The sequence below is a fragment of the Kribbella sp. NPDC002412 genome (assembly GCF_053592935.1).
On the sequence record NZ_JBSFBL010000059.1, the window covers coordinates 1 to 46187 of the forward strand.

General features: G+C 70.6%; 33 protein-coding genes and 1 pseudogene. 27 read left to right on the plus strand and 7 right to left on the minus strand.

Annotation, left to right across the window (positions count from 1 at the left end; genetic code table 11):
• A pseudogene (locus ACWCOV_RS34305) lies at positions 1-208 on the plus strand (hypothetical protein); the annotation flags it as partial.
• 180 nt (positions 209-388) lie between these two features.
• Here ACWCOV_RS34305 and hrpB read toward each other — a convergent pair.
• Both hrpB and ACWCOV_RS34315 read right to left on the minus strand, forming a co-directional pair.
• A complete protein-coding gene (gene hrpB / locus ACWCOV_RS34310; protein WP_449833549.1) occupies positions 389-2920 on the minus strand; it encodes an ATP-dependent helicase HrpB in 2532 nt (843 codons plus the stop codon).
• A gap of 173 nt (positions 2921-3093) precedes the next feature.
• Positions 3094-3735 (minus strand): NUDIX hydrolase, encoded by a 642-nt coding sequence (locus tag ACWCOV_RS34315; RefSeq protein WP_449833518.1) that lies wholly within the window; start codon positions 3733-3735, stop codon positions 3094-3096.
• Between the two features lie 12 nt (positions 3736-3747).
• On the opposite strand from ACWCOV_RS34315, the gene nadC reads away from it, so the two are divergent.
• The 5 genes from nadC to ACWCOV_RS34340 all read left to right on the plus strand — a co-directional run bounded on the left by nadC (position 3748) and on the right by ACWCOV_RS34340 (position 8506).
• Positions 3748-4734 (plus strand): carboxylating nicotinate-nucleotide diphosphorylase, encoded by a 987-nt coding sequence (nadC, locus tag ACWCOV_RS34320; RefSeq protein WP_449833519.1) that lies wholly within the window; start codon positions 3748-3750, stop codon positions 4732-4734.
• A 75-nt stretch (positions 4735-4809) separates the two neighbouring features.
• On the plus strand, positions 4810-5790 hold the full coding sequence (nadA, locus tag ACWCOV_RS34325; protein ID WP_449833520.1) for a quinolinate synthase NadA: 981 nt from the start codon (positions 4810-4812) through the stop codon (positions 5788-5790).
• Complete coding sequence (gene nadB, locus ACWCOV_RS34330; protein WP_449833521.1) at positions 5787-7298, plus strand: L-aspartate oxidase; 1512 nt, start codon at positions 5787-5789, stop codon at positions 7296-7298. The genes nadA and nadB overlap by 4 nt, the downstream gene beginning before the upstream one ends.
• A 145-nt stretch (positions 7299-7443) precedes the next feature.
• Positions 7444-7818 (plus strand): alpha-isopropylmalate synthase regulatory domain-containing protein, encoded by a 375-nt coding sequence (locus tag ACWCOV_RS34335; RefSeq protein ID WP_449833522.1) that lies wholly within the window; start codon positions 7444-7446, stop codon positions 7816-7818.
• A 10-nt stretch (positions 7819-7828) separates the two neighbouring features.
• Positions 7829-8506 (plus strand): HAD family hydrolase, encoded by a 678-nt coding sequence (locus tag ACWCOV_RS34340; RefSeq protein ID WP_449833523.1) that lies wholly within the window; start codon positions 7829-7831, stop codon positions 8504-8506.
• Positions 8507-8537: 31 nt separating this feature from the next.
• Here ACWCOV_RS34340 and ACWCOV_RS34345 read toward each other — a convergent pair whose 3' ends face one another.
• From ACWCOV_RS34345 to ACWCOV_RS34355, 3 genes are read right to left on the minus strand one after another with little or no spacing between them, the layout of a single operon-like run.
• Positions 8538-12704, minus strand: a complete 4167-nt coding sequence (locus ACWCOV_RS34345; protein ID WP_449833524.1) for an eCIS core domain-containing protein — start codon at positions 12702-12704, stop codon at positions 8538-8540.
• A complete protein-coding gene (locus tag ACWCOV_RS34350) occupies positions 12701-13507 on the minus strand; it encodes an AfsR/SARP family transcriptional regulator (RefSeq protein WP_449833525.1) in 807 nt (268 codons plus the stop codon). Before ACWCOV_RS34350 ends, ACWCOV_RS34345 begins: the two co-directional genes overlap by 4 nt.
• The gene (locus ACWCOV_RS34355; protein ID WP_449833526.1) at positions 13504-14772 is read right to left on the minus strand and encodes a prolipoprotein diacylglyceryl transferase family protein; all 1269 of its coding nucleotides are present in this window, start codon (positions 14770-14772) and stop codon (positions 13504-13506) included. Before ACWCOV_RS34355 ends, ACWCOV_RS34350 begins: the two co-directional genes overlap by 4 nt.
• 117 nt (positions 14773-14889) lie before the next feature.
• On the opposite strand from ACWCOV_RS34355, the gene ACWCOV_RS34360 reads away from it, so the two are divergent.
• The 7 genes from ACWCOV_RS34360 to ACWCOV_RS34390 are packed head-to-tail and all read left to right on the plus strand — an operon-like array spanning position 14890 to position 22852.
• Positions 14890-15504, plus strand: a complete 615-nt coding sequence (locus ACWCOV_RS34360) for a DUF4255 domain-containing protein (RefSeq protein ID WP_449833527.1) — start codon at positions 14890-14892, stop codon at positions 15502-15504.
• Positions 15501-16394 carry a hypothetical protein gene (locus tag ACWCOV_RS34365; protein WP_449833528.1) on the plus strand — a complete coding sequence of 298 codons (894 nt, stop codon included), beginning with the start codon at positions 15501-15503 and terminating at the stop codon, positions 16392-16394. The genes ACWCOV_RS34360 and ACWCOV_RS34365 overlap by 4 nt, the downstream gene beginning before the upstream one ends.
• A gap of 44 nt (positions 16395-16438) precedes the next feature.
• Positions 16439-18334, plus strand: a complete 1896-nt coding sequence (locus ACWCOV_RS34370; protein ID WP_449833529.1) for a phage tail sheath family protein — start codon at positions 16439-16441, stop codon at positions 18332-18334.
• Positions 18335-18373: 39 nt separating this feature from the next.
• On the plus strand, positions 18374-18835 hold the full coding sequence (locus ACWCOV_RS34375) for a phage tail protein (RefSeq protein WP_449833530.1): 462 nt from the start codon (positions 18374-18376) through the stop codon (positions 18833-18835).
• Positions 18836-18864: 29 nt separating this feature from the next.
• Positions 18865-20826: a phage tail sheath C-terminal domain-containing protein gene (locus ACWCOV_RS34380; RefSeq protein ID WP_449833531.1), complete on the plus strand. Its 1962-nt coding sequence runs from the start codon at positions 18865-18867 to the stop codon at positions 20824-20826.
• Entirely contained in the window at positions 20826-22292 is a 1467-nt protein-coding gene (locus tag ACWCOV_RS34385) for an eCIS core domain-containing protein (RefSeq protein WP_449833532.1), read from the plus strand. The genes ACWCOV_RS34380 and ACWCOV_RS34385 overlap by 1 nt, the downstream gene beginning before the upstream one ends.
• Complete coding sequence (locus tag ACWCOV_RS34390; RefSeq protein ID WP_449833533.1) at positions 22289-22852, plus strand: HEAT repeat domain-containing protein; 564 nt, start codon at positions 22289-22291, stop codon at positions 22850-22852. Before ACWCOV_RS34385 ends, ACWCOV_RS34390 begins: the two co-directional genes overlap by 4 nt.
• Before the next feature lie 6 nt (positions 22853-22858).
• Here ACWCOV_RS34390 and ACWCOV_RS34395 read toward each other — a convergent pair whose 3' ends face one another.
• Positions 22859-23692: a hypothetical protein gene (locus ACWCOV_RS34395; RefSeq protein WP_449833534.1), complete on the minus strand. Its 834-nt coding sequence runs from the start codon at positions 23690-23692 to the stop codon at positions 22859-22861.
• Between the two features lie 80 nt (positions 23693-23772).
• Positions 23773-26010, minus strand: a complete 2238-nt coding sequence (locus ACWCOV_RS34400; protein ID WP_449833550.1) for an eCIS core domain-containing protein — start codon at positions 26008-26010, stop codon at positions 23773-23775.
• A 96-nt stretch (positions 26011-26106) separates the two neighbouring features.
• On the opposite strand from ACWCOV_RS34400, the gene ACWCOV_RS34405 reads away from it, so the two are divergent.
• From ACWCOV_RS34405 to ACWCOV_RS34470, 14 genes are read left to right on the plus strand one after another with little or no spacing between them, the layout of a single operon-like run.
• Positions 26107-26586 (plus strand): phage tail protein, encoded by a 480-nt coding sequence (locus ACWCOV_RS34405; protein WP_449833535.1) that lies wholly within the window; start codon positions 26107-26109, stop codon positions 26584-26586.
• Positions 26583-27947 carry a CIS tube protein gene (locus ACWCOV_RS34410; RefSeq protein WP_449833536.1) on the plus strand — a complete coding sequence of 455 codons (1365 nt, stop codon included), beginning with the start codon at positions 26583-26585 and terminating at the stop codon, positions 27945-27947. The genes ACWCOV_RS34405 and ACWCOV_RS34410 overlap by 4 nt, the downstream gene beginning before the upstream one ends.
• The gene (locus ACWCOV_RS34415; RefSeq protein ID WP_449833537.1) at positions 27944-28108 is read left to right on the plus strand and encodes a hypothetical protein; all 165 of its coding nucleotides are present in this window, start codon (positions 27944-27946) and stop codon (positions 28106-28108) included. Before ACWCOV_RS34410 ends, ACWCOV_RS34415 begins: the two co-directional genes overlap by 4 nt.
• Entirely contained in the window at positions 28101-29192 is a 1092-nt protein-coding gene (locus ACWCOV_RS34420; RefSeq protein WP_449833538.1) for a phage late control D family protein, read from the plus strand. The genes ACWCOV_RS34415 and ACWCOV_RS34420 overlap by 8 nt, the downstream gene beginning before the upstream one ends.
• Positions 29193-29208: 16 nt before the next feature.
• Positions 29209-29913: a phage baseplate assembly protein V gene (locus tag ACWCOV_RS34425; RefSeq protein WP_449833539.1), complete on the plus strand. Its 705-nt coding sequence runs from the start codon at positions 29209-29211 to the stop codon at positions 29911-29913.
• On the plus strand, positions 29910-31589 hold the full coding sequence (locus ACWCOV_RS34430) for a hypothetical protein (RefSeq protein WP_449833540.1): 1680 nt from the start codon (positions 29910-29912) through the stop codon (positions 31587-31589). Before ACWCOV_RS34425 ends, ACWCOV_RS34430 begins: the two co-directional genes overlap by 4 nt.
• The gene (locus ACWCOV_RS34435; protein ID WP_449833541.1) at positions 31586-31978 is read left to right on the plus strand and encodes a GPW/gp25 family protein; all 393 of its coding nucleotides are present in this window, start codon (positions 31586-31588) and stop codon (positions 31976-31978) included. Before ACWCOV_RS34430 ends, ACWCOV_RS34435 begins: the two co-directional genes overlap by 4 nt.
• 4 nt (positions 31979-31982) lie before the next feature.
• Positions 31983-34175, plus strand: coding sequence for a putative baseplate assembly protein (locus ACWCOV_RS34440; RefSeq protein WP_449833542.1), 2193 nt, complete (start codon positions 31983-31985; stop codon positions 34173-34175).
• Positions 34172-36388, plus strand: coding sequence for a phage tail protein (locus ACWCOV_RS34445; protein ID WP_449833543.1), 2217 nt, complete (start codon positions 34172-34174; stop codon positions 36386-36388). The genes ACWCOV_RS34440 and ACWCOV_RS34445 overlap by 4 nt, the downstream gene beginning before the upstream one ends.
• Positions 36389-36396: 8 nt before the next feature.
• Positions 36397-38118: a hypothetical protein gene (locus ACWCOV_RS34450; protein ID WP_449833544.1), complete on the plus strand. Its 1722-nt coding sequence runs from the start codon at positions 36397-36399 to the stop codon at positions 38116-38118.
• Positions 38111-40054 (plus strand): ATP-binding protein, encoded by a 1944-nt coding sequence (locus ACWCOV_RS34455; protein ID WP_449833545.1) that lies wholly within the window; start codon positions 38111-38113, stop codon positions 40052-40054. Before ACWCOV_RS34450 ends, ACWCOV_RS34455 begins: the two co-directional genes overlap by 8 nt.
• 1 nt (position 40055) lies before the next feature.
• On the plus strand, positions 40056-41492 hold the full coding sequence (locus tag ACWCOV_RS34460) for a hypothetical protein (protein WP_449833546.1): 1437 nt from the start codon (positions 40056-40058) through the stop codon (positions 41490-41492).
• A gap of 28 nt (positions 41493-41520) precedes the next feature.
• Positions 41521-42792, plus strand: a complete 1272-nt coding sequence (locus ACWCOV_RS34465) for a hypothetical protein (RefSeq protein ID WP_449833547.1) — start codon at positions 41521-41523, stop codon at positions 42790-42792.
• Positions 42793-42815: 23 nt separating this feature from the next.
• Positions 42816-46067, plus strand: a complete 3252-nt coding sequence (locus tag ACWCOV_RS34470; protein ID WP_449833548.1) for a hypothetical protein — start codon at positions 42816-42818, stop codon at positions 46065-46067.
• Positions 46068-46187 lie beyond the last annotated feature (120 nt).

Here is a 46187-nt window from a genome sequence, read left to right on the forward strand (position 1 = left end):
CGTCACCATCGAGGACAACCAGTCGCGCGTTCTGGCCTACTCGTCCGGCCAGGACCTCACCGACCCGACCCGTGTCTCCACCATCGTCGGCCGACGCGTGCCGCCCGAGGTGATCGCGCACTTCCGGGCCCGGGGCATCTTCCGCCGGCATCCACGGTCCAGCGAGCCATTCTTCGAGCCTGACTGTCTGCTTAGGCGTTCAAGCTGAGCCGTGTGGTTAAGGTGCGTGTCCCCCTCGGACGCCAACGTTAAAGCGACGCACAGCGGGGCTATGGCGACTTCAGCCGATCTGGTCTCGTGGTTGTCACTGATGTTGATGCCAGGGTCCGAAACTTGGCGAGTCCCGGAACGGCGCGGACAGTACATACACACTGCCAGGGCAGCTCGGTCACTGGCGAGGTTTTGGTCGCTTGGTCGGGATGGCAGTGAGTGGATCTTCCGGCCACGGATGGCGGGGGTAGCGGGCTCGCAGCTCGGCTCGGACCTGGGGATAGCCCTGCTTCCAGAAAGAGGCGAGGTCGCTCGTGATCGCGACCGGGCGCCGTGCCGGCGACAGTAGGTGCAGAACGACTGGGACACGACCGTCCGCGACGGCTGGAGTGGCAGTCCAGCCGAATACCTCCTGCAGCTTCGCTGCGAGGACCGGCGGCTCGGCACCGTCGTACGCAAGTCGCACCTCGGATCCCGATGGGACCCGGAGCCGTTCCGGTGCGAGTTCGCCGAACCGGGTTGCCGCGGGCCAAGGCAGGAGTCGCCGGAGCGCCGAAGCCACGTCGATGTGGGCAAGATCGCGCGAGCCTCGCACCGAGGCGAGCTCGGTACCCAGCCATTCGTCGAGATCGGCCAGGAGTGTCTCGTCGTCGACCGCAGGCCACGGGCCGCCGAGGTGGGCATGGCAGAACGCGAGCCGCTCCCGCAAGGCGAGTGCGGCCTCCGACCAGCGCAGTACGGACAGGCCGCTGCGCCGGATACCGTCGCGGACAGCCGCTTGGACGAGCAGCCGGTCGGGCTTCGCCAGCGGGACGTCGTTGAGCACGATCGCGCCGAGTGCCTCGACGCGCCGCGTCACGAGCCGGCCCTCGTCCCAGCGGATCTGGTCGGTGGTCGAGACGAGGTCGCCTGCGATGTCTCGTGCGGTCTGCTCATCGATCGGCGCCGCGGAACGGATCCTGGCGTCGGCGCGTCCGGGTGCCCGGTCGGCAACCGCGATCGCCAGCCAGGTCGTGGACCGCAACGGCGATTGCGGATCCAGAGCAGCACCCGTACCACCAGACATCTGGTACGTCGCCGAGTCGACCCCCCGGACCCGCGCGATCCGATCGGGATACGCCAGCCCCACCACGACCCCCACCGCAAGATCATCCGGTACTCCGCGCATCCCGCGACCAGCCGGCCCACGAACTGCCGGCCGCACTCCATCTCCGTCCAACGGGTCGCCGGTCGTCATGCCTCGGCCGAGGCGTTTCGCTTCTTCTCGCCAGCGGGCCGTGGCTCCGCGGTCCTCGCCGCGGCGGAGGGCTCGCCAGCGAGCCGGTAGATCATCGCCGAAGTCGCGGCCGGAGTCGTCCGAGAGCATCGCGACGACCTCGCGGGCCCGGTCGGCGCCGACCCGCGGCGAGCCGTCCAGCAACGCACGAGCCAACCGAGGATGCGCCCCGATCGCCGCCATCCGCCGTCCCCGCTCGGTGATCCGGCCGCCGTCGTCAAGGGCATCGAGGCGGCGCAGCAGTTCGGTGGCCGCGGTCATCGCCACCACTGGCGGCGCCTCGAGCAAGGTCAGACCGTCACCAGCAGGCGCACCCCACGCCGCGAGGTCGAGGGCGAAGCCTGCCAGATCGGCGATCGCGATCTCCGGCGCCGCATGATCGTCGAGATGCGAGTGGTCGGTGGCAGACCAGCACCGATAGACCCGGCCAGGCGCCTCCCGGCCGGCACGACCCGCTCGCTGGTCGGCCGACGATCTCGAAACCCGGCAGGTGACCAACGCACCGAGGCCACGGGATTGATCGGTCCGCGGCTCCCGGGCAAGACCCGAGTCGACCACAACCCTGACCCCGGGCACAGTCAGCGAACTCTCCGCGACCGACGTCGTGACCACGATCCGACGAGTGGCGGCCGAAGCCAACGCGCGGTCCTGTTCAGCCCTTGATTGGCGACCGAACAACGGCAGCACATTCTGACCGGCCAACCGGCGAGTCACACCGTTGACCTCGGCCTCCCCCGGGACGAACACGAGGATGTCGCCGTCGTTCTCGGTCAGCGCACGCTGGACGACGGCCGCGATGTGATCCAGCAGCCGCGGATCGACCCGCCCACCCGGAAGCAGCGGCACGGGGACCGGCGGTGGGGCCCACTCGATCGCCACATCGAACAGCGCCGCGGACGCGGTGATCACCGGCGCCGGAACGTCCGAGCCCAACGCACGACTCAGTCTGATGGTGTCCGCCGTAGCCGACGTCGCAACGATCGCCAGGTCCTCCCGAAGATTCGCCCGGATGTCGATGCAGAGCGCGAGCAGTAGGTCGGCATCAAGGTGCCGCTCGTGGCACTCGTCGATCACGATCGCGGCGACACCCGGCAACTCCGGGTTCTGCTGCAGACGCCGTACGAGGAGCCCTGTGGTCACCACCTCGACACGGAGTCCCTGGCCGCCGCTGCGTTCACCGCGCATCGCGTAGCCGATCCGGAGCCCGAGCGGCTCGCCGGCCAGCGTCGCCAGCCGGACCGCAGCCGCGCGGGTTGCCATCCTTCGCGGCTCGGCGACGATGATCGTGCCGCCGAGCGCATCGCCCAGCGCAAGCGGCAACAGCGAGGTCTTCCCCGATCCAGGCGGCGCAACCAACACCGCAGTACCGCGCGAACGCACTGCATCGACCGTGGCAGGAAGAACCGCCCGGACAGGCAGATCCGCCCCCGGCACCGACGATTCAGGCAGCAACACGCCTCGACGCTAGCCGACCCCACCACAGAACCCTCGACAACCCGGTCCACAGCCCCATGAACAACCCATTCTCCGGACACCGACTGGACCAGGCGGGAACGACTGCTCCGCGCGGACATCGTGGCGCATCGCCGACGAGTGACCGCAGCTGGTCAGCGCGGTGGACGGAGTACTGCGAACGGGTCCGTGACGGTCAGCTCGCGGGCCACGAACGTGTAGACGGTCGCTGGACGGCCGCCGCTCTGGCCGGGGCTGGCTCGCCGCTCGGTCGGCTCGATCACGTGCCGCCGCGTCAGGACGCGGGTGAGATTGGTGGCGCCGAGCTCATAGCCGAGTGCGGCACCGAACAGATCACGTAGCTCCGCGATGGTGAACTCCAGCGGAGCCAGCGCGAAACCGATGTTCGTGTACGACAGTTTCGCGCGCAACCGCGCGACCGCGGCATCGATGAAGTAGTGATGATCGAACGCGGTCCGCGGCAGCTCGTCGACGGAGTGCCACTGCGTGTCGGACGGAAGCTTCGGCTGAACGTCGGACGGAACAAGTCCCAGATAGCCCGTCGCCAGCACGCGGGCCCGCGGATCACGATCGATCGCACTGTGCGTGGCCAGCTGTTCGAGGTGCGCGACGTCACGAACGTCGACCTTCGTCGCAAGGTGCCCAGTGATGGCCTCCCGCAGCCGCTCTGTGGGCTCGACCCCGCCGCCGGGAAGCGCCCAGCGGCCGCGGTACGGGCTCCGTGCGCGTTTCCACAGCAGCACGCACAGCCTGCCGTCGCGAACGGACAGGACCACGGCGAGCACCTCGTGTGGGTAACTGGGGAAGTTAACCGGATCACCTTTCTTGGCTGTGGGCACGAGGCCGATGGTAGCGTGCAGCTAGTTATCGCCTCGGAAGCGAAAACATCACGGAGAGCAGGGCAGCAGATGCAACTGACGACGGAGACGGTCCGGACCGCGGTGGCGGCCGCACTGATCGAGGACCAGGCGGCAGACGATGTCACCACCCGATGGAGCGTCCCGGAGGCGCTGGAGGCCGAGGCGACGATGATCGCCAAGCAGTCCGGTCGCGTGGCCGGTCTGACTGCTGTACAGGAGGTGTATGCCGCCGTCGATCCCACCGTGACGGTGCGGACGGCTGTTGCCGACGGTGATCCGGTTGTCCCGGGGCAACCGCTGGCGTGGATCAGCGGGGCAGCGCGGTCGATCATCACCGGCGAGCGGGTGGCGCTGAACTTCGCACAACGGATGTCGGGCATCGCAACCCTCACGTCGGCGTTCGTTGCAGCGATCGATGGGCGCCCGATCGCGCTCCTCGACACCCGAAAGACAGCACCCGGCCTCCGGGCCATGGACAAGTACGCCGTGCGTTGCGGCGGCGGGACCAACCACCGGCTCGACCTGTCGGCCATGGTGCTGCTCAAGGAGAACCATCTCGCCGCGGCCGGCGGCGTCCTCCCGGCCGTTCGCCGGGTCCGGGACGGCATGGCCGCCGAAAACAACTGCATGGCGATCGAGGTCGAAGTCACCACTGCCGAGGAGGCCCGCGAAGCGCTGGACTGCCAGGTCGAGTGGATCCTGCTGGACAACATGCCGGTCGAGCAGATGGCTCTGATCGTCGAGCGGCGCAACACCTCCCGATCCGCCACCCGGCTCGAGGCCTCCGGCAACATCACCGTGGACACCATTGCGGAGGTCGCCGCCACCGGCGTCGATGCCATTTCGGTCGGCGCCCTGACCCACTCCCCTACCGCACTTGACATCAGTCTGCTGGTGACCCGCAGCCACGGGTGAACCAGGGATCGGCACGGCATCACCATGCCCAGTTATCGCTTGCTAAGCGAAAACCTCCCGAAAGAAGGATCTGTTGTGACCGTTGGTCAGCGCACGGCAATCAGCTGGCAGGAAGAGGTACGGCGCCTCGCCCAGGAGCGAGATGCTGTGATTCTCGCCCACAACTACCAGGAACCGGCGATCCAGGACGTCGCCGACCACGTCGGCGACTCCCTCGCGTTGTCGCGCATCGCGGCCAGTACCGACGCGTCTACGATCGTCTTCTGCGGTGTGCACTTCATGGCGGAGACCGCCAAGCTTCTCAGCCCGGACAAGACCGTGCTGATCCCCACCGCCCGGGCCGGATGTTCGCTGGCGGACACCATCGACGCCGACCAGTTACGGGCCTGGAAGGCCGAGCACCCCGGCGCGGCAGTTGTTGCCTATGTCAACACCAGCGCGGCGGTGAAGGCCGAGGCCGACGTCTGCTGCACGTCGTCCAACGCGGTGGAGGTGGTGAACTCGATTCCGGCGGATCAGCCGATCCTGTTCCTCCCCGACCAGTTCCTCGGAGCACACGTCCGGCGGCAGACCGGCCGGGACAACCTCGAGGTGTGGATGGGCGAGTGCCACGTGCATGCCGGCATCAGCGCGGCCGACCTGCGCGCTCAGGTGGCGGCCGATCCCGAGGCCGAGGTCCTGGTCCATCCCGAGTGCGGCTGCGCGTCGTCCGCGATCTGGCTCGCCGGCGTGGGTGATCTGCCGGCCGAGCGGACCCACATCCTCTCTACCGCCGGCATGCTGGACACTGCCCGCGACCTGACCGCGAAGACAGCCCTGATCGCGACGGAGATCGGCATGCTCCATCAGCTTCGCAAGGTCAACCAGCAGACGAATTTCGTGCCGGTGAACCCGAAGGCCTCGTGCCGCTTCATGAAGATGATCACCCCGGAACTGCTGGTGCGATGCCTGCGCGAAGGCCGCGACGAGATCCAGCTACCGCCCGAGATCGTCGCCCGAGCCCGGCGCTCGGTCGAGCGGATGGTTGCCATCGGCAAACCTGCAGGTGCTCGATGACGCGCACCGTCGACGTGATCGTCATCGGCGCCGGCGTGGCGGGCCTGTCAACCGCGCTCGGTCTCGCCGCGACCCGCGAAGTGCTCCTGCTCAGCGCCGGCGACGGCAGCACGCCCTGGGCACAGGGCGGCGTCTCGGCCGCGTACGGCGAGGACGATCCGCTCGACCACTGGCGCGACACCGATGTCGCGGGCGCGGGCTTCTGCGATCCCCGCAACGTTCGGGCGCTGGTCGAGGAAGGACCGCAGCGACTTGCCGAACTCATCGCTCAAGGGGCTCGCTTCGACCGTGACGACGACGGATCGCTGTCGAGAACCCTGGAGGGCGGCCACAGTCGTCCCCGGGTCGTGCACGCCGGCGGTGACGCCACCGGCGCGGAGGTTCATCGCGCGCTCCGCAGCGCCCTGCAGCGAACCAGCGTTCAGACGATGACCGGACGAACCGTCGGCCTGCTCCAGTCGGACTCCGGAAGCATCGTAGGCGTGCTCGTCGAGACAGGGACTCAGCTCAGGCGGATCGAGGCGCGCGCCGTCGTACTGGCCACCGGCGGTATCGGCAACGCGTACCTGGCCAGCACCAATCCCGCGACGGTGCGCGGTGACGGGATCGCCTTGGCGCTGCGGGCCGGCGCGTCGCTGGTGGACATGGAGTTCGTCCAGTTCCATCCGACCGCGCTCTACACCGGTGAGACGAACGGTCAGTTGCCCCTGGTCACCGAGGCCGTTCGCGGTGAAGGCGCCGTACTGCGCGACATCCATGGCCGTAGGATCATGGCCGGACGGCACTCGCGAGCCGACCTGGCCCCACGGGACGTCGTCGCACGAGCGATCGAGGCGACGATGCGCCGCGACGGGTCCGACCACGTCTGGCTGGACGCGACATGCGTCGCGCCCGACGTCCTCCGACAGCGATTCCCGACTGTACTGGCCTCCTGCGCACGCATCGGGGTCGACCTGCTGTCCGAGCAGATCCCGGTCGCACCGGCCGAACACTTCCTGTGCGGCGGCGTTCGAACCGACCGCGACGGCGCAACCGATGTACCAGGCCTGTACGCCGTCGGCGAGGTCGCCGCAACCGGAGTACACGGGGCCAACAGGCTCGCCTCCAACAGCCTGCTGGAGGGACTGGTCTTCGGGCGGCGGGTGGCAACGGCGCTGACCCTCGATCTCCCCTCGATGGACCGAGGTCGTTCACACGAGCTCGCGCTGGGCGAGGATCGCGAACCGGAGCGGATTCGCTCGATCCTGACCAGGTACGCCGGTATCCGTCGCGACGGCGCAGGCCTGAACGCCGCCGCTGACGAGCTCGAGACCGTAGGCACCGGACCGCTCGCGACGGTGGCGCGATCTGTCATCGTGGCAGCGACAGCACGACAGGACAGCCGCGGCTGCCACTGGCGCTCCGACCATCCCCACTCCGACGAGCGCTGGGACGAGCACATCGTCGTACGGCTCGACGAAGATGGCCGCCCGACCACCCGGCAACTGCTCCACGCAGCCACGCGGTGACGGGTCACCGGCCTCCGAGGTCCAGCGCTCTTTGCGGTCCCCTACGGAGGTCGAAACGGTTAGGCTCCGCCTGAGGGCGCCGGGCGCAATTACCTTTCGAGGAAGGTACCGGCCCCGGCTGTGCTGGACATCAAAGGGGGATCGTATGACGGAGCCGTCCAACGCCTGGCAGCTCGACGCAATCACGTACTCCGGGGGCACGCAGGGCGGACCGAGCGCCAACGTGAAGCTGTCCCACGCTGGGGAACAGGTCCACGCCGAGGGTTCTGGCACCGGGCTCATCGACGCGGTGTGCCATTCGATCTCGCAGGCGACGGGCGTGGAGGCGCGGGTGGTCGCGTTCCGGGCCTACTCAGTCGGCCCGGGCAGCGAGGCTGTCGGAGAAGTCGAGCTCGAGGTGGAGCTGCCGCGCCGTCGGGTGACGGTCCGGGCGTCGTCCACCGATGTCGTCGAGGCCGCCGGGCTTGCCCTCGTCGCGGCCATCAACCAGTTCAACGCAAAGCCGCCGGCACGAGGCTGAGTCCGGCAAAGTGGCCACATCCAACGAAGTACAAGCCGTGGTCTTCGACCTGGACGGCGTCCTGGTCGACTCCGAGCCGCTCTGGGACGAGGTACGGCGAGCTGTCGTCGCAGACGCCGGTCGAGCCTGGCCCACGGACGCGACCCAGGCTCTGCAGGGCATGAGTACGCCGGAATGGTCCGCATACCTGGTCGATGTCATCGGCGTACCCGGCCGGCCACAGGACGTGGCCGCAATGGTCATCGACGCCATGGTCGCCCGCTACCGTAAGAACCTGCCGCTGTTACCCGGAGCCATCGAGGCCGTGGAGCGGCTCGCGAACCACTGGCCGTTGGGCCTGGCGTCATCGTCACCCCGGCAGCTGATCGCGACCGTGCTCGACTCCGCCGACCTGACCAGCCGCTTCCAGGTCACGGTCTCCACCGAGGAAGTCACGGCAGGCAAACCCTCACCAGCGGTCTACAACGACGTCGTACGACGGCTGACAGCCGACGCGTCCCGAGTCGTCGCGATCGAGGACTCCAGCAACGGCCTCCGCTCCGCATCCGCAGCAGGAGTCCGCGTCATCGCCATTCCCAATCCGACCTACCCACCCCAGCCAGACGCCCTCGCCCTGGCAAGCACTGTCGTCGCATCTCTTGACGACGTCACCCAGGCACTCGTCGCATCACTGGTCCCTCAGGCCTGAGCTGTCTGATCAGGCGAGGGCCGCATCCTTGCTAGCGGGTGAAGGGCTTGCCGGCAATGACCACCCGGACGATGCGGGGTTCGGCGAGGAGGATGGCCGCCATGGCTTCGGCGTTCGCCCGACCGGGGTCGCGCGCGTACTCGATGACGATGGTGCTGCCGAGTGGGTAGTTCTCCAGGTCCGCGCGGGCCTCGGCGAGGTGCCTGGTGGCGGTCGCCTTGGCGACCTTGTTGACGCCGGCCGCGTCCACGTCGCCGGAGGTGAGGTTGTAGTCCTTCCGCTCCACCCAGGTCCGGGGTTTGGTCATCACCGACCCGTCCGCGATCTCCTCGGGCCGGACGCGCGGGATGGCCTCGTCGGGGATCGTGTACCCCGACTTGCCCGATCCCTTGACGATCTTGCGGTTCAGCCATCTGGTCGGCTCGCTCGGCTGACCCCGGCCCAGCGCCAGTGCCTCCCACAATTGGCCGCGCTTGGCCGAGCGCCAGCCGGAGTCCAGCCGGGCCGCGTCCGCGACGGTGTCGAAGTCCTCCAGCAGTTGTTGCCGCTCCGGCGGGAGCAACTCGGAGTACTCGCCGGCGCGGGCGCGCTCCACCGTCTGGAACAGCGCCGCCCGCAGTTGGCGCTCCTCGGTGTTCAGCGCGCCGCCCTCCGGCGGATGGTCCTTGGCGTACTCGTTCGCCTGCCGCTGGTACTCGCGCCACGACGGGTCGGTCAGGTCGGGCTCGATCTGTACGCCGGGACGCTCCCGCGGGCCGACCAGCTTGTCGAGCGACCGGAACGTCCGTCCCCGGGAGGTCCGGATCTTGTTGATCAGTACGTCGGCGCCGGTGGTTCCGGTTCCGGTGCCGGGCTCGGTGGCAGCCTTGTCGAGGGCCTTCAGGACGCGATCGACGTCCGCACGCGACCGCGCCATCCGGACAGCCTGGGTCGTGCCGCGCTGGAGTCCGACGACGTCGAGCAGCACCTGGCCGCCGTACGTCTCCACCAGCCGGCAGGCGGCGGCGTTGCGCCCGAGAGCCTGGTAGAACGCGACCGGCTGGCCGCCCATCGCGGGATCGCCGACCGCCCGCAGGAAGCTGCCCATGTTCTCGGGCGGGACGGCCGCGATCACCCGGGCGAGTGCGGTCTTGTAGCGCGGCGGGAAGGTGTTGGCGAGCCTGCGCAGTCCCGCCTCGGCCCGGCCGTCCTGCATCGCCAGCTCGATCGCGCGCGCATGGGCCACCTCAGCGGCCGTGGCCTCTGCCACCGTCTCCGCGGCCGTGGGTTCCGCTCCCTTCGGCTCGGCGGCCGGAGGTTCGGCGCCCTTCGTCGCCTCAGGCCGCTCGGCAGCTCCGCCACGAGCCTTGGCCAGTCGCCCGGACACCTCCTGAAGCCATTTCACCCGGGCCGGGACTGTCGCCTCGGGCACGGGCTCCCCGCCCGCCGTCTGAGCCACCGGAGTCTCGGTCACCCGCTCGACGAACGTCACCCTGCCCTTGCCGGGCAGCTCGACCTCGATCACCGTCTTGCCGCTGCCGACGACCCGTTCCGACGTCTTCACATACCCGCCGCGATCCAGGTAGCCCGTCAGCTCGCCGCCCTTTCCGGCGGCGAAACTCCAGCTCGTGCTCTCGCCGGTCGGCTGCAGTCCGACACTCGCCTCCATCCCCGGCAGCAGCTCGACCAGCGTGGTCTCCCTGGCCTGCGCCAGTACGCCCGTGACCTCGTCGCCGAGTTGCCGCAGGTCGATCGACGGATCGCTCCGGACGTCCTCGACCAGACGGTTCAGATCGGCGTCCAGCTGTCTGGCCTGCTCCTTGAGGTCGGCGACCTCCTCCGCCGTCGCCTCCGGATTCGCCTTCATCCGTTCGCGGACCTCGAGTTCCAGCGCCGTACGGCGAGCGGCCAGTTCGGCGGCCTGGGCACGGTACTTCGCGCTGAACCGGCTGAAGGCGGACGTCAGATTCCTCTCGAGCCGCGTCATCACCGGCTTCAGCGGCGTCATCGTGGCCGTCATCGCGGTCATCATCACCAGGTTCTGCGCGGACATCATGCCGAACTCGGACAGCGTCATCGTGCGGCCTTCCTCGACCGCGAACCGGACGTACCCGAACGCCTCCAGCGCGACGAACGCGGTCGCCTGCTCGAGCACGAACTTCCCGGCCGCCCGGTTGATCGCGAACGCCTCGATCAGGCCCTTGGCCAGCTTCGAGGCACCGTGCATGACGCCGAACATGCCCAGGTTCCAGAGGAACTCGCCCCAGAACGAGCCCTTCGGCTCCATCCCCGGGAACAGCGCGCTCAGCTCGCGCGAGATCGCGGTGAAGACCAGGGCCTCGGCGCCGAGCTTGATCACCCAGGTCGCGTTCAGGACGACCCCGGCGGCCGTACTGGTCTGCACCGCGGCGGCGCTGCCGGCGATGGCCGTCGCCGCGGCGCTGCCGGCCGCGCTGATCGCGAGCCCGACGCCGGCCGTCACCACCGCGGCGATCAGCATGATGGCCAGACCGATGATCAGGTGCGACCACATCACGATCGACGGCAGCACGCGGTAGAACTCCTGCACCGCCGAGTCCGCCCGGTGGTCCCGCAACAGCACCTCGAGGTACGGCAGGTCCTTGTCGGTCGCGGCCTGCCTCAGCTGACCGAGCCGGGCGGCGATCCGGTCCACGCCCTCGTAGCCCCACAACGCCGAGTTCCCCTTCAGGTACTCGAACGCCTGGACCGCGCTGTCCCACTCCCCCAGTGCCTCGATGCTTGCCGCCAGCAACTGTGCGTCCTGGTCGAAGCTCGCTTCGAGCGACGGCAGCCGCGGGTCACCGGCCAGCCTGGCCTGCTCGACCGCCTTGGCCCGTTCGGTCAGCTGGTCCAGATCGCCCTGCAACGACATCGCCCAGTCGTTGATGTCACTGATCGAGCCCTGGATCTGCGGGTACTTCGACCATCGCCGCTGGTAGTAGGTCAACTTGAACTGGGTCAGCACCCGCGGCAGCGCCGCGTTGCGTTCGTCGGCCGTCCTCAGCGCGGGGAGCGCCTCGGCGGTGAGGATCTTCTCGGCGGCGTCGCGATAGTCACGCCGTACCTCGTCGATCGCGCCGAGCGCACCAGTCAGGTCGTACCCGGCCAGCTGGGAGTTCGCGCGTTCCTGGTCCGCGCGGTTCGCCTGCAGTGCCGCCAGCGCCTCCAGCGCCCGCAGCTGGACGACGTCCGCGCTCGCGATCCGGCGTGACAGCAGGACGGGATCTCGCGGCACCGTCTGCTCGGGGGTCGGTTCCGTCGTTCCCGGCATCCTCAGGATGAACGGCTCGGCCGGTGGTGGGCCACCCGGGCGCTGCAGGCCGAGCCGGGCCAGGACGACGTTGCCGCCACCGAACACCGACGGGAACTGCAGACCACCGGGCCCGATCGACCGCAGACCCTGATCGAGGTCGGGGATCGTCGCCGCGATGCGGTCCTGCCTGGCCTCGAGGATGTCCAGTCGCGCGACCAGTTGCTCGTATTCCAGCACCGGCGCGGCGGCCTCGACGTCCACCGGAGGTGGCGGTGGCGCCGGAGTCAGCCGGCCGGGCGGTACACCCTGCAGGTCCAGTGAGCCGACGGGGAACCCGATGAAGACGTTCGGCCCGAGGCTGGTGAGTGCCGGGAAGCCACGCGGCTGCAGCTCGCCCCGCCGCTCGTACTCCTCGCGCGTCGGCAGGTCCTTGATCTCCCCGTACGTCGGTGGCGAACAGCGCTGGAGTTGCAGGCCCTGGCCCTCGCTGATCGCCGGCCGGGTCAATCCCGCGGCCGCGGCCGGATCGAGCAGCCGCATCGCCGCGAGGTAGCCGGCCTGGTCGGCCTGTCGCTCGAGTGCGTCACTCGCCACGGCCCCCGCCGCCGGGCCGCTCTGCTGGCGGGTATGGGCCAGTTCGTGGGCGAGCACCGCCTCGCCGATCGGCGTACCCGGCCGGTACAGGCCGGTGGCGAAGGTGACGTCGCGGCCCTCGGTCGTCGCGAGCGCTCCCGCGGTGGATCCGTGCCGGATCATCACGTCGGTCAGATCACCGCCGACGACCGGTTCCATCCGGTGGCGTACGTCGACCGGCAGCCGCGTACCCGGGTGTGCCGTCGAGCGGGCCTGCCGCTCGGCCGGACCTTCGCGGGAAGCGGTCGGCCCCGGCCGTCCCGCCGGCGGACTGCTGGTCCGCGAGCCGGCCTTGGGCGAGCCGGCCGTCATCTGATCGCTACCACCTCGCGGCAGGGCGCGGAGAGCGGGCGGAGGACCGAGCGCGCTTCCGCGGGCAGCCACTGTGACACCAGCGCGCAGATCCGTTCGGACGGTCGCAGGCCGAGCTCCCGCATCATCAGGTCGGCGAAGCGGTGGAACTGACCAAGGGCGTCGGCGACGTTGCCCTCGGCCAGGTGGGCGATCATCACGGTCCGGTGCGCGCTCTCCCGCAGCGGGTCCATGGCGATCCCGCGCAGCCCGATCTGGATCGCCTCGGCCATCCGGCCCTGGTCGATCAGCTCCCGCGCGCACTGTTCGAAGGTGTGCAGCCGCAGCTGCCGGACCCGCTCCCGCTCGGTCACCAGCCAGTCGTCGTACCAGTCGGGCAGCAGGTCGTCGTGCAGGACCGCACTCGCCTCGACGTCGTCGATCAGCTCGAGCGTCCGGGCTCCCGAGGTCAGCTCACGCAGGCCGTCCTGGGCGTCGACCCAGACCGACGACATCAACGTGACATGGCTCTTCGACGGCCGGACCAGCTCGCTGTGGATCCGGCGGACACGCCAGATCGAGGATCTCAGGTTGGCCTTGGCACGTTCACCCGACGCGTCCGGCCAGAGCTGGCCGGCCGCGAACGTCCGTTCCACCGGTGCCCCCGTCAGCGCCAGGAAGGCGAGCAGCCGCTGCCCGGCGGGCTGCACCTCCATCACGGCGCCGTCCACCCGCAACTCGAAGCCGTCCAGCAGTCTGAGCCGGACCGCCGGCCGCACCGCGACCGGAGCCACGGCCGCCCTCCCCGGAGCTGTGGTGGTCATCTCTCAATCCCCCCTCGACCAGGACCGAAGTACCCCTCGGCGTGTGGAGTCCCATCGATCGCGGTTTGATGCATGATCCGCCCGTCTTTCCCCGGCAATACGGGTTCGGCGGCGTTTCCCACACCGAGTCGCGCACCGTCGAGACGGAAGTGCACGGCCCATTCCCCAGGTCGCACGTCGAGGCCCGCCAGCGCATCGCCGACGGCCACCAGTTCAGCTTGCGTCCAACGCGGCGACGACAGCGAGACGTGGACGTCGGCCATCTCGCCGTCTTGTGTCCCACCCGGTAGCAGCAGGCTGACGGCCACCCGCAGTCCGGCCCGGGTGACATCGAGAACCGGCCGCTCCGACAGCCCCGTTGCCCGGGCCAGCCGTTCGATCAGCGCCCAGGTTTCGTCGAGTGCGTCCGACCGCGTCAGTGGGCTCGGACGGCGCGACCTCGTGACCATGACACCCGCCACCGCCACCGGTGCCAGCACCGCCCCGGTTGCGACCAGGACCCGCTGGTCGATCCCCGGAATCGCCCACCCCGCGAGGAGTCCGGCACCGGCGAGCTGAATCAGGCACATCCAGCGCGGCCGGCTGAGGCCGGCCGTCATCGGCCGATCGTCAGCGCGCAGCCCCTCGAGGCCGAACCGGACAACGGCGTACGCCGTCAGGAACCAGATCGTCGCCACACCCGGCCGCACTCCGGTCGCGGCCAGCGCCACGACCCCGATCACCAGAAGCGCGGCCGCTTCGATCAGTTGCACCGGCAGCAGCCGGACCCCGGTGAGCCGCGCCGGGAGGCCTGCGCCGGGCGGGTACGTCACTCCGATCCCGGCCGGCACCCCGTAGCAGCAGCCGACCGCCAAGCAGCCGGTCCGGCCGGCGGCAAGGAACACCGTGAGACCGCAGGCCAGCACGTCGAGTCCGCGCAGTACGTCGACGCCCGCCGCCCAGCAGAACCCGGCGACCGCGACCCCGGCGACCCACACGTGCTCGAGCAGGACCAAGGATTCGCGACCGGTGATCGCCCGCCGGGTCAGCCCCCACAGGAAGAACGACACCGCCGCCGCCGCGCTCAGCCCGAGCACCACGATCGGATGCACGCCGGCCCGGATGCCCGCGACCAGCGCGAGCAGCAGCGCGCCGTAGTACCCGGCGATCCCGATCGACCGAAACAACGGCACGCGCCGGCCACCGAGCCGCAGTACAGCGGGATCGGTGCCCGCGGACAGCCGGCGCGCACCGATCCCGGTCGTGTTGCGCAGACCCCCGGTCACCGTTCGACCATGGCGCCGTGGCGTCACGGGACCGTCACCCCGCGCCCCTCACCGTGCCCTCCTGGCCCAGCGGCCACGGGTGACGGTGCCGTGACGGCGGCCGCGAACTCTTCGACCATGGCCGGTTTCGCGTCCGTCGCCGCCGTGGCGCTCAGCGTCCGTGAGCAGCTCAACCGCTGCTACGACGACCTGGTCGCCGCGGACCTCGACGCGTTCCGGGCCAAGCCGACGGCACGGCTCGTGCAGACGACGGACTTCGCCCGGATCGGCGGCGATGCCGACAACCCGATCCGCTTCCCGACGCTGTCGATCTTCGTCTGGCGAGTCGACGTCAACCGGACCATGCGCAGCCCGTGGTCCGCGGTCGCCGCGCAGGACCGCACCATTCATCTGCCGCTGGACGTGCACCTGCTGCTCACCGCCTGGGACAGCGAAGCCGAGGCCGAGCTGCGCATCCTCGGCGCGACCATGCAGTGCCTCGAGACCCGGCCCGTCATCGCCGGCCCACGCCTGCACCCGTCCGGACAGTGGCGGCCCGGTGAGGCGGTGCAGATCGTCAACGAGGACCTGGTCGTCGAGGACGTCCTGCGCACGTTCGAGACGCTGCCCGTCGACTACCGTCTCAGCGTCTCCTACCTGGCCCGCATCGCCCGGATCGATGCTCCGTCGGATCCCGACCACCCGGACGTCCTGACCGCGATCCGCGGCCTGGTGCCCTCGGTAGAGCCGTGAACAGGCCAACGAATCTGTTCACGCCGGCCGGGTACGACGAGGCAGTCCACCGGCTGGCCATCGGTGTCGAGCTCGTGGACGCGCTCGACGCGCTGGGAACCTACGGCGGCGGGCGGTACCAGCGGCCGGCCGCTGTACTCGACGAACGGCATCCCTCGCCGTTGCACAGCTGGCGGCGCTGGCCGCCGGGTCAGGTGCTGGACGACGTACTCACGGGCTTCGATCGGCACCGCAGCGGCAGGTTCGCCCGGCTCTACGGCTCGCCGCCGGATCCGCACGACGAGGACGTGACCGTGCGCGTCGTCGAGCCACGCCTGACCGCGGGCCGGTGCTTCGTCCCCCGCCGGCTGCGGCTGCGCCTGCACGACGACCCGGTACCCGATCCCCCTCCGGACGCCGGGCCGAAGCGCATCTTCCGGGTCGGCGTCTTCCCGGGTGCCGGCGCCTACCCGGCCAGTGGCGGCAGCGTCCTCCGCGGCCGGGTCGTCCGGCCCGGAGCCGACGGCGCGGCGCATCCGGTCCGCTGGGTCCGGGTGGTCGCGCGCGACGAGCACGACGACCTCGGCTGGGCGCACGGCGACGACCGGGGCGAGTTCGTGCTGGTGATCGGCAGCTCGGCCGACGCGGCCACGATGCCGGTCGATCCGCTGCCGCTCGAACTGACCGTGACCGTGCCGCCCGCGGCCGCGGCCGATCCGGCCGACGTACTGCTCAAGGTCGTCGATCCGCTCTGGGACCTGCCGGTGCAGACCGCGATCGCCACCGGCGATCCCCTGACCGACCCCGTCCTGACCGGGCGCAGCCTCTGGCCGGGGACGGAGCTCGGTCCGTTCGCCGTGGACGTACCGCTCGGCCGCGAGAGCACGGTCTCGATCGAGCTTCCCGCCTGACACGACACCACACCGCACGACCAGCTTCGACAGGAGTCCAGCGAATGCCCGAGTATCTGTCCCCCGGCGTGTACGTCGAGGAAACGACGTTCCGGTCGAAGTCGATCGAGGGAGTCGCCACCAGCACCACCGGCTTCGCCGGCATCACCCGTTACGGACCGGTCCAGTACGTCGACGGCGACCGGCCGGGCCCCCGCAGTACCGAGGCCCGGCTCGTCACCAGCTTCACCGAGTTCGAGCGCGTGTACGGCGGACTCGAACAGATCGTCCCGGCCGACGGGTCGCCCAGCCGCGAGTCGTTCGTGGCGCACGCGGCCCGGGCCTTCTTCCTCAACGGCGGCCGCAGACTCTACGTCAGCCGTGTCTTCGCACCGACCGGGACCGATCCGAACCTCGACTTCGGACTCGGCCGGCTCGCGCTGCCGTTCGGTGTGAGTGACGTGGCGACCTGGCGGGCCCGGTGGCCCGGGCAGTACGGCAACACGCTCGTGACCGTGCGCCCGGTGCGCAAGCGCAACTGTGCGTTCCAGCACCCGACGTTCGGGACGCAGGCCACCGCACTCACCCGTGGTGCCGTCGTGGAGATCACCGAACCGCCGGCGGTGCCGCCGGACGCCGACGCCGATCTCGTCCCGGGGGCCCTCGCGGTCGTCGACGAGGATCCCGCGGTCCGGGACAGCAGCGGCCGGCCGCAACAGATCTTCCGGCGTTCCGCCGGCCCGGTGGCGACGACCGCCGCCACCGTGATCAAGGAGGTCGTCCTGCAGGTCCTGGTCCAACCCGACACCGAGCGGATCGACGCCAGCAGCGACCTCGCCACGCATCCGGCGCAGCGCCGCTGGATCGGTCACATCCTGCAGTCCGACGATCCCGAGGACGAGAACGCGATCGTGTACCTCGACACCGAGGCGCCCGACGACCCGGCGGCGCCGGCCGACCTGCTTCGGGCGATCGACCTGATGGTGGCCCTGCAGACGCCCCTCGAGGGTGCCCGGCTGGAAGGCGGCAACGACGGGGCCGTCCCCGGGCCCGACGACCTGCTCGGACAGGACGCGTCGCCCGACGTGGTGACGCAGAAGGCCACCGGCCTCGGCGCGCTCGCCGAGCTCGAGAACATCGCGATCGTCGCGTTGCCCGACGCCGGAACCTACGACGACGTGGACGTCTGCCAGGCCGCCGCGTCGGTGCTGATCGCGCACGCCGAGCGGATGAAGTACCGGATCGCCGTCGTCGACGCGCCGCGCGGCAGCTCGATGACCGAGGTCCGCACCTTCCGGGGCAAGTTCGACACCACCCGGGCCGCGATGTACCACCCGTGGATCGAGGTGTTCGATCCGCTGCAGCGGATCGCGCAAGGCGCGCCGCCGCGCCGGATCCTGTTGCCGCCGTCCGGTTTCGTCACCGGGATCTACGCCCGCACCGATGTCACCCGGGGCGTGTTCAAGGCCCCGGCGAACGAGGTCGTGCAGGGGCTGACCCGCTTCGAGGCGAACATCAACACCGCGCGCAACGACGTCCTCAACCCGGAGGGGATCAACGCGCTGCGGTTCTTCGCCGGCCGCGGCAACCGGGTCTGGGGGGCACGCACGATGACGTCGGACCCCGAGTGGACCTATGTGAACGTCCGCCGGCTGTTCAACTTCCTCGAGCACTCGATCGACCGGGCCATGCAGTACGCCGTGTTCGAGCCCAACAACGAGCGGCTGTGGGCGAGCATCCGGCAGTCCGTCGAGGACTTCCTGTACGTGCAGTGGCTGGCCGGGGCGCTGCTCGGCAGCAAGCCGGACGAGGCGTTCTTCGTCCGCTGCGACCGCACCACGATGACCCAGAACGACCTCGACAACGGCCGGCTGATCTGCCTGATCGGCGTCGCGCCGACCAAGCCGGCGGAGTTCGTCATCTTCCGCATCGGCCAGTTCACCGCCGACGCCCGCGCCTGATCCGGGCCGGTCCCGAGCAGCCCAGTCCGAGGAGGATCCATGCCGACCCAGCGAGACAACCCGTACCCCGCCTTCAACTTCCTGCTGTCGCTGGGCGGCGACAGCGGCAACGGCGACGAGGGCACCATCGTCGGTGGCTTCTCCGACGTCACCGGGCTCAAGTTCAGCGTCCAGTTCGCCGACTACCGCAACGGCAACGAGAAGGTGAACACGGTCCGGAAGGTACAGAACACCTTCACCGTCGACGACGTGACCTGCAAACGCGGCGTGATCGGCAGCCGGGACCTTTTCGCCTGGCTCGAGGACGTCAGCCGCGGCACCGTCGACGCCCGGACCGTGACCGTCTCCCTGCTCGACGAGTCCCGCAACACCGTCTGCACCTGGAAGCTGCTCAACACCCAACCGAAGAGCTGGTCCGGCCCGGCCCTGGCCGGCAAGGGCGGGACCGACGTGGCGATGGAAGAGCTCGTGCTGTGCTGTCAGGGCATCGAGTTCAGCTGACCACGGACTTCGTTCCCGGGGCGCCCGGTGTGTACCTCACCGTGCCGCGTCCGCCCGACGTGCTCACCGCCGTACGGCGTGACGTGGCGGCGTTCGCCGGTGTCAGTCCACGCGGGCCGGCGTGGTTGCCACTCGGGCGGCCGGACGACGACGTGGACGTGGCCACCTGGCTCCGGATCACACCGGTCGCCCGGTCCGTTCCGGTGGCGATCGGCAGCTGGGACGAGTACCGCACGATCTTCGGCGGCTTCGAGGGTCCCGGCCGGTTGCCGTACGCGGTCAGCTCCTTCTTCGCGGCCGGCGGCGTCAGGGCGTACGTCGTACGCATCGTGCACGACGAGGCGTACGACGGCCTGCGCGGGCGGGCCACGGGGGCGCTCGGACTGCGGACGACGGGCGGGTCGGCGGTGAACCTGCTCGCGCGGTCCGAAGGGAGCTGGGGCAACGCGTTGAAGGTCACGCTGCACGCCCGAACGCGACCGCTGGCCGTGGACTCCGCCACGACGACCGAGGTGGTCGTGGACCGGTCGGCCGCAGTACCCGCGGGTGCGTTGGTGCGGTTGACCGGCGGAGGCGATCAACAACTGCTGCGCTTCGTCGAGCGGGCCGAGCTGCGACCCGACCCGCAGGGCCCGGGGCAACGACTGCATCTCGTCCTCGACAGTGCGCTGCCCACAGCGCCGTTGCTCGTTGAGCTGGTGGAGCTGAGCCTGGAGGTCGCCGACCTCGATCCGGTGCTGCCACGGAGCGAGACGATCGACGGGATCGGTCTGCGACCTGACCATCCGCGCTGGCTGGCGCGCGCGCTGATCGGCGAGTCGACGTTGCTGTGGCCCGATCCGGCGTGGGCAGCGAGCACCCTGGCTCCCCCGGAGCCATCGCTGGAGCCAGTGCCCGGCGGCCCGTTCACCGGCGGTCTGGACCGCTGGCAGGACATCGTTCCCGAGGACTTCTGGGATACGCGCTGGATTCCCGGCGACGAGCGCCCGGGCGCCGGCGTGCACAGCCTCGCCGAGTCGGACGACGTCGGCCTGCTGGTGGCGCCCGACCTGTACGATCCGGCGCCGTTGACGCCGGTCGACGACGTGCGTGATCCGGTCTCGCTCGCGGGTCCCGAGTTCCAGCTCTGTGTGCGGCCGGATCCGCCGCCGGAGCCGACGCCACGGCCGCCCGGCCTCGACGGGCTGCGGCTGGATCCGCTGGTCCCGTCCGAGCTCGACCGGATCACCGCGGCGCAGTCCGAACTGGTGCGCTTCGCCGACCAGCGACGCGAGTTCACCGTCCTGCTCGACGTACCGCTGGGGTTGCCGCCCGGGCGGATCCTCCAGTGGCGCACGGCGTTCGACTCGCCGTACGCCGCGTCGTACCACCCGTGGCTCGACGTGGCCGCGCCCGACGACGACCGCGACGACCTGGTCCGGTTGAACCCGGCGGTCTTCGCGGCCGGGATCATCGCGGACCGGGAACGGCGTCTGGGAATCCCCCGCGGCCCGGCCAACCAGGTCGCGGTCGGCGCGGTGCGGGTCTCGGCCCAGGTGCCGGACGAGGTGCACGACGAGCTGCACCCGGCCGGCATCAACGTGTTCCTGCCCGAGCGTGACGGCATCCGGCTGTCGGCGGCACGGACGCTCAGCTCGCGGCCGGAACTACGGCAGCTGTCAGTCGCCCGCCTGCTCACGGTCCTGCGGCTGACGCTCGAACGGGAGCTTGCCTGGGTCGTGTTCGAGCCCAACGGTGAAGAGCTGTGGGGCCGGATCCGGCGCGCCGTCACCGGTCTGCTGAACCAGTTCTTCGTGGCCGGCGCGTTCGCCGGCGCGAAACCGGGCGAGGGGTTCTTCGTCCGCTGCGACCGGACGACGATGTCCCGCAACGACCTCGACAGCGGCCGGCTGATCTGCCTGATCGGCGTCGCACCGGCCGAGCCGCTCGAGTTCGTCGTGCTGCAACTGGTGCACGAGCCGGACGTCTCGGTGCGGGTCGAGGCCGGCTGATGTTCGACTTCGCCCGGTGGCAGGCGAGCTTCGCGCGGGACCTGTCCCACGTCGTTGTCCATGACAACGAACAGTCGGCCGCGCTGAGTACCGCGAACAACGCGTACGGCGTGGCCACCGACGGCGAGGTGTTCCTCGGCCGGACGCCGGCGGGTGATCTCGGCCGCGAGGTGGTGATCGCGCACGAGTTGGCGCACGCGTTGGGAGCCCGCACCGAGGAGGGTGCCGAGCGAGCGGCCGCCGGGGCTCGGGCTCGTTTGCACGGACGTGCCGGCCCGGCTCCCACCGTCCCTGGTTCGCCGGGCCGATCGTTGGCGCTGCACTCGTGTTCGCGGGGACCGTCCAAGGCGCAGCGGGCGCTCGACGGCGAGATCGCGTTCACCGCCGACCTCGCCCGGGACGCGTTGTCGGAGTACCGGGCGCTGAGCGACGCGGACCGGCACAGTGCGGTCGTCAAGTACTACCCCGGTGGTGCGATCCAGCGGCTTCTCGGTGCGCTGCCCGCCGACGACGCGTCCGGTCCGTTCAACGACGTCGTCCAGGACATCCTGCGCCGAGTGCAGCGGCACTCGGCCCTCGCCTCCGCCCAGGCCTCCGGTCTGGCGACCGAGAGCCACATGGTGGTGGCTCAGTCCATGCACATGGAGGCCGAGAATCTGGCGCTGGCCCAGGCCGCGACCGGATCGGCCACCCCGACCCAGGCGCAGGTCACCGCCCAGCAGGCGGCCCAGGTCGCGCAGACCTCGATCCCGCCGTCGTCGTCGGTGCTCACGCCGATCCAGGTGCTCAACCACACCACGGCCGCGGTCGCCGCGGTCGTCTCGGTGGTCTCGTACGCGAAGGTGCACCACCCGGAGCTCGACCTGACCGCGGCCGACTTCAAGGTCGACGTGGTCGGGCTGGAGAATCGCGGCGCGGGCGTGATCGCGTACGGCGAGGTGGAGGCCGGCCGCAACGTCGCGGTGGTCGGCCGGACGTTCACCCGATTCGTCCAGGCGAACCCGGCTTACGCTCTGAGTGTGGTCGTCCACGAATTGCACGGGCACCCCGAGTACGGGCCGTACGGCCTGCCGGGGAGCGAGTACGGCCTGGAACTGTACGACCGGGCCGCCCGGCTGATGCCCGGGTACGTGCAACCGACCGGCGCCGCCCGGACCAGCGAGATCGATGCCTACGGCTACCAAGAGACCGAGATCTACTCGCTGCTGCGGTCCCTGCCCTACCACACACCGCTGGCCGCGAAGGACGCCGCGCTCCAGGCCGGGTACGTCGATCCCGAGCCGACCGTGGTCGGACGACTCCAGCTGATCCAGTCGCAGTGGGAGGCCCGGGTGGCGAAGGCCTTGGTCCGTGGCATGTACGAACGCTTCCGGCTCGACCCGCGGCTGACACCCGCCGCCCTCGCCGCCTTCAGACGCTCGGTCACCACCGTGTTCGGCGCCGACGCGAAGGACATCCTGAAATGACCGACGACTACCCACGTCTGCTCGACGCCGTCCTCAGTCCCCTGGGCGAACCCGCGGCCCGACGGGAACGCGAACGCGCATTGACCCTGCTGCTCCGCGATCACTCCGACCGCGCCCGCACCGACCTCCTGAACGCCCTCCGCACCCATCCCACTGCACTCCAGCTCCCGGCCATCCTCGAAGTCCTCCCCTTCTTCGGCGGCTCCGACACCGTCCGGGCCCTCGAGTCCTTGCTCACCGGTGAAGACCCCGACATCGCCGGCTATGCCGGCATCGCACTAGGCCGCGTCGACGATCCCGAGGCAAGACCCGCCATCGAACGAGCCCTCTCCTCCCCTTCCCCCCAAGCCACGGCCGCAGCCGCCGACGCCGCAGCCACCACCGCGGACCCGTCGTACTGCGCCTTCCTCCGCCCGCACCTGACCAACGGCTCCCCCTCGGTCCGCTACCACGTCGTCCACGCCCTCCTCACCCTCGACTGCCTCAACCCTGCCGAGCGCAGCTCCCTTGCTGCGTCTGAATCCGACCCCGCGGTGGCATCGCTCCTCCGGAGCAGGTGACCGACCTCAGTGCCGGCAAAGATGCATCGGGCGAATACGGCTGATGCCTTCGATTCCGTGTGTTTCCCATTGGTCAAGGAGAGTCGGCCGGAGCGCCAACGGTCCGTGGAGATGCATTCCAGTGCTCACACCGTCCAGATCCGTCAAGTCGCTCTCACGGATACTCAGAAGCCCGGGTTCTGTTTGGTCTGCGAGGACCGTGCCGCACCGAGGACACACGCCGTCTGGCGGCAGATAGCTGTGTTGAGTGCAGATCCGAGCAGTCGACGTGGCGGACAAGAGGCGCAAGTCATCCAAGGCTCGGCCCGACGGGCCCGCGACTGGCGACGAGGTCAGACCACGGTTCGTCGGAATGGCAGTCACCAGCCGCGTTGAGACCACCAGGGCACGGTTCACCAGGTTCACGGCATCCCACCTCGAGTGCGGCCCGCGAAGCGGGCAGGGATTGCCGTCGACATCGACCGTGGATGCGGGTCGATCGAGCAACTCGCGCACCACCCGCGGGACGCCGCGTACCTGACGGTTCTCCGGACGACCGCTGCCACATACCGGGCAGCCGTCGGCGGTGTCCAATGCGTTGTCCTCGTTCACAAGGAATCGCAGGTTATTCCTCTCCACGCCGACGCCGATGACGACGACCAGATCGGCCAGAGCGAGGTCAGCATCCTCGTAGTGCGTGGTCCGATACTCCTGCCACGTCACGCCGCGCCGCGCCGCGGCCGCCTCCAGTGCCCTGAGTGCAACCTCAACTCTCGCATCCGTCTCTGACGGAAGAGACAGATAGGCGGCAACCCCCTCCAGCAAACGGAGCGGAATACCCTCCTCGTCTGCAAGTGCCACAGCAACATGCAGAGCTAGGTCCCATGCGTCCTCGCTGGGTTGCATCGCGCGCCGAACGGCGAGCTCAATGTCTCGATACATCAACCCCCCAGTGATCTGAGTGACCAGTCGACTCCATCACGGTAAGCAATGGTGGGCATCTGCGGGTCGGTGGCCTGGTTCATCAGCGCGTAGAAGTCGAGCAGTTGGTCACGAATCCGATGGCGGAATGCCCGATTCGTACCCAGCCGGTCGATGAAGGCTTGGTTGACAGCAGACGATGTCTGGGCAGTTATTGGATACCCAAGTGCATGCAAGTAGGCGTGCAACGCTGGGTGCAGCACATTGAGGTGTAGTGCCTCCCGCACGGTCATCAAGGGCTGACTCTCAGGTCCTCCGATATTCTTGGGCCAGACATGGTGCCCATGCCAGCCGACAGCGTCTGTAGCGTCTGCACTGTAGGTCCGTCCTGACACGGTAATCCGGTACTTGTATACGGTCTTCTTCAAGTCCGTCCCCCACTGAAAGTCCAGGGCACCCGGAACTCCTCCCGACGCTATCGCCTTCTCCCCCATCAGGCCGCTGACCCATCGCAGCGGCGCCCCTGGGCCCTGCTTCTCGCTGGACTCCGACCGGCCGGTCCAACCGGCGATCGTACCTGCCGCCAACGCGGCGGGCTTCGGCTCGAGCTTGGGGTCGCTAGCGCGATCTGAAGGCTTGGACCTCAGCGCCGCGAGGGTGGCGGCGGCCGCCGCCACGTCCCCGTTGGCGCCAAGCAGGGCACTGAACCCCGGTTGACCGTTGCGCTCGACAAACGCCGCTGCCGCTGTGCTCTTCCGCAGCATCCCCGAGCCACGGATGATGTCGACATCGGCGAACGCCGCCCGCAACGCGGCGAACCCGCCCTGGGTTTCCGCCGAAAAGTTTGCGAGTAAGTCGTCGATCGTCAGTACGCCGCCCACCGCGGGTTTGGTGAAGCGCACCCGGCCTCCGTCGCGCCCCGTGCCGCCGCCCGCGCGACCGCCGCCGCCCCCGGTGTCCGTCCCCGGTCCGCCTCGCGCCGCGATTCGTACCCCGACATAGGTTCCAACTACCAGCAGAGCCGGAAACACCTGCTGGGCACCAGCGTCGAACTCTCCGCTGGCGAAGCTGGAAATGCCGCTGAGAGCTGACTGAACCGTGGTGTAGATCCCGAGCGGGATCCCCAACGTCAGGTAGTCGAAGGAACCGATCGCGACGTTTGCAGGTGTCAAGGCCTGAGCCATCATCGCCTTGTCGATCCGCGCCAACGCCTCCTGATGCTCCTCGGGAAGGTCCAGGCGCCGATACTGGTACCTGATGGCGCGGTTGCCCCGCGCGGCTTCTGAGCTGCTCAACCAGTCCCCGATCGTGATACCGAGGCCACGAACAGCGTCAGATACCAGGTGCTCGGTGCGGTCGCGGAACGATGCGGGGTCGATGCCGCGGGCCTTCAACCGGGATTCGACCTCGTCCATCGACCCGATCGTCTCGTCATAGCGATTGTCGTCCGCCAGCCACTGCAGCAGGTGACGGACCTGATCGTCCTGCGCCGAATCGACGATATAGATCGCATAGACCTGGGCCTCGTTGATGCCAGCCTCGTGGGCCGTATCGCGAATCAGTTCGCCTCGCATCCGCGTCAGCGTCTGCACTCCTTCGGTGACCGGGCCCAGAGCGCCGATCCGAACGCTTGCCCACGCGCCGATCGCGTCAAAAAGCGCCGCCATGTCGAGTTGCTCCTGCAGAGCGACGAACTGGCCGCTCTGCCTGGCCAGCGCGAAGATCTGGACGACGGCCTTGTCTGTACCGTAGTCATCAGCCTCGATCAGCCGCCGTACGACACCTGCCTTGCCGACCGGATCGAGCTCCGCCACCCTGTCCGGAACATGGGCTTCACTGCACCGCTGCAGCCGCAACGGATTGACAGAGCTGAGCGCCATCCGGCCGGAAAGATGCGGATCGACAGCTCGCGCAGCCACGTTGTTCGCCTCACGCTCGGCCACATCCCCACTGTCCAGGTCCGCCCCGGCCCAGCGGGTCCGGCGATGCTGTGCTGCATGAGCGAGTTCGTGGGCCATGATCAGCTCGGAACGCAACGACCTTCCAAGACGCTCCGCCGACGCCGCGAAAATGTCTCCTAGGTACGTTGATGCGATCGATCCGGGAGCGGCATCAGCATGGATCCGCACGTCGGCGAGCGACTCGCCGACCACATGTTCCACTCGTCTTCGCACAGCACTCGGAGCACGCGGACCACCGGGCGACTCCGGTTCCCGTGGCGCAAAGCGTGGCCGCAGCATCCAACAATGTTTCAACATCAGCGTCACCACCTCGTCGCCGTTGCCGCGACAATCACAAATGACGTTCTACCGAGTGGTGACGGTTGTGTGACGGGGGTGGCTGAGAGTCGGGACATGGCGGACCTGTTGCTGACGACGTTCCGGTTCGAGCTGGAGTTCAACCGGGTGACCGGGGACGGGCCGCAGCGTCTCGGGGACGGTGGGTTCCAGGAGATCAACGGGCTCGAGATCGAGATGGACGTGAAGGATCTCGAGGTCGGTGGACAGAACACGTCGGTGGTGCGCCGGGTCGGGCGGGCGAAGTACTCGCGGTTGATCTGCAAGCGCGGGATGTTCGGTCCGGCCGGCGGGGACGCAGTACCGGAGTTGTGGCAGTGGTTCCAGGACGTCGTGGCCGGAGTGCGCCCGGTACGGCGCTACGACGGCACCGTGATCGTGCAGGACCAGCTGCGCCGGCCGATGGCGAGCTGGCAGTTCTCCCGGGCACTGCCGGTGAAGATCGTCGGACCACAGCTGAACGCCAAGACCGGTGAGGTCGCGATCGAGGAGCTGCACCTCGCACACGAGGGGCTGCTGCTGGCGGGTACGACATGACCACCCAGCCGGCCGAGGACAAGGCCCCGACGGGCGCGGTCCTCGACGTCCTCGACAAGAAGGGCAAGGCGACCAAGACGATCCCGGTGCAGTTCAACCCGGCGTCGTTGCGGCTGACCATGTCCAACAACGTCGACGGCGGCACCTCCCGGGGCCGGCAGGCCCAGCAGTACAACGGCAGCGGCAGTACCCAGCTGCACGTCGAGCTCGAGTTCGACACCGCCGACGAGGGGACGACGGACGCGCCGGTCGACGTCCGGACCAGGACCGCCGAGGTCGCGCAGTTCGTGCTGCCCGGCGGCAAAGGCTCCAAACAGGCACCACCGCGCGTGCAGTTCCGCTGGGGGTCGGTCGCGATCGCCGGCGTGATGACGAGCCTGGTCGAGGAGCTCGACTTCTTCTCGGCGGACGGCGTCCCGCTGCGGGCGAAGGCGACGATCGACATCAAGCAGCAGGACCCCAAGTTCGAGGCGCTGGCAGCGGGTGCGGGCGCGAACCCGGACACCGGCGCGCAGGCGGCCGGCGAGCCGACGTCGGATGCCACCGGCAACGGACCCGGGACAGCCGGCACCGAACGGCCGTCGGGTCCGGACGCCAGGACGGCCGAGGCCCTCGACGGTGAGAGTGCGGCCGATTTCCTCACCCGGAACGACCAGCCACCCGAAGCGTGGCGGGCGATCGCCGGCCTGGTCGGCGACGCCCTGTCGCTGGCGGCCGGTACGTCGATCGACTTCTCCGCCTCGCTGGACGTCGGCGTGGGCATCGGCATCTCGGCCGGGTTCGAGGCCGGCCTCGACGTCTCCGTCGGTGCACAGGCGGGTCTCGACGCCGCCGCGGCGCAAGGTGTGTCGGCCGGATTCGCGCTGGCCGCGGCCGGCGGGCTGAGCGCCGCCATCGAGCAGTCCGCCATCGAACAGGCAACAGCAGTCGCCAACCAGAGCAGAGCGGCCTTCGGCACACCGGTCACGACCCCCGGCGTCAGCACCGGTACGGCGTCCCCGAGCGTCAGCGCCGGTCCGGCGTCCCGGAGGACGGCCGCCCAGCTCACGGCGGCACCCCGCCCGTTGCCACCGCGGGCCGATCCACGGGCAACGTCGTACGGCCGCGGCGTCCCACTGCGCGACCGAGTCACGCCCGACGCGTCACTTCCCGGTGCCGGTGGCTGGACGGTGATCGCGCCCTTGCGGCCACCGCAATACGCCGTGCCGGCCGTCGCCACCGACTGCGGATGCAGTTGTGGTGGGGGTAATAGTGGCCTGCGGCAACAATCTGCTGGATCGGCCGCGGCCGTGGTGGCGCCGGCGCGGCAGCCGATCGGGATGTGGGGCCGGTCACGGCCGCGGAAGGGGTGTTGTGGATGAGCATCCACATCGGGGAGATCACGTCCGAGGTCGAGGCGACGACCGCGGAGCCGGCGGCCGCCGAGGCGGCGGTGAGCGTCTGGCAGGAGCGGGTCCGGATCGAAGCGATCCTGGAACGCCTGGCCGCCGACCGGCTCCGGACGGCGACCGGCGATGACTGAGTTCGCGGCGCACCCGTTCTCGTCGGCGGCCCCGGTGTTCTCGGTGGCCGGCCGGACCGAGGGCCGGCTCGCGCGTGACCTGCTCCGGCTGGATGTGCGCGAGGGCGTTCTCGGCCTGCGCACCATGGTCGCCCACTTCGGCGCGATCGCACCGGACGCCGACGGTTCGGCCGAGCAGTTGTCGTACCTCGACGGCCAGGTGCTCGATCTCGGCTCCGCGCTGACCGTGACGATCGGGCCGGCCGCGGGTGAGCGGAAGATCTTCCGCGGCACGGTGTCCGCGCTCGAGGTGTGCTTCGAGGAGGGCGCGGTCCCGTACGTGAGCGTCTTCGCCGAGGACGCCCTGATGCGGCTGCGGATGACCACCCGGACCGCCACGTACTCCGACAGCTCGGACGCGGACGTGGTCTCGGCCGTCGCGGCGGAGCACGGTCTGGACGCGAAGACGGACGTGGACGGCCCGACGTACCCGGCGATCCAGCAGTGGGAACAGTCGGACCTGGCCTTCCTCCGCGACCGGGCGCAGCGACTCGACGCCGAGCTGTGGGTCGACTCCGAGGACGTCATCCATCTGGCCGGCCGGGAACGGCGCCCGGGCGTCGAGCTGACGCTTGTCCAAGGCAACGAGCTGATCGGCCTCACGGCCCGTGCCGACGTCGCCCACCAGCGCCCGACGGTCGAGGTACGCGGCTGGAACCACGACGCGGTCAAGGCGGTCACGCACACGGCGGACCGCGCGGTCGTCACGGCCGAGATCACCACCGGCCGCAGCGGCGTCGAGATCGTGTCGAACCTCTTCCAGCGGTCGTCGATCAGCAGGTCTCGCCGCGACGTCCTGGACCAGTCCACCGCCGACGCCTACGCGGACGCGGAGATGCTGCGCCGGGCGCGGTCCTTCGTCACGGTCGTCGGCACCACCTCGGGAACACCCGACCTCGTCCCCGGCGCCAAACTGGACCTCCGCCGAGTGGGCCGGCCGTTCGAGGGCAGCGGCTACCGCGTCGTCCACGCCCATCACAGCTACGACCTGACCACCGGCTACCGGACACGCTTCCGGGCCGAGCGGCCGGCGATCGTGGCCTGAGGCGAAGGACACCGGCATGGCACTTCCAGGCGAACACAGCAGTCCCGGCCCCGAGGGTCCACTGCTCCCGGGTCTGTACCCCGCGACGGTGCAGGCGCTCGACGGCGATCCGCTCGACCTGCAACGGGTGCAGGTCGCCCTGGACTGGCTCGACAAGGCCGATGGAAACGGTCCCCCGTTGGCCTGGGCCGTCGTCGTCAGCCCATACGCGGACAGCAACCAAGGACAGCAGATGCTGCCGGAGATCGGATCCACCGTGGTGATCGGGTTCCAGGGCGGTCATGCCGACTACCCGTACCTGCTCGGTGGCACCTGGAACGGCTCGGCGAAGATGCCCGAGGAACCGGCCGCTGTCAACAACCTTCGCCTGGTGCAGAGCCGCTCCGGCAGCCGGCTCGAGTTCGACGACACCGAGGGCGCGGCCGCGGTCCGGCTCTCGGCGGCCGGCCCGTCGAGTGAGCAGTCGAAGCATTCCGTCGTCCTCGACGACGCCGCCGGCACGGTCACGATCCACTCGTCCAGCGGGGCGACGGTCACGCTGACAGCCGCGGGCGGCGTACGGATCGAGGCTGCGGCGACCGTCGACGTCAGCGCCGCCGCGGTGAGTGTGGACGCGGCGGTGAGTGACTTCAGCGGGATCATCACGTGCGACACCCTGATCGCGACCGGCGGCGGTGTCGTCTCGCCGTCGTACACGCCCGGCATGGGGAACGTCTGGTGAGCACCCAGGTCGTCTCCGGCGGAACCGGAACGTGCACGCCACCGACGGACTGGCAGCTCGTGGCGCCGTGGTATCGCTGGGCCCGGGTCGGCGAGACGGATCCCGACGCGCCCGCGCGGGGCCTGCGACCCGCCTTGCACAAGTACGGTACGACGGACTTCGTCCGGCGCTTCCTCGACAACCCACAGCTGTCCGTGGTTTTCGACCAGGCCGACCGGGTCCAGCGCGTGGAGCCGGTCAGCAAGCCGAACCTGCCCGGCGACAGTCGCTCGCGGCTGCTGTCCGGCCGCAAGCTCGTCGCGGGTCCGACCCGCAAACTGTTCCTGCCGGCGCACCAACGCCACTACCTGGTCGCCCTCGGCCTGCACTGCGACACGCCTGGCTATCCACGGGTCGACCCGATCGGCGTTGCCGAAGCCGGCTTCGTCGTACGGCGGCATCGCGTCGTACTGCCGCCCGGGAAAGAGGCGGCAGCGGCGACCCTGTTGCGTGAGCTCGCCGCGGCGCGTGCGGTCGCCCGGACGAAGGCCGGGTACGAGGTGGCGCGTGCTCAACGCGGGCGGCTGCACCCGTTCCGGTTCTCGAACGGTCAGCGGGCCGACGCGGCGGAGCGTCGTACCGAGATCTTGCAACGCGTCGAGCTCGCCCGACGCAAACTGCAGGTGTGGGCGGCGCAGAACGGAGTCGAGCGGAAGACCGAGGGCTGGGTGCCGACGGAAGGGCGTTTCGGCGCGTGGATTCCGATCGAGGACACACCGGACGAACTGATCGAGCGTAGCTACCCGCTCCGGCTGCTCACCACGCCGCCCGGGCGGCCTGAGCATGCGGCCGCCCAGGGCACGATCTACTGGGGTTCGGTGCCGATCGGTGGTGACGAGGTGGCCGCCGACGGCTCGGCGCGGTTCAGCGACAACTACGACTACGAAATCCGCGGCTGGGTCCGGCAGGACTGCGGTGATTGCCCTGGGCACCTGGTCTGGTCGGAGCCGTCGGAGAGCTACGGCCTGGCCTCGTTCCACGATCCGGCGGGCTGTGCCCAGCACCCGGTCGAGGTCCGGCTACCCGATCTGCGGCAGCTCGAGGGGTCGGACGCGACGCCGTCGGTCCGGGTCTCGTCCCCGCCGGGCAGCGGGTTGTCGGTCCCACACACCGGCGACCTGCCGGCCGCGGACAGCGGATCGGTCAATCCGAACGAGCAGATCTGCTTCTTCTCGATCTCGCTGTTCACGATCGTGGCGTTCTTCCTGTTCAACCTGTTCCTGCCGATCCTGCTGTTCGCCCTCGGTCTGTGGTGGATGCTGAAGCTGAAGTTCTGCCTGCCGCCCAGCATCGAGCTCGCCGGTGAGTTGTCGACCGAGCTGGAGATCGTGCCCGGCGGCATCTCCGCGTCGGCCGGCCTGGACATCGACATCCTCCCGGGGCTGAACCAGAACGACATCACGAACTCGTTGCGCGACGGGTTGAACGGCACCCTGGTCACGCCGCCCGCGCCACCCGGTGGCCTCCCGTCGGGAGTGAACCTCGGCACGGTGCTGACCGGGCAGTTCACCAACGACCCGATCCTGGAACTGCTCGCTGTGCAGGGCTACTCCGACCCGGTCGGCTCCGGCCCGGATTTCCACCAGACCCTGACCTACACGACCGAGGTCGGCCGGGAAGAGGTGATCCATCCATGACCGCGTCCGATCGTTTGGGTACCGGGTGGGATCTTGCGCTCGCGCCGGATCCGGCGCGCGGTGCGCTGCGCTATCGCTCCGGCCCGGAGAAGGTCCGGCAGGCGATCCAGGTGATCCTGCTGACCGAGCCCGGCGAGCGGGTGATGCGGCCCGACTTCGGGTGCGGGCTGCGGCGGTACCTGATGGAGCCGAACACGATCGCCGTCCGGGCCTCGCTGCAGCGTGCGGTCGCGATCGCGGTCGAGACGTGGGAACCGCGCGTACGCCTGCTCGACGTGGCGGTCACACCGGCCGAGGACCCCGCGGTGGCAGTGATCTCGATCCGGTACGAGCATCGCCGGGACGGATCTTCCGGTCTGCTGGTCCAGGCCCTGCCGCTGGGAGGTTGAGCCGATGCCCCTGCGTACGCCGATTCTCGACGACCGCTCGTTCGCCCAGTTGCGCGACGAGCTGATCGCCCGGATTCCCGTCTACGCACCACAGTGGACCGATCACCAGCCCAGCGATCCCGGGATCACGCTGATCGAGCTGTTCGCGTTCCTCGGCGAGAACCTCCTGTACCGGTTCAACCAGATCCCGGACGCCACCCGGCAGGCCTTCCTCGACCTGCTCCAGATCCCACTGCGCCCAGCCGCGGCCGCGGCCGCCCTCGTTGCCTTCAGCACCGATCAGCCCGGCGGGGTGCTCGCACCGGACGGCACCGTCCTGGCCGCGGGCAAGGTTCCGTTCACGATGCTCGACGAGTGCAGCGTCTGGCCGCTCACCGCACGCGCGGCGATCCGCGCCCGGGTGGACGAGGAACTCGACGTCGACACCCTCGAGTACCTGGCCCGCTCGAGCGCCGCGCAGGGCGCCTCGATCGACGACGTACTGCGCTACCGGACGGTCTTCGGTGCGACCGATCCGGCGCGGCCGGGCGGCGACCGCCTCGACCCGGCCGGATCCGTCGACGGCACGCTGTACATCGCCCTCGTCACCCCGGTACCACCGGATCCGGCGGCACTCGCCGGCCGCGAGCTCAGCATCGGTTTCGTGCCGTCGCTCGAGGTGCCGACCATGGCCGACGCGCAACCGTGTCCCGGCGAAGGCGAAGTACCACCGGCCCCACCGATGCGCTGGCAGGTCTGTACGACGGACCCCGTTCCGGACGCGCCCCGGCCGGAGAGCGCCGACCCGGTCTGGCTCGACCTCCCGGTGGCCGGTGACACCACGTCCGGCCTGCTCACCTCCGGCGTCGTCCGGCTGAGGTTCCCGTCCGATCCCGCGCAACTCGCCCGCATCGGGGTGTACCTCCCGCCCGATCCCGACGCCCTCGGCACCGGCGACCAGCCACCGCTGATCGAGGACGACGAGCTCGACGCGCAACTGATCGGCTGGTTGCGGGTGTTCCGTCCCGACGGCACCTCGATCGGCGCGATGGAGTGGGCCGGCGCGAACGCCGCCCGGGTGCGCCAGACCGAGGCGGCGCGGGCCGAGTTCCTCGGCACCGGCACCGGGGAACCCGGGCAGCAGTACCGGCTCGTCCACGGCCAGGTGATCGGCTCGATCACCCTCGACGTCGAGGAGCAGGGCCAGGGCCGCTGGGTGCCCTGGACACAGGTCGACGACTTCCGGGCCGCCGGACCGGACGACCGGGTCTTCACCGTCGATGCCGAAGCCGGTCTGGTCCGGTTCGGCGAGGTCCACCGCGGCCGGGCGCCGCAGATCGGCGAGCGTGTCCGGGTCCGCGGCTACACGTACGGCGGAGGTGCCGCGGGCAACGTCGGCGCGGACGCGATCTCGGCCGCCCCGCATGTCGCCAAGGTGACCGTGACCAATCCGCTGCCGGCCACCGGCGGCGCCGAGCCGCAGAGCATCGCCGAGGCGATCGACCAGATCCCCGCCGAGCTGGGCCGCCGCGATCGTGCCGTCACCGTCTCCGACTTCCGCGAGCTGGCCGAGGCCACACCGGGCGCCGGCATCATCCGCGCCGAGACCCTCCGGCTGTTCGATCCGCGGCGCCCGGGGCAGCAGTCCCCCGGGGTCGTCAGCGTCGTGGTCTGGCCCGGGCACGATCGGTTGACCCCGGACGCACCGCGCCCGGATCGCGGCGTCCTGGAGCAGGTCTGCCGGTACCTGGATCCGCGGCGACTGATCACCACGGAGGTGTACGTCATCCCTCCGACGTATCGGCGGATCGCTGTGTCGGTGGGGATCGCGGTCCGTCCTGGATACGGCGCGGAGGGGGTCCGCCGGTGGGTCGACACGGTGCTGCGCCAGTACCTCTCGCCTGTGCCGCCGTACGGACCGGAAGGCCGCGGCTGGCCGCTGGGCAGGCCGGTGTTCGGCCCGGAACTCGAGGCGGCCGCGCTGCAGGTCGAGGGGCTGGAGTTCCTGACCGGACTGCGGTTGTCCGAGGACGTGGACGGCGAGATGGTCGAGCGGGAGACACCTGTCCGCATCGACCTCACCGCGTGGGAGGTTCCGGAACTTGCCGCGCTCACGGTCACGACCGGCGATCCCGTTGCCCCCGGCGACGTCGAGGCACCGGCGCCGCCGGCCGGTCCGCCGGTGCCGGTGCGCTCACCTCGTGAGGTGTGCCGATGACCGAGCGCCCGGTGAGCGGAGTCAGCACCTGTGACCAGTGGGTGCGAGGCCGGCACGACGCCACGGCGGTGGAGGCCGTGGTGGACGGCGGGTCGGGTGTCGCGCTCACCCTGACCTGGCAGGACGCCGAACCGCGTCCGTGGGACCCGGGCACGGCCTGCTCGGTGCGCGGGTCGGCAGTCGATCGGCTGTGCAGGGTGTACCGGCTCGATCGCCACAGCGTTGCCCGGTTGACGATCGGCGACGCACGCGCCGGATTGGACTACGCCGTGCTGCCGGCCGAAGTCGAGATCATCGGGGTCGGTGAGGTCGGCGGTGCCGGTCCGTCGTTCACGCCCCGGCCGGAGCCGTCGCTGCTGGACGGTGCGGGGATCGCGGTGGACGACGACGACCGGATCTTCCTGGCCGACCGCGGGCGCCGGGAGATCGTCGTCCTCGACCTGTGGAGCCGTCGGTTGTTGCGGCGGATCCCGATCGCGTCATCCGCTTCACCACAACGCCGGCCGGTCGCGCTCGCGGCCCGGGGGCGGGACGTGGTCGCGGTGGTCGCTCAACCGGCCGGGCTCCTCGCCCTCAGCGCGCACCGGGGGCCGCGCGAGCTTCTGTTGCCGGACTCGGTCCCGGACCGCGTGCCGGCGCGGGCGACGATCATGCCGTCCGGCGAGACGATCACCTTGTGGCACGACTCGGCGGGCCACTCGTACCTCGTCGGCGGTCGGCGTACTCCGCTTCCGGTGGACGGCGCGTGTGAGCTGGTGAGTCTCGACGACACCGTCGTACTCGCGCCGGCCGCGTCGGGTCCAGATGGTGCGGCCGGCCTGCACCGCGTGATCGTCACCGAGACCGGATGGATCCGGGCCCAACCGCTGGACGCCCGCGGGTACGACGGTCGTGGACTGGTCGCGCTCGACGGCGGCCGGATCGGCTACTGGACCGAGGACGGGTTCCGGCTCGCCGTTCCCGGGCGGGTCCGGTACGCGCGCACGGGCGGGTGGCTGAGCTACCGGTTCGACAGCGGCCAGCCCGGCAACCGGTGGGGGCGGATCTTCCTGGACGCCTGCGTTCCGGACGGCACGGACCTCCGGGTGTCGACCCTGAGCAGCGATGACGAGTACGCGACCACGCGGCCGCCGGTGCCGCCGGATCCGGCCGGCTGTTTGCCGGTAGCAACGACCAGTGAGCAGCCGCTGCCGCCGGCAACGATCACGACCGGTCCGGCCTCGCCGCTGCACCCTCGGACGGACGAGCCGTCCCCGTGGTGGCGGCTTCCGAGCGGCACGACGTACTCCGTGCACGAGGCGCCGGTGGTGTCGGCGCCGGGCCGCTATCTGTGGGTGGCACTAGGGCTCGCCGGGAACTCGCGGCGGACGCCGGCGGTGCGCGCGGTCCGGATCGAGCGGCAGGCCCACACGTTGTCGCGGAGGTTGCCCGCCGTACTGGTCGGCGACCCCACACAGGCCGAGTTCCTGGATCGCTTCCTCGCGCTGTTCGACGGGTTCCTGTACGACCTCCAGGCTCGCTCCGATCGGCGCGACCTGCTGGTCGATCCCGCCTCGACCCCGGTGGAGGCGCTGCCGTGGCTGGCGTCGTTCGTCGGTCTGCTCCTCGACGATCGCTGGGCCGAAGCCGCTCGTCGTCAGCTGATCGCGGAGATCACGACGCTCTACCGCCGCCGCGGAACGCTCGGGTCGTTGCGCCGCTACCTGGAGATCTATCTCGCCGGTGATCGGGCCGGCGAACGTGGCCGGCCGGGTCTGTCACCGGTCCTGATCGAGCACTACCGGCTTCGCGGCCTCGGGCCTGACCTCGGCGCCGACCCGGTCGGCAGTGGCCGGTCCGTGCTCGGGGCCGGTCTGCGCGTCGGCACGGCACAGGACGACTCCGGGGCGACGACAGCCCCGGACTCCAGTGCGCACCGCTTCACGGTGGTCATCCCGCGGCCGCTCGACACCGAACAGCAGTCCGCTGTCCGGCAGGTGCTCGACTCCGAGCGGCCGGCCCACACGGTGTACGAACTGTGCACGGTCGACGCGGGGATGCGGCTGGGTCGCGGCCTGCATCTCGCGCTGACGAGCGTGATCGGTCCGACCGGGGGGCTGCGGCCGGCGTACGTCGGCGCCGGGGCGGCCGACCGCGACCTGATCCTTGGGGGTCCGTCGACCGGGCTCGCGGTCGAGGGGTCCCGTCTCGACGTCGGTGCGCGGATCGGGTAGGGGTCACGATGAATCGGGCGCAGATCGACGTGATCCGGCTGCGGTGCCGTGCGGACCGGATCGCCACGGCGCGGGCGGTCGATCGTGCGCTGCGGAGGGAGCTCAGCGCGCCGGACGGATTGCTGGTCGCGGAGCTCGGCAGGGTGACGGAGTTCTTCGGTCCGGCCGAGCACATCTGCGTCCGCCGGCTGTCCGTCGAGCTTCGTCTTCGCGTGTCACGGGCGACCGGGACAGCCGGGATCCGGCACGCCTGGCTGGCCGCTGCCGGTCAAGCTGTCCGCGACGTCTCGGAGTCAGCCATGCAGCGTCTTCGCGAAGGCGTCCTGGTCAGTGCGGATGGTGAGGTAGTGATCTACGAGACTCACATCGACGCGATCACGGACTTGGTGCTCGGCCTGTCCGGTTCCGCCGAGATGCCCGCGGACCGCCTCGGCCCGGAGGACCTGCACCGGGCGCTGGATGTGGACAGGGCAGAACGCACGGGCCTCGCGCAGGACGCGGGCATCGGGCAGGGCGCGGGTTCTGGGCGGGGCTCGGGTCTCGCGCAGCACGCAGATCCTGAGCAGGGTTCGGGGCGTGGGCAGGGCGAAGGCCTCGGACGGGGCTGGGGTCTTGGGGAGGGCTCGGGTCTCGGGCCGGGCGCGGATCGGGCGCGGAACGCGGATCCGGGCCGGCGGTGGGACCCAGAGCGAGCGTTGGACGACGCGCGAGCCTGGGACGTCGAGCGGGCCTCGGAAGCCGGGCGGCTCTCGGACGTCGAGTGGGCCGGGGGCGCCGGGCCGGGACGGGGCGGCGGGCGGGCGTTGGATCTTGACCGGGCATGGGCATGGGCCCAATGCGGTCTGTACTCCGGCACCCTCCCCCGGTCCGCGGCGGCTCGCGCCGAAGTGATCGCGCGTGTCCTGACCTCCGCCCCGGACCTGCTCCCGGCGGTTCTCGCCCGGGTCGACGCATCGTTGCCCCTGACACCGAAACAGTGGGTAGCCCTCGCCGTGACCTGGACCAGATCCCAAGGATCCGTCACGCCGGCCGCACCAACGGCCCCGTTTGTTGCCGACAGCCCCATTGTCCACGCCGCACTCGGCTCGCCCGTCGGCCACGCCCTGGCCACGCACGCGCAAGCGGTTGCCGACCTGCCGCAGTCTCAGCGACAATCGCTCGCCCGCCTGGCACTCGCCACTGCCGCGCCACACCACAGCCGAGACGCGACCGCAGGCGCGGTTGCCGAGGCTCTGGGGACAGGCCCGCCGGCCGAGGTGGAGCCCGCTCGGCCCCGGAGCCTCGAGCCGCAGCTCACCGAGTACGGCGGCCTGCTGTTCCTGGCCCTCGCAGTCGATCCAGTGGTCACGGACATAGTGGTGAACGACCTGCCCGACGTCCTCGCCCGTCTGTGCGGACGTCTGGCCGGCGTCGCGCCGACGGATCCCGCGGTCCTCGCCCTCACCGGCATCGATCCGGCCGAACAGCCCACCCCACCCGACGACGAACTCGACGCCCTGGTCGAGGACCGCATCCGCCGCTGGGCAGTCGCGAGACTCCGGCTCGCCCCGGCCGACGACGACCTGGACTGGCTCTGGAGGCGGCGAGCCGGTGTCGCGATCTCGCCGGGATGGATCGAGGCCGAACTGTCACACGCCGACGTCGACCTGCGGGTCCGCCGCGCCGGGCTGGACCTGGATCCCGGCTGGCTCTGGTGGCGTGGCGCCGTCCTGAGGTGGCGCTATGTCTGACCTGGTCCGCGACCTGCTGACGGCCAGGGCCGGCGCCTTGACCGCCAAGATCGCCGCGCGCTGCTCGGACGACGACCTGCGCACCGATCTCGAGACCCTTGCCGACGCGCTGCTCGCGGAGAGCCGCCGGACGAAGCAGGGCCATACCCGATACCCCGGCGACCGGCTCACGCGTCTCGTCGAGGCCTTGAGCCTGACCCCGTTCGCGGTCGATCTGCTGATCCTCAGCGGGCTGCCCGACGAACACGAACGCCTCACCCGCTGGGCCCGCCTCACCCACCCCGCCCGGCTTCCGTACGTCACGCCCGCCGCCATCGCCGACGTCCTCGGTCTCGACTCCGTCGGCAGGCATCATCTGCGCGCCGAACTGGACGGCGGTGTGCTCAGAACCTCCGGACTCGTCACCGGCGATCCGGCCGAGCCCCTCCCGGACCGCGGCCTGTTCCTTCCGACCGGCTTGTGGAGCGCGCTGCGCGGTATCGACACCTGGCCGGACCACGTGGAGCTCGACCCGACGCCTGGCACCGTGCCCATCGACCCCGCGGTTGTCGCAAGGCTCACCGACGTACTGTCCGGCAGTCGTCGCCGACCGGTCCTGGTCGCGGTCACCGGCTCCGAGGACAGGCCCGCGCCCGAACGCGCCGGCCTCATCGGCCGACTCGCGAGGCAGGCAGGGCGCGACGTCGTACCGATCGACGTGACCGACGGTCCGCTCGACCCGCGACGGGCCCAACTGTGGTCCTTGCACGCTGTCGTCCACGACGCGATCCCGCTGGTGTTCGGCGGCACCGGCACCGCGCCACTGGCGCAGCACCCGGGACCGGTGATCGTCTGCCCGGCCGCCGGTGAGCGCGCACCACACGACGCACGTCCACTCGTCACCGCCCAGCTCCCCTCCCCCGGAGTCGCGGAATCGCTCGCCCTGTGGGAGACGTTGCTTCCGGGTTCGAACGGAGCGGCCAGAAGCCTGGCGGGTCTGGTGCGGGCCGACTGGCTGAGCGCTCGGCGAGCCGTGGCCGATGCTCGTCTGGGCACCCGGTCCGCTGTTCCGGAAGCAGCTCGTGTGCTGGCCGGGCTCCGGCAGCGGATCGACGCGGAGCTTCCGTTCAGCGTCCGGCTGGAGAAACCCCGGGCGAGCTGGCGTGACCTGGTGCTGACCCCGTCCCAAGAGTCGTTGCTGCAGGCAATCACCGGCCGGGTGGCCGGGCAGGCGACGGTGCTGCACGACTGGGGGCTCGGCGCGACGGTGCACGGCGGTCAGGGCGTCCGGGCGCTGCTGACCGGACCGCCCGGCACCGGGAAGTCGCTGGCCGCGCGGGTGATCGCGGCAGACCTCGGCCTGGACCTGATGGCCGTCGACCTCGGTGCGCTGATGAGCAAGTGGCTGGGCGAGACCGAGAAGAACCTCGGCGCGGTGTTCGACGCGGCCCGGCAGGCCCGGGCGGTCCTCTTCTTCGACGAGGCGGACGCGGTCTTCGGCCGGCGGACCGAGATCTCCGACGCGCAGTCGCGGTGGGCCAACCTGCAGACGGCGTACGTGCTGTCGCGGATGGACAGGTTCGACGGACTGGTGCTGCTGGCAACGAACCTGCGGTCCGCGATCGACGACGCGTTCGTCCGCCGGCTGGACGTGATCGTGGAGTTCGACGAGCCTGACCGGGACCAGCGGCTGCTGCTCTGGCAACGGCACCTGCCACCGGCCGCGCCGCTCGCCGGCGACGTCGACCTGCCGGCGCTCGCTGCCCTGTACGAGGTCACCGGCGCGCTGATCCGGAACGCCGTACTGGCGGCAGCCTTCGCGGCCGCGGCCGCCCGTCACCCGATCGACCAGGCCGCGTTGGTGCGGGCCGTCCGGCACGAGTACGAGAAGGCCGGCCGCTCGTTCCCCGGCACACCCCGGCGAGTCGCCGGAACCCGACAGCGGATGCGAGGCTGAGATGGCACAGGACCTGAAGACCCGAGCGGAAGCCCAGCTCGCCTTGAACCAGGCGGCGGCCGCGGAAGCCGCGACCGCGCTGGTCTCCGCTCGCACGGAACTCGACCGGCGAGTGGCAGACCCGTCGAGCCTCACGCCGGACCAGTGGGCCGGTTCGGTCGGTGCGCACCAGCACGTCGAGCTCGCCCGGGCCGCCCTCGCGGCGGAACTCGCCACGCAGGCGTCGATCCGCTCGGCCCTCGCCGCGGTCACCAGCCCGGCGGACACCGCGACGTACCAGGCGGAGCTCCGCGCATCGATGCTGCGTCAGGCGACCGTCCGGGTCAGCCTCAGGCAGGGCCGCGAACGCCAACTGATCGGCACCGCCCTCGTCCGCACCCTCGGCGAGGTGATGGACGCCGCCGGCGCCCGCGTCGCGTCGGCTATCACCGCCGTTGCCCAAGGCACCGCCGACCAGTCCGCGGTCCGCACGGCGCGGGACGCCTTGCTGCGGCAACCACTCGACACCATCGTCGAGGACGCCACAGCGCTCCGGTCGAGTCCCATGTTCACCGGTGCGCGAGACCGGCTGGCCGCGCTGATCCCCGATGCCCTGCTGACCCGCGCCCGGCAGCGGTACGCCGAGTCCACCGCGCTCGCCGCCGAGGCGGCCGAATTCCTCGCCACCGCCGAGACCGCGGAGAACCGCGTCCTCGGCGAGCTCACGCCGATCAGCGCCGTCACCACCACCGGCGACGCGTTCCGTACGGCGCTCGCCGCGCTCACCGGCTACGTCGCGTCGGCCGCGTCCGAGCTGGCCGGGGTCCGGGCCCGACTCGAAGCGGTCGCCGCCACCCCCGACCTGACCCCCGCGCAGGCGGCAGCCCTCGACCCGGCCGGGCGGGCGGAGGCGATCGCCGCGGCCGAGTCCGAGCAGGAACTCGCGGATGCGGTCGCGGAGATCGCGATCCTGCGGCAGGCCCTGGACGACGCCGTACTCAACGCCCGGATCGACGATCCCGACTCCGACCCGGAGGCGGACGCCGACGTGATCGCCGCGCAGGCGGCCCTGGACGCGCCGGCGCCGCAACAGGCTCTCGAGGACGCGCGGACGAAGTACGGCCAGGCCGCCCGCGACGCGCTGGACGCGTGGGAGGTGGAGGTCCCCGACGAACTCTGGGCCGCGCTGACGTCCTTCGAGGCCGCGGGCGACGTCCTCGACCGGCTCGCCTCCCAACCCAGCCGGGACGCGCTGCTCACCGCGCTCGACACCACACAGGACGCGTACGCCGATGCCCTCGACGACGCCGACGTCCAGCTGCGCCGGCTGCAGGTGGCGAGTCTCGAGACCGGTGACCGGCGTGCCCGCGCCCGGGCACTCGGCGAACTCTCCGACGACCGCACCACCCAGTACGCCCGCGGCGACGGTCCTTCCGGCCGGACGGCCGACCAGCTCTGACACCCGCGAAGCCGCCGAGGAGTGCACCGTGGCCAGTCCCGATCTGATCCTGACAACGCCCACCTGCGAGGACGTGACGTTGCCGGTCAACCCGTTCATCTCCAACCGCTACCACTTCGGCATGCTTCTGGGCGTCGCCGATCTGGACACCGATCAGGGTTACCACCGAGGCAAGACCTGGCTGCACACGGCCTGGCTGCACGGCTACGGCACGGTCTGGGGGCTCCAGACCGAACTTCGGGCAGGGAGCAACGAGCTCGCGGTGCGGGCAGGTCTGGCGGTCGACCAGCGCGGCCGGGAGCTGTACGTCGCCGACACGCTCTGCGTCGACCTCGGCCTCTGGTACGACGCCAACCGGCCGGACGACCTCGAGGTCACCGACGACGGCGCCGGTGGTGTCATCTTCGAGCTCGAGCTGGCGCTCTGCTCGCAGCGCTGCCTCGACCGGCCCGTGCCCGCGATCGCCGACAGCTGCGAGGGCGCGTCGACCGACACGGCGTACTCGCGCGCGGTCGAACAGGGCCTTCCGGTCCTGCGTCCACGCCCCGAGCCAGGTACGACGCCGCCCGGCTTCTACCCCAGGGTCCACCAGTTGCTCGGGCTGGCGGAGGTCGTCGATCCGCTCGTGATCGAAGCGCTGGCCGACATCGCGGCCGCCGACCCCGCGGACCGGCTCGCCCTCTCGCGGCGGAAACTGCGCGCGGTGCTGGCCGCCGACGCCATCGACCGCCGGCCGTCGGCCGTCGGCGACTGGTGGCCCGCACCGGAGCCGGCCTGCGTTCCACTGGCAGACCTCAAGGTTCACCTGTCCCCGCAGGGAACCGGCTGGCACGTCGTCGAGGACGGCACCGATCCGACCAAGATCGACAACCTGACCCGCCCGGCCGTCGCACCGACCGGGCTGCTCCAGAATCTGCTCGTACCGCCGGCCGGACAGGACGCCCGGATCTCCGGGCGGCTCGGCGCCTCCGACGACGTACCGGGGCCACGCCTGGACGAGGACAGCTCCACCCTGTCCGGGCGAACACTGACGCTTCGGTTCAGCAGCGAGCTGAAACCCGCCACCGTGCGACCTGAGGCGTTCACGGTCACCACGCTCCGGCCGGGTGGCTGGGAGACCGTCCAGGTTTCCGGCGCGCAGGCAGCGGGCAGCAGCGTGACGGTGACGCTCGGATCCGCCGTCCGGTCCCGGCCGGTCCGGGTGATCGTCGAGGGCGCCGGGCCGCGACCACTCCTCGGCGCGGACGACCAGCCACTCAACGGCGGCCGCGACGCCGCACTGATGATCCGCACCGCGTGACCACCACCGGGAGGAGACCGACCATGACCGTGCAGAACTCGCAGAACCCCACCGTCCTCGACCAGGGGTTTGCCCAGGAGGGCATCACCGTCGTCGACCCGGCCGGCCCACTCACGCGTACCTGGTACTTCGACGGCCGGTTCCTGCGCGCCGACGGCTTCCGCGCGGACCAGGCCTACGAGCGGTCGCTGGCCAGCCTTGTTGCGCAAGGCAACGGCACGGGCGTGGTGCACGGTCTCGAGGTCGCGCTCGGGACCGGCGACCGGCTTCGGGTGGAGGCCGGGCTCGCGCTGGCGCCGTCCGGCCGCGTCGTACTGCTCACCCGGCAGGTCGAGCTACCCACCGCGACGCTGATCGCCCGGGCCCAGGGCGCGCTCGACCCTTCGGACACCTCGACGGGACGCACCGCGTTCGGCCCGTGCGCACCCCAGGACCTCGGTAACGAGGTGCCGGTGCTGCCGGCGACGACTTTGTGGGTGCTCACGGCGGCCGCGATCGAAAGCCTGTGCGGCGAGGAGGAGCGGTTCGGTCAGCTCTGCGCTGACGCGTGTGCCACCGAGACGGACCGGTCGCAACTCGTCGAAGGAGTGATCTTCCGGCTGCACCCCTTGACGTTGTCACTGCCCAGTCCGGTCACGGTGGCGATGACGGCCGCACACCTCCGCTCGCGGGTAGCAGCTGCCTGGTTCGCAGCCGAACGCCAGGCCATCTCCTCGATCGTGTCCGGGCCCGGACTGCACCTTCCGGTGTGGTGCCAGGGCGCGGATGCGGTCGGCGGTGAGGAGGTGGCGCTCGCCGTACTGCACCGCGAGGGGACCGTGACCCGATGGGTCGACGACTGGACCGCACGCCGGGAGCTGCACGAGACGACGCCGCGGCGCTACTGGCAGCAGCGCATCGCGATGCGTCCTGTCAGCACTGCCAGTGCACAGCTCTCGCAGTTCCAGTGCCAGCTGACCGACCTGCCCCTCGCCGCCACGTCGACGGTGACCGGCAGCACGTTGCTCGACGCCGGGATCGTGGAGCTGCCACCTGCCGGGTACCTGCAGGTCGACCCGGCCGGTGACGTCGAAGCTCAGCTCCGGACCCGGTTCGGGCCCGGGGTGGACCTCCGGCTGTGCGTCGGTCGTTCGGACGTCGTCCCCGGGCTGGTGGACCAGGCACGGCACCGCGACCGGATCAGCCTGACGCAGGGCCTGGACGATCCCAGCGCCAAGGAAACGGTGGACATCCTCGTCCCCGACGGCGAGCTGGAACCGGCCCAGGTCGAGGCGAGCGCCCTCGTCGGTACGGCGCGGACGCTGCCGGCGACCCGCGACGGTCAGAGTGGATCGGCGATCTCGGTGGCGACGATGGCGCGGGACGGCAGCGGCCTGGGCTGGACCTGGTGTGCGGCCGGCACCGGCCAGTTGCCCGCGGCAAGGATGCCGGACCCGCTGACGCGCTTCGCCCGCGGGCAGACCCTGCGCCAGCGCCGGGTGGCCGCCGTCGACGCCGCGATCCGCGCGATGATCACTCCGGACGATCGAGCGGCCGGCACGGACCGCCCGATCTCCGTCTGGGCCCAGATCATCACGTCCGCCCGGGTGGACACGCTGCGGCCCGGCGACACGACCGACGCACGGGCGCGGCTGACGTATGCGGCGGCCGTGGACGACGTCTCGGTCCTCGATGCCCGGATCAGCGGCGAGTTGCGCGTCGTCGAGCGGGTGACCGGCGAGGCCAATGGCGCGCCGACCGTACAGCTGACCACGATCCTCGACGGTTTCACGGACCGGTTCATCGTCGACGACGGCACTCCGCGATCGGATGTGATTCCGATCCGGTCCCTGACGGTCTACTGGCTCTTCGGTGTCGACGACAACGGGGCCGACCAGCTCCAGGTCGGCTTCCTCCAGGACCGGTCCGGACTGTTGCTTGCAGCAACGAGCGGCGGCGTACCGCGGACGATCCAGGCCGTGTTGAGCGCGATCCTGCTGCTGGCCACCCCCGTCCCCGGTCAGCCGGCGCCGCCGGTCCTGCCGCTCGTGGTCGCGCCGGCCGACGCGAAGACACCGGAGTGGACGTCCGGGGTGCGCGGTGTGTTCGCCCGGATCTTCGACCGGCTCGCAAGCTCCGGGCTGTTGGGCTCCGGCGTACTCTCAGCGGCCGGGCCGGGCCTCGCGGCCGGCGGGCCCTCGGTGACGCCGATCGGCACGCTCGAGCTCACCGACACCGCCGGCGCCGCGACGCCGGGATCCCCGACCCGGACCCAGGCCGACACCGCGATCGATCTCCTGGCCGCCGCGCTGGCCTCCGCGGGACGTGATCCGGCGTTCGCCGTCAGCGCCCGCGCGCTGCTGTACGGCGGGATCGGACCCGCGGTCGCCCCTGTCAAGGCGACCCGCGACTGGGTGCTCTTCCACCGGCGGTCGGTCATCACGTGCCAAGGCGACCAGGTCCCGCCTCCCGCCGTACGCAATCTGCGGCTGTACAACGCGAACGTCGGCTCGCAGGACCAGTTGAACGTGATCCTGGATCGGCTCACCAACGGTGAACCGGTCGTCGACCAGGGCTTCGTTCCCGTCATCGACGTTGTCTTCACCGAGAACTCGGCCGAGATCGTCTCGTCGGTACCGGCGCTGCGGATCGCGTGGCAGTCGACCCCGCGACCACCGAGCCTCGGCTTCGTCGTCGCCGCCGGCGGCGGCGAGGGCCAACTCGTCGCCGGGGCCCGGATCAACGCCGTGCGAACCGCGCTGGCCGGGCTCGTCACGACCGACCAGGCAGCGGTGAGGTTCCTGTCCACCGTCCCGCCCGAGTTCACCGCGATCGGCGTCGACGGTGTACTGCTGACTGCCGGCGTACTACCGAGTGTGACACCCACCGATCCCAAGACCGCCTGCGTCCGCCTGCTGCGCGTGGAGCGCTCGAACACGGCCCGGCTCATCAAGGCGTTGCGGTCACTGCAGGCAGATCCGGGTGTCCCACTCGAAGACCTCATGAACCGCCTGGACATCCCGGTAGACAGCGTCACGGCGAAGTTCACCGACGATGCCTTGGACAACACCACCGACGTCCGCACATGGTGGAAGGGATCCGCGTCGTTGACCACGACGGTGCTGTTCCCGCAGGACCTCGGCGACGGCACCGACTCGGTCGACGCCCGCCTCGCCCGCGCCAAAACCGCCCTCGCCGCCCTCGACCTCGAACTCAAGGACCGCCTGCAACCTCACATCCAGATCCCACCCTGCGGCGTCACCGCAGTGATCACCATCGACGATGTCGTCAACTGACCCCGCCGAACACGGCAATCCGCGGAAAGCACCGCTGACGGAGCTCACATCGCCCTGGCGGCGCTGGTAATGCACCAGCAGCGTGCGCGGCTCCACGTCGTCCGTGAAGCTGCTTCCGTC

Bases quoted from the DNA above. Each gene is read 5' to 3' on its own strand.
- nadB (WP_449833521.1), top strand. From the start codon at position 5,787: ATGACGCGCACCGTCGACGTGATCGTCATCGGCGCCGGCGTGGCGGGC.
- ACWCOV_RS34335 (WP_449833522.1), top strand. From the start codon at position 7,444: ATGACGGAGCCGTCCAACGCCTGGCAGCTCGACGCAATCACGTACTCC.
- ACWCOV_RS34345 (WP_449833524.1), bottom strand. From the start codon at position 12,704: ATGACGGCCGGCTCGCCCAAGGCCGGCTCGCGGACCAGCAGTCCGCCG.
- ACWCOV_RS34350 (WP_449833525.1), bottom strand. From the start codon at position 13,507: ATGACCACCACAGCTCCGGGGAGGGCGGCCGTGGCTCCGGTCGCGGTG.
- ACWCOV_RS34360 (WP_449833527.1), top strand. From the start codon at position 14,890: ATGGCCGGTTTCGCGTCCGTCGCCGCCGTGGCGCTCAGCGTCCGTGAG.
- ACWCOV_RS34370 (WP_449833529.1), top strand. From the start codon at position 16,439: ATGCCCGAGTATCTGTCCCCCGGCGTGTACGTCGAGGAAACGACGTTC.
- ACWCOV_RS34375 (WP_449833530.1), top strand. From the start codon at position 18,374: ATGCCGACCCAGCGAGACAACCCGTACCCCGCCTTCAACTTCCTGCTG.
- ACWCOV_RS34385 (WP_449833532.1), top strand. From the start codon at position 20,826: ATGTTCGACTTCGCCCGGTGGCAGGCGAGCTTCGCGCGGGACCTGTCC.
- ACWCOV_RS34390 (WP_449833533.1), top strand. From the start codon at position 22,289: ATGACCGACGACTACCCACGTCTGCTCGACGCCGTCCTCAGTCCCCTG.
- ACWCOV_RS34400 (WP_449833550.1), bottom strand. From the start codon at position 26,010: ATGTTGAAACATTGTTGGATGCTGCGGCCACGCTTTGCGCCACGGGAA.
- ACWCOV_RS34405 (WP_449833535.1), top strand. From the start codon at position 26,107: ATGGCGGACCTGTTGCTGACGACGTTCCGGTTCGAGCTGGAGTTCAAC.
- ACWCOV_RS34410 (WP_449833536.1), top strand. From the start codon at position 26,583: ATGACCACCCAGCCGGCCGAGGACAAGGCCCCGACGGGCGCGGTCCTC.
- ACWCOV_RS34415 (WP_449833537.1), top strand. From the start codon at position 27,944: ATGAGCATCCACATCGGGGAGATCACGTCCGAGGTCGAGGCGACGACC.
- ACWCOV_RS34420 (WP_449833538.1), top strand. From the start codon at position 28,101: ATGACTGAGTTCGCGGCGCACCCGTTCTCGTCGGCGGCCCCGGTGTTC.
- ACWCOV_RS34425 (WP_449833539.1), top strand. From the start codon at position 29,209: ATGGCACTTCCAGGCGAACACAGCAGTCCCGGCCCCGAGGGTCCACTG.
- ACWCOV_RS34435 (WP_449833541.1), top strand. From the start codon at position 31,586: ATGACCGCGTCCGATCGTTTGGGTACCGGGTGGGATCTTGCGCTCGCG.
- ACWCOV_RS34440 (WP_449833542.1), top strand. From the start codon at position 31,983: ATGCCCCTGCGTACGCCGATTCTCGACGACCGCTCGTTCGCCCAGTTG.
- ACWCOV_RS34445 (WP_449833543.1), top strand. From the start codon at position 34,172: ATGACCGAGCGCCCGGTGAGCGGAGTCAGCACCTGTGACCAGTGGGTG.
- ACWCOV_RS34450 (WP_449833544.1), top strand. From the start codon at position 36,397: ATGAATCGGGCGCAGATCGACGTGATCCGGCTGCGGTGCCGTGCGGAC.
- ACWCOV_RS34455 (WP_449833545.1), top strand. From the start codon at position 38,111: ATGTCTGACCTGGTCCGCGACCTGCTGACGGCCAGGGCCGGCGCCTTG.
- ACWCOV_RS34460 (WP_449833546.1), top strand. From the start codon at position 40,056: ATGGCACAGGACCTGAAGACCCGAGCGGAAGCCCAGCTCGCCTTGAAC.
- ACWCOV_RS34470 (WP_449833548.1), top strand. From the start codon at position 42,816: ATGACCGTGCAGAACTCGCAGAACCCCACCGTCCTCGACCAGGGGTTT.